Raw genomic sequence first — 57,671 nt, forward strand, 5'->3', positions numbered from 1 at the left:
CATTAGGCGGAAATACAATTTCATGAAAATACAATCCCGAATTGACCAGACGAAGCAGCACCGTTTCGTTTTTACGATCTAACGATTGCAAGCCCTTACTATCAGAAGCAACTTTGCCGTTAATCAAAAAATAATTGGGTTTGTATAGAGGAAGAACAATAGGTTTATTCCGAGAATCGTATTCGGTACCCATGATGGCATCGGTGTGCCATTTTGTATCCAGTTCGTTGCTGCACCAAAGAATTTCACGCAAGGGCTCAGGTGTCTGAAAATCCTTTTCTTTCGGTTCAATAATGATGAGGCCAAACATTCCTGCCTGAAGGTTGAACGGATAATTTTCGGGACTGTAATACAAATAGGTACCCGGTTTTTCGGCCAGAAAAGAATAAAACCCATGCTCCATATGATGAATGGCCTCTTTCTTCTTCATCACCTTATTGTTTTTGTCCCATTGAACAAAATCAATTTCTTTGCAAAATAAAGAGACCGGATTTCCCTGCGAAATGCTCCAAAAATCAACCCGAACAGTATCGCCAACCTTTGCCTTTATCTCAGACCCCGGCAAAGTAACCTGTCCCGAAAGAGAGTTCGTAAATCCAAAAGTCCGGATAGGAACGTTATTTTTAAGCAGTAGTTTCCCTGTCGTTCTCCCGATCACTAAATGTTCGTTTTGAGAGAACAAAAATATATTGCTTAGTAGAAAGCAAAGAGTCAATATGGACTTGGGGCATCCTTTCATTTTTTAACTTAAATCATTCATTGCCAATACATTCAGCAACTCAATTCAAATTTAGAATTAATGTCGGTTTTGAGACCCCGTATAAATACCTGATTTTGTAGTAAAAATCTGCCTTGAGTTTTATGCTTTAAGAATACAATTCTTCTTGGATTGTAATGAAGTTGAAAAGTTTCTTTTAGATTCTTTTCCTCTTTTCTTTTGTAACACTGATTTCACTAAGCCATTTTGCTTGCGCTCTAGCCTGTTCTAGGGTAACAGGCTTCTGCTTTTTTAATTGCTTCATACTTATCTCCGCTCTTTCCTTAAATGACATTTTGTAATTCATACTTTTAAATAATCTACTTTACGATTTATGCGACAAATACCGCTTTCATAAAAGTAAGAAAAAGAATATATTTACAACGAATAAAAAAACACCCGAAAGTACATTACCAAATTAGCCTTGTATTTTACGGATCGCTGTTTTTATCAAAAAAATTAAATATCTTTGAATTATGAGCACAGAAACCAGACCCAGAAATATTGGCCGAAATATCAGCCGTATCAGAGAACTTCGCGGAATGAAACAAGGAGCACTTGCAGATGCCATTGGCACAAGCCAGCAAACTATTTCAAGTATTGAAACCAGCGAAACTGTTGATTTCGAAAAATTGGTACAAATTGCAAAAGCACTTGGCGTGACCGTAGAAGCGATTGAAAATTTTACAGAGGAATCTGTTTTTAATTTCTTTAATAACTTTTACGATAATAGTGCAAATTCCGGTTATATTGATCACCCCATTCCGTTTTAAAGTGAGCACCTTATTCCAGTTCAAAATGACCACCTCCGTTTTGATTAAAAACTATATTTTTTCATCTGTTAATTAGTATTCAAATATAATAAAATATCACTCTTTGTTTATTCCTCTTTTCTTTCTCATGGATTCTCCATGTAATTCAAGCCTATGAGATTGGTGTATAAGTCTGTCTAATATTGCATCGGCTATCGTTTTTTCTCCAATTATATCATACCAGCCTTGAACCGGGATTTGTGATGTCACGATTATAGAGCCGTTATTATGCCTGTCTTCTATGATCTCCAAAAGAGTAATTCGGTTATGGCTGTCAAGTGCCTGGAGTCCAAAATCATCAAGTATGATAACATCCTGTCTTTGTATTTTGGTAAGTTCCCGCAGATAAGTGCCATCTGCTTTAGCCATTTTTAGTCTAGCAAACAATTTTGAGGTATTAAAATAACTTACCTTAAAACCCTGTATACAAGCTTGATAACCTAATGCGGTACCTAAATAACTTTTACCGACACCGGTGCTTCCAGTGATTAAAATGTTTTCATTTTTCTCTATAAATTCGCATTCTGCCAGACGCAGTACCATGTTTCTGTCCAGATTACGTGATACATCAAAATTGATACTTTCAATATTTGATTTGTAATGGAATTTGGCATTAGTGATACTTCGTTCAATACGACGATTGTACCTTTCATCCCATTCTGCATCAATAATCATCGATACAAACTGGTCAAGGGTATAATGATCTGTTTTTCCGCTTTCAATGGCTGTTTTAAAAGCATTAAACATGCCATAAAGCTTCATTTGTTTCATTTTGGTTACTGTGGATTCATTCATTTTTTCAAGATTTAATTTAGTTATAATAGTGTTTTCCTCTTATATTACTGTGATCGGGAAGTTCTTGCTCAGGTTCTTGATCAAAATCAATATGATCCAAGTTGTTTTCTAAAATATTTTGTATGGTCTTAAAATTGTAAATTTTAAAATCAAGTGCCCGCCTGCAGGCATTTATTAATCGCTGTCTGCCTACCTTTTTTTCAAAATTCAGTATTCCTAAACAACTTTTATAAGCCTGTTCTGGATGATTTCTGCTTTCGATTATCTGTATTATATATTCTCCCACTGACTCATCAATATTATTAGCCCATTCAATGAAGCGGGCAGCACTCCATTGGGCTACAAATTGATGTGTACTGGCTAAATGCTCAGGGGTTGTTGTATAGACATAAGGTTTGTAGTTTCTTGGATGTACAGCTATTCGATTGTATTTAAAATAAATCTCTACCGTTGATTTGGTATATAACAGCTTTGCTTTCTTTTTTACATATTGATACGGAACGCTGTAATAGTTTTTGTCCTGGCTTAATTGAACATGACCGTTTTGCATTACTGTTGCAAAAGATTGGTATTTAATTTCAAAACGATCTTGTGGCAGTGGACGCAGTTTTTCTTTCTCGTCTTCTAAAAATAATTCAAAGCGGGAATAAGGGCGTCCTGTTAGTTTTCTGTTATTATGAGAGTCAAGTAAATCCCAGATCTGCTGATTTAATTCTTCCAGAGAAAAGAATTTGGTTTCTTTTATGGTTACATAAATCCTTCGATATAATATCTTAACAGCTCCTTCAACTAATGATTTGTCTCTGGGCCTGTAAGCTCTGGCAGGTAAAATTGTAGTTTCGTAATGTTCTGCTAAATCAGCCAGGGTTTCATTGATTGTCGGTTCAAAACGACTGCTTTTTATTACTGCAGATTTTAAATTATCCGGAACAATGGCAGCAGGAGTACCTTCAAAAAAGCGCATGGCATTCTCTACTGAGTCAACAAAGTTTTCCTTTTGCTGGCTCATGGAAGCTTCAGCATACGTGTATTGGCTAGCGCCTAATATTGCTACAAAAAATTGTACTTCTTTGACTTCTCCGGTATCTATATCAATAATTGAGAGTGTCTTTCCGGCATAATCAACATACATTTTATCACCAGCCTTATGGTTCATATGCATGACCGGATTGACTCGCTTGCCCCATATATTGTAATGATAATGAAATTGTGAAGTTCGATAACCATCAGGATTTACAGCAATATATTGTTCCCACATATGCTGTACGGTAACGCCAACTTTTTTTAGTTCACGTTCCATTTTAGGAAAAAAATCATAAAGTGTCTGTAATCTCGGGCTAATGGCCTCTACACTAGTCTGGGAGAATAAAAGTTCCAGCTCTGCATCGGTTTTTTGGTCGATTAATTCTAAGCTTAATCCGAGAACTTCAAATAAGGAAATATATTTCTTTACCGTATTTCTTGAAAGGGATAAGTAGCTACTTATAAATAACTTACTCTTTCCATTACAATAGAATTTAATTACTTTTCTAATTTTACTCATGTCTGTTATTTTGTTTGCCATAATCCGTATATTTTTAACGAATGTATGGTTCTAACAACATGAAAAAATGAATAGTTTTTAATCGTTAATTAACCACAAAACCTGGTGGTCAATTTGCTCCGGAATCAGGTGGTCAGTTTGCTCCGGAACGGGTGGTCAATTTACTCCGGAATTAGGTGGTCAAATTGACCGGTTTTTCCAGTTTAACACCAAAAACTAGAAATCATGAATGAAATCGACACTATTAAAGAAAAAGAAACTTTAACTTTTTCAAAAGTTTACAACGACCTGTTAACAGAATTATCGGAAAATCTTGAAAATAAGGGTTTGAAGTTTGGACCAATCCCTGAAATACTAAAAAACAGCCTTACGAATAATTTTAAAAAATCAATTCTGGCGGCTAATGAAAAGCTTAACCAAACGTATTCAATGAACAAGGCAGTAATTAATTTTATAAGGGAACAAGACTTTACCTTCCTTCGTTTAGAATTAGTAGAGTTTGATGATGCTTTTAGAAATAATTCATTACAACTTAGAAAAGCAAGATTAGAATTTGCCTGCTCTTTTGATGATCAAAAAGAGAAATATCTGCTAATGGATGTACAAAAAGAAATATTATTAACTGATAGAACAACCGGAAATTTTAGTTTTAAAAATCAATTTAGTACTAGTTTACAACCAATACTAGATGAGTATGTAAAGGAATATGATGTGCAATTAGGAACTAAAACTTTAAACACAAAAATTATTCGCATAAAGAAAAGTGATTTCACCGGTTTATTGAGAAATGTAGATCCCTCTGCAGAAGATTTTCAAATTGTTTTTCATCCCGCTATAGTAAAAGACAGAGATCTTGTTCTTTATGAAGAACTTCGTCGCCAAAATCGCACTACTGCTACCAATTTCAGGGATTATAAAGATCAGTTTAGTTTATTTATGATAGCTGGAAATTCAACTAAACTCGGAGAACCAGGTGCATACGACACCTTCTGTTTAAACCCACCTACTGTTACATGTCCTACTATTGATAAAAATTCAACTGGAATAATTTAATTCAGTCAACTGCACAGGACACTTTTTGTTTAAGCTCACCTGATCACTTTTAATCTATGTTTTTAATCAATTTATATCTTTTTACAATAGCGGTTTGTCTTGCCTTTTCTATTCAAAATAGACTGGCAAGACAACGCTATTTATGGCTTTATTTCGGTATAGTTCTTATTATCGAAACCACTAAAATTTTTGGCTGGGGAAATTTCTCATCAGAAATTTACACCTATAGTTCTTTAGCCTATATTTTATATTTTTTAAATTATTATCGAATCGTAAAAGTCAATACAACATTAATTGGTGTTTTAGCCATAACCTCAATTGTATTATACTTTTATTTTGTGGCAAGTTCTAAAAATGATTATCCAACGGCTGTGGGTATTTTAATGAGCACAATATACATCATACTGTCATTAATATGGTTTGTAAACCAATTATTGCATACTGATTCCGTTCGGATAACTCAAAAACAGACTTTTTGGATTAGCTTTTCTTTACTGATTTGGTCAATATTTTTCTTGTTCAGATTAATTCCAATGTACTGGCTCGATCTTCATGATAAAGAGTTTCTAAAAGATATAAATTTTGGATACCAAATAATTACGATCCTGTCTTATTTTATTTTTATAAGAGGCTTATTCTGCAAATTTTAAACCAATGAGAGAACTGCCCCCCGAAATAAAACTAACCTATATTATCGCCATTATTATAATGCTATTGTTTGTATGCTTCATTATTATAATGGTTTTTATTTACAACAAAAAACAGCTTATTCAGCAGCAGGAAAACCAACTAAAAGAAAGCGAATTTCAAAACCAATTGTTACAAAAAGAATTAGAGCGTCAAAAAGCCATTCAGTTAGAAAGAGAGCGTATTTCGCAGGATATGCATGATGATCTAGGTGCCGGAATTTCGGCCATAAAACTTCAGGCTGAATTTTTAAAATATAAAATGCCTGAAGAAAGTTTTTCGGAAGATCTGGAAGTCATTATAGCTACTTCAGAAGATATGAATTTAGCCATGTGGGAAATTCTCTGGAGTCTGAATTCTCAAAATGATACTATTGGTAATTTTATAGAATATGTAAGTCTCTATGCTAAACGTTTTTTAGACAAAACGACTATAACATTTCAGCTAGATTCGAGTATTATTGAAAAAGGAACCAATTTATCTGTAAAAGCCCGAAGAAATCTCTTTTTGGTAGTAAAAGAAGCTGTTCATAATGTCTACAAACACAGTCAGGCAAGTACTCTGCAAATTCAATTTGAACAGACTGAGAATGATCTTAAAATTACGGTGAATGATAATGGAATTGGATTTTCTGATACGATTCAAAAAGGAAATGGTATCAACAATATGTCGTTTCGAATGGAAGCCATAAATGGAACTTTTAAAATTGTTCCTGCTCAAAAAGGGACATCATTATTGTTTATCTATCCTTTTAAATCGTAAGTTTATCTAAATTTCAAAAAAGCTTTTAGAATTTAGAGTCGTTTCTTCCGCCACTTTAGCTAAAGTAATTCCTTTAAACTGTGCAATGGTACCGGCAACGAAAGGCAAAAAAGCAGGTTCGCAACGGCGTTCATGGTATTTCTTCAAAAGACTGTTCGGCACATTTTTAGGAAGCATAAACGGCGAATCGGTTTCAATCATTATTCTATCCAGCGGTACGTATTGAATCACTTCTTTTAAATGATCAAAACGTTTACTGTCGGAAATCGCACCGGTAAAACCTAAGTAAAATCCGTTATCGAGATAGACTTTGGCTTCTTGCAAACTTCCTGTAAAACAATGCACGACTGCTTTGGGCAATTGTGGTAAATAGTCTTTTGTAATGTCCATAAACTTTGTAAAAGCAGCTCTTTCGTGCAAAAACAAAGGTTTCCGAACTTCGATGGCCAATTCTAGTTGGGCTTTATAACAGGTTTCCTGTACATTTCTAGGCGAAAAGTCACGATCAAAATCGAGTCCGCACTCACCAACCGAAACGACTTGTTTCTGCTTTAATAAATTCCGCAGTTTTGAAATGCTCTGCGCATCAAAACTCTTCGCATCATGCGGATGAATTCCTGCAGTGGAATATAATACTCCCGGATATTGTTTTGTCATCTTCGCAGATTCTTCACTATTTCGTATGCTTGTGCCCGTGAGTATCATTTGTGACACATCGGCGTCTAAAGCGTTTTGTACGACATCGTCTGTGTCGTTTTGGAATTGTTTATTCGTTAAATTAATTCCGATATCTATGTAATTCATTTTTTTTAAAGTTGCTAAGGTTCTGAGAGGCTAAGGTGCTAAGTTTTTTTCCTCTTTGGAACCAATTATTTTTTTTTAAGTTACTAAGATTCTAAGAGGCTAAGGTTCTAAGATTTTGCTCTTTGAGTCTTTTTGTTTTGTTTTTTGCCACTAAGGCGGTACATCTTTTAGTCTATTGTCTGCTTTTAATCTCGCAAAGACGCGGAGGCGCAAAGTTTTTTGTTCTGATTCTTTGCAATTTCTCTTATTTAAAACCAACTGTTTTCCCATACTAAACTACCGCGACTTACTTGTTGCACAGGAAGGATTTGAACCTTCGTCTTTTGGATTTTCATTATTATTTTGACACAAAAGCTCTAAGTCACAGAGTTTGTTTACAAATTTTAGATTCAGCGTCTTGGCGCGAAAATTTCGTACTACTGCCAAACTGTTTAGAATTAATCTCGCAAAGACGCGGAGGCGCAAAGTTTTTTTACACAAAGTTTGTCATTTCGAGCGAAGGGAGAAATCTTCGTTGCAAGATCGACAAAGATTGAACTTTCGCTGCGGAGCTACTTGCGAAGATTTCTCCTTACGTCGAAATGACACAAAATGAGAATAACCTTAACTACTTTTTAATTAAAAAGCCTTAGGATCTTAGCCACTCAGAACCTCAGTACCTTAATTAAAAATCCCCATAATACACTTGAAAGCAAGGTAATTTCGTGCTACTATTAAACTATTTAGAATTAATCTCGCAAAGACGCAGAGGCGCAAAGTATTTTACACAAAGTTTGTCATTTCGAGCGAAGGGAGAAATCTTCGTTGCAAGATCGACAAAGATTGAACTTTCGCTGCGGAGCTACTTGCGAAGATTTCTCCTTACGTCGAAATGACACAAAATGAGAATAACCTTAACTACTTTTTAATTAAAAAGCCTTAGGATCTTAACCACTCAGAACCTCAGTACCTTAATTAAAAATCCCCATAATACACTTGAAAGCAGGGTAATTTCAACTCATTTCTCCAGGTATCCACAACCTGATTTCTATCGTCTAAAACAAATTCTACAAAATAGTTATCTTTGATAGACTCATTGTAGATTTCGGTTTTTATGATCGAATCTTTTCGGCTGTCTTTTGTTTTACGCATGATCAGGGCATCGTATTCGATTTCGTGTTTTTCAAGAAAACGCAAGGTCGGCGCTTCGTATCGGTCTTCTCTTCCTGAAACCAACAAGATCTGAAACCCCAACTTTTTATAATTTCTCAAAACGTTCGCCACCGGAGTATTGATTTCGTCCTCATCGCATTTACTCGCATCAAACGGATTTCGCCCGTTCATTAGGGCCAGTGTTCCGTCAAGATCGCAAATTATGGCTTTAGGCAAAGCAGGGTTTTGAACGCGGTATTCCGGCGTATCTTTAAAAAACTGTCTGTGCATCTTTCTTATTACTTTTTCTCCAACCGGTTTTTCTCTTAAAGCATCGCGTTCTATACAAGTCGCAAGATCTGTGTTTACTTCTCTAACTTCAACTTCAACCTTTTCATCGAATTTTGCATTGTATTCCTGAACCAATTGAGTAACGCGTCTTAGGTTGGTTTCAGACAAATTCGTATCGTCTATCACGACACTTTTTCCTTCTTCCAAAGATTTTACGATCAGTAAATCCCGAACTTTTTTAACGAATTTTTCGTTGCTTTGTGCCGTAATCCCATTATCAAACATTGCACGCAAATCGTCTCTATTGATTCTTTTATAGATCTCCGGATTTTCTGCAATTATCTTTTTTGCCAAAGTCGATTTTCCGCTTCCCGGCAATCCTTTCATTAAAATTACTTTTCTCATTTTATTTTTCTTCTCTATTAAACGGTTTTTCAAATGTTGGGCGGATCATTTTCCAGATAATCACCGAATAGTCTTTATTATTTAGCATTGCAAATAATACGCCTTGGTACTGACAAGTCTGGAAATACAAAGCAGTTTCTTTTCGGGATTCCAATACTTTAAAATCGGATTTGCATTGGTTTTCGATGATCTGATATTGGTTCTCTAAATCGCTTTTGGTTTGCTTTACCCAATCAAAAAATTCATCGGGAACACGCTCCAAAATTTCTTCCATAGGCTGATTTGTTTTCAGATATTCCCAAATATTCAGATTAGAAACCTGAGTGATAATTCGGTGCAAACGAAGGTATTCTTCAAATTTTATTTTCACCCTAAAATCGTTTGCATATTTAATGATGAAACCTTCTTTATTATCGACTTCCATTTCTTTTAAAATCAAAATGTCTTTGATTCCGTTGAATTTTTCAACCATAGGAAAACCCAGGTCTTCCAACGGAAATTCTTCACCGGACTGTGTATCAATAACCGCCAGCAAAACCAATTCTTCTGCCGTACCATAATCTAAAACGATTCTGTTTTCGGGATAAATAATTTCAAACAAATAGGTTTTCGCTTTATCCAAAAGCGCCCAGGAGTTTCTGTATTTCCCATGCAGCATTTCATTTGCCTTATCCGACTGATCGCTCGAAAAAGAACCTCTGCTCGCCATAAAAGGTACCTCATCTATCCAATACAAAATTCCCAACGAGCCGTCCATTTTATCATAGACTTCAAAAGTACAAGCCGGAAGCACCTGATTTTCTATTTCACCCAAATTGAAAAATTTAGGAAAGGGTCTTGCTACCACATTATCCTTTTCATCTAAAATCAAACCTCTGCAGGCTAATGTCACCTCATTCCAAACTTTCTCGAATTGCGCATTTTGAGTATAATTGTAAATATATAAATCATGCTCGGGATGTTTGTTCACCTTTACATAATTTTTAGAAAGCATCTCTTTTAAAAGCTTTATATTCATTAGTTCTTATCTTTTAACAAAGATTCAAAAACTAGTGCGCAGTCATTTTGCGTAATGAAAATAGTTTTAAGAAACAGGTGCTTACAATCTTTAAATATTTTTCGTTCCTCTGGAACTTTACTTTCTTGTCGCTCATTTTCCAACGGATTAAAATCCGTTGCTACAAAATAAAATCGTTCCTCTGGAACTATCTCTTTTTTTATCAGTAGTCCTCGAGCTGACAGGTTTTTAAAACCTGTCAGCTCCAATAAGTTCATATAACCGAATCCTGTAAACATTGCCTGCGGTTTCAACCGCAGGAATATAACACCCCCAACCCATAAAATTCCGCAGGAATATTTCATTTTGTAGCAACGGATTTTAATCCGTTGAAGAAATAATCGATCTCATCATTAAGTTCCATAGGAACGGTACCTATAAAAACATCAAAAAACCACGAACCTAATTAAAGATCCGTGGCTTTCCTTTTAATCTATTAATAATTGCAAATTTCATGCAGAGTCATAAAGAAAAAGAAACTATGAGTCATTGCGGCTTTGCCTAATACCTTAAAATCTTAAAAGTTCATTTTTAAGATATTCTCTTAAATTATTTCCGAACATAATAATATCGGATTGCATAGCCGAAATAACCGGCGAAAGATACTTGTCTTCAAAAACCACAAGAGCGCGATGACCATGCATGGGAATGTAACCTACTATTTTTGAAACATCAAAACCAGCTTCGGTTAGGACTAATTCTGCTTCAAATTTATTTTTATTAATTTCCTCAATTAGCCGTCTTGATTCTTCAAAATCTTCAGGATATTTATGAAAAAAGTTTTCACGAGCATATTCAATATCTGATTTGTCTTCTGGATTAATTGAGATCAGATCAGTATCTATATTCGAAAAAGTTAAAAGCATTTCTCTATAATCCCAAGGGAAATCAAATCCAAACAATATCTGTAATTCATCAATTTCTTTTCTGCTTATTCCTTTTAAAAATTTAGCATTGGACTGTATTTGAAATCCGTAAACATCATCTCTAAGTTTTATTCTTTTGAAATTTTTTTCCGCTTTATATTTTATTTCTTTTATTGTCATGATTTTTTGTTTTATGTATAAAAGCCACGAACCCATTTATGAATCCGTGGCTTAAATTTAGTCAATTAATAATTGTGTCACAGCAGCCGGATTTATCGCCCATTGTGCATCGTAAACCTCATCGGCAAATTTATCTTCGGTAATTGTCAATCCCTGCGCTTCCGCTTTAAGCTGTAACAAACTACCAATATTCAATTTACTGTTCAATTTTGCCAACAATGCCTGAACTCCTTTAAAATCCAAACCTTGTACAACCTGACCCCCAAATGTCATCTCTAACCAAACGATTTCTCTTTTTGCTACATCTAACACTCCAAAAACCAAACCTTTCGCCACATTCTGCGTCACACGAACCTGATGATCCACACAAGACGGATCGTAAGCGACTCCGGTTTTCTCCGAAATTTTCATCAGATATTTACTGTTCATCCAACCTACAACCAAATTTGGCGTGATACTTCCGTTGCTGTACGCATTGCAGGTAAAGGTCACAAATTTTGCGTTTGCTTTCGCCAATTCGTCGATATTGATGTTGATATATTCGGCCGTTCCAATTTTATTTGGAATACTTCTGATATCACCACTATGCTGACAACCTGTAGTCGTCAATCGGCTGAAAGAACAAATATCCGATTTCTCTTCGTATGCAATATGGCAGCTCAAATCCATATCTAAATGCTGTGCTGGTAAACCTGCACCCCATTGCATAAACAATCGCACTTCATTACCTTCAACCGGGAAACGTGTTCCCATCAAAGCAACTGGCAGATCCTGAACCGTATCACTTCTATCACCAATCGAAACCGGCATATTGTACAATTGCGGATCTATATAAATAGTCTTGTTTGGATTTGCGATTGCAGCAAATCGTTTCTTCATTGCTAAAAAGCACAATTCTTCGATTTGATTTTTCATCGCCTCTAATTGCTCTTCATCATACAAATTTAACAAAGCATTTGGCGCAATTCGTTTATTGGTTCCTCCCAAAGGTTTCACACTTCTTTGTATGTTTTTATCAAAGTAATTCTGAGCATACATATTTAAGGTAAACACCAAACGAGCTGGAACTTTATCAATAATCTCCGTAAAATGTGCCACAGTTTCATCAGCACCAAACCAAAGCATGTTCGAAAACAAGGAACGAGCAAACAATCCTGGGCGTTGTTTCAGCAATGCGAATGTTTTATCTGCATCCATTTTCAATCTTGACGTGTTTACCTTGCTTTGCCAAACGTCATACACCTGGTTGTAAAACACATCCATCAAAAAAACTAATTTTTCGAAGCCTTTCCTTTTACTGTATTCTGCCAAACGCAACGCTCTGATCACACGAACCCACATTCCTCTTTTTGGATGCATGATTTCGCACATCGCTTCTACTTCCATATCCATAGTATTCAACCAATTTGCCACCATTAAACATTCTTTTCGGGAATATTTAAGCTTCAAATCTTTCTGAGAAGCGATTTTGGCCTGCGCACTTGCGTCTAAACCGATATGCAAATGTTGTGCGTTTTTAGCCGTTCTTTTAATAATCGTTTTTGGTTCGATAATTTGTAGTAATCCTGTATTCTTAAACCATAAATATCTCAAGATATCTGTTGGCGTTTTTAAAAATTGTGACGCTTCCTCTTCTTTGTCATTTTCGATCAAAAGATCCATAACAAGCATTAGAGTTTCCTTCATGGCGACATCGGTTTTTGGCAAAGGCAAATATTTCATCGCCGCTTTTAAACTATCTACTTGCGTAGCATCTAAAGCCGTTTTCGATTGCAATAATGATAAATAGAAATCATTTAAGTCTTTTTCTGTCCACAATTCAAGAACTTTCAATTTACTGCCTTGTCCATACTTTTCAATTTTACCAAATTCAAATGGAGTACCGCAGAACGGGCAACCGTTGTATCTTTCTAACGGAAAAGTATTATCAGGAATGATATGTCCGCAGGATAAAGTTGTTCCGTTTTTAGTTTTAAAAACATTTCCGAAATACGTAATAATATGATCCAGAACAGATTCACCTGTTGGGATATCCCATTCTTTCACCAAAGGAGTCCAGTTTTTATCCGTTCCTAAAACTTCTCTCAAAACTTCTAAAACCTCAACTTTATAAGTCGGGCTTACATTGTTTAAAGCATGAAGCAATGACTCCGAAAATGTAAATCCAAGATTTGAAACATTAGCTAACAAAACTGATGTTGTTCCTGATAAATTTTTAACGTCATTCTTAATCATTTCTGATGGAATGTAAATTGCGTTTTGACGCAGACTGATTTTTAATAATGTTGTTGTTTTCATTTTTTTTAATTTTTAAAATTTAGATAATTGCGTTTCTGATTCTACCTAAAAGATTTGAAGTAAGAAACACTTGACCTGAAATTGGAGTGTAATAGACTAACTAAGCTAAAATGGAGCGGGTGACCGCGAAGAAGTAAGTTAATCTTGACCCTCGTTTTATTAATGATAATTTTAAAACTTGCCGGACTCGAACCGGAAATGCCGATGTTCTGAAGTAAGTTTTAATTGATCATCAATAGTGAAGCAGATGGGATTCGAACCCACGACCCGGACATTAAAAGTGTACGAAGTAAGTTTTGATTGACCTTTTGGTGATAATTTCAAAACTACCTGCTCTAACCGCTGAGCTACTGCCTCATGATAAATTGTGTTAACCGGTAATGGTGTAAGTGTGTACGTGGAAAGTTTTTCGAAGTAACTTAAACTTGACCATGTTAACGCAATTTTTATTTCAATGAACGTTTGTTCTTATTTCCTGAGCAAAGATTTCAAAACCACTACGCAATTATTTTGCGCAGTAGAAAAAAGAATTTTATATTTGAGTAAATATTAATTTTAAAAAAGTGTGTAAGTCCCAAAAGGACGTTATAATTATAGGTTTTTCAGATGCATTTGAAGAACCCCAGCGGGGTGACATATTCGATCAATGAAAGGAAAATAAAAGGTACCGCTCCGCTGGAGCTTTTTAATCATCGTCTATAAACTAGCTGTAAATATTTCGCTCCTCCAGAGCTTTTCATTAGATTAAAATAAAAAATACCATATGAATTTAAAGGAAATTTATGCTGAATTACTCTTGAATATTGGCTTTCCAGCGAATGAAATTCAGCAAAACTGGATGGATTTAGAAAAGGCATATTCTAAAAAATCAAGGCATTATCACAATCTCACGCATTTAAAAGAAATGATTGAGAGCTTTGAGGTCTATCGGAATAAACTTGAAAATCCCAATGAAGTATTGTTCTCTATTTTTTATCATGATATTGTTTACTCTTCTTCCAGAAAAGACAATGAACTGAAAAGTGCCGAGTTCGCTTTGTCAATTCTTCCCGAAAATATCAACCTTAATAAACAATTCATTTTTGATGCAATCTGTGCCACACAGCTCCATGCGCATAATACAATTGAAGACATTAACCGGTTAATCGATTTTGATTTAAAGATTCTGGCCCGGGATTCGGAAGCATATCAAATCTATTATGAACAAATCAGAAAAGAATACCGTATTTATCCTGACTTCCTCTACAAACCCGGACGTGCAAAAGCTTTGAAACATTTTCTGGAAAATGAATTTATTTTTCAGACTGATGAGTTTAGGAATTTGTACGAAGAGAAAGCTCGAAACAATATTGAAAGAGAAATAAGCATTTTAGAAAACAAAAAATAATCACGCAAAGACACAGAGTCTCAAAGTTTTTTTAAGCACAAATTATACGCACTGTTTGTCATTTCGACGTAAGGAGAAATCTTCGCGAGAAGCTCAGTAAAGATTGGACTTTCATTAGGGAGTTACTTATGGAGATTTACTTCGTCAGTCGCTATCATTCGAGCCTCCTTACGTCGAAATGACATAACAATGAGTAAAATCATTTTAATCCTTTAATCTGTGGCTTAAAAAAACGAAAAACTTTGCGCCTTCGCAACTTTGCGAGCAAAAAAACAAACTATGTCACAAAATAAAAACGCCTTAATCCGGTATAAAACAATAGACAAATGTCTCCAGAACAAATACCGGCAATGGACTTTAGACGACTTAATCGAATGCTGCTCTGATGCTTTGTTTGAATACGAAGGCCGTGCAAACCCAATCAGCAAGCGAACCATACAAATGGATATTCAGCTCATGCGAAGTGAGAAACTGGGCTATAATGCCCCAATTGTAGTATACGATAAAAAGTATTATAAATATGAAGACGATGAATTCACCATAACCGACATTCCGTTAACAGAAACAGATATGAACGTCCTCACCGAGACCGTCTCGATGTTAAAGCAGTTTAAAGACTTCTCACTCTTTAATGATGTATCGGATATTCTACAGCGATTAGAGGATAAAATCTACGCCGAAAAATCGCATACCAAACCCGTTATCTATCTCGACAAAAATGAAAAGCTCAAAGGACTTCATTATCTGGATGAGATTTATCAGGCCATTATCAAAAAAGTTGCTCTGGTCATTACCTATAAATCGTTTAAATCCCGGGAGGAAAACAAATTTCATTTTCATCCTTTTATTTTAAAAGAGTTCAACAACCGATGGTTTTTGGTAGGAAAGAAAAAAGGTTCGCAACCTATTACCAATTTAGCGCTGGACAGAATTATTGCCATTGACTATGATTTTAATCTGCCTTATTTAGACGAAGACTTTGATGCGGAGCTCTTTTATAAAAACGTAATTGGGGTAACCGTTAATTCAGGTTTACAACCCAGAAAGATCGAACTTTGGGTAGACGCAACCAACGCGCCTTATGTTTTAACCAAACCCCTGCATCAAACGCAGCGGCTCATTAAAGAAAATGACGACAAAAGTATTATCGTTCATTTGTTCATCACCCCAAATTACGAAATGGAACGTATGCTACTGGGCTTTGGCAACGGCATTGAAGTCCTCAAACCCGAAAACCTTCGAAACAGGATGAAAACAATACTTGAAAAGGCAATTTCACGATATGAACAGGCAAATCCTATTGAATTAAAGCCATAATTTTTTACAAAATGCAGAATTTTATCCTAATTTAAAACCATAAAACAATTTTTACAGCATAAATTTTGTTAAAACATCAAAAAAGAATAGTATATTTCAATTAAAATTAAACCATAAACCCTTATAAATCAAGGGAATTTTTTAACTAACCAAAAAAATATGAAAAAATTATATGCGTGCATAGTATTTTTTGATTATATTTGAAATCGATATAGTTACATATGAAAGAGAAAACAATAGATTATATTTTGCGTGCTACATGGCAAGCTGTATCAAGAATGTACAACGAAGAGGCTGCTAAATACGATGCCACAATGGCCACCGGGTTTGCCCTTTTGAGTATAGATAAAGAAGAAGGAACCCCATCCACAGCTTTGGGACCAAGAATGGGCATGGAAGCCACAAGCCTAACCCGAACATTAAAATCAATGGAAGACAAAGGTTTGATTGTTCGCAAAAAAAACCCAACAGACGGTCGTGGTGTTTTGATCTACCTGACCGAATTTGGAAAAGAAAAAAGAGATTTATCTAAGAATACAGTTTTGAAATTTAATGAAACGGTAAGAAAACATGTTTCTGATGAGAAACTAAAACATTTTATCGAAGTTTCTGAAATCATAAACGAATTAATTCAGGATAAAAACATATTTAATCAAACAGACAAAATAGGAAATGAATAACCTTAATCATTGAGGAAATTTCAAATTCAAAAAACAAAAACAAATATTAACGACTTATGAAACGCACAATTAAAAAAGTTGCTGTAATTGGATCCGGAATTATGGGTTCAGGAATAGCTTGCCATTTTGCCAATATTGGTGTTGAAGTTTTACTTCTTGACATCGTACCACGCGAGTTGACAGAAGCTGAAGCCAAAAAAGGATTAACACTTGAAAGTAAAGCTGTTCGCAACCGAGTAGTAAACGAGCACTTGGCGAATTCATTAAAATCAAAACCATCTCCGATTTACAGTCAGAAATTCGCTAACAGAATTACGACTGGAAATACCACCGATGATATGGCAAAAATTGCCAATGTTGATTGGATTATTGAAGTTGTTGTGGAGCGTTTGGATATTAAAAAACTAGTATTCGAACAAATCGAAAAATTCCGTAAACCGGGAACTTTGGTTACATCAAATACTTCTGGTATTCCAATTCATTTTATGAGTGAAGGAAGAAGCGAAGATTTCCAACAACACTTCTGCGGAACACACTTTTTTAACCCTGCGCGTTACTTAAAATTATTTGAAATCATTCCTGGTCCAAAAACTTCAACTGAAGTATTGGATTTCTTAAACGAATACGGATCTAAATTCTTAGGAAAAACTTCGGTTGTTGCCAAAGATACTCCGGCATTTATTGGAAACAGAATTGGTATTTACGGAATCCAGAGTTTATTTCACCTAGTGAAAGAAATGGGATTAACAATTGAAGAAGTTGATAAATTGACTGGTCCTGTAATTGGTCGTCCAAAATCGGCTACTTTCCGTACGGTTGACGTTGTTGGTTTAGATACTTTGGTACACGTTGCCAACGGTATTTATGAGAACTGCCCAACAGACGAACAACACGAATTGTTCAAACTTCCTGATTTCATCAACAAAATGATGGAAAATAACTGGTTGGGAAGCAAAACAGGACAAGGTTTTTATAAAAAAGTAGATAAAGATATTCTTTCTTTAGACTTAGATACATTAGAATACCGTGCTGCTAAAAAAGCAAACTTTGCGACTCTTGAACTAACAAAAACTATCGATAAACCAATCAATCGTTTTAAAGTTTTAGTAAAAGGAACTGACAAAGCAGGAGAATTCTACCGTAAGAGTTTTGCCGGAATGTTTGCTTACGTATCCAACAGAATTCCTGAAATCTCAGACGAATTATACAAAATTGACGACGCCATGAAAGCCGGCTTTGGATGGGAAAATGGTCCATTCGAAATCTGGGATGCTATTGGTGTCGCAAAAGGAATCGAAATCATGAAAGCTGAAGGTTTAGCACCAGCTGCGTGGGTTACTGAAATGTTAGCCTCAGGAAGCGAAAGTTTCTATTCTGTAAAAGAAGGAGCCACTTATTTCTATAACATTCCAATAAAATCACAGACTAAAGTTCCTGGACAAGATTCATTCATTATCCTAAACAACATTCGCGAAAGCAAAAAAGTTTGGAGCAATAGTGGTGCAATCATTGAAGATTTAGGAGATGGAATTTTGAACTTAGAATTCCAATCTAAAATGAATACAATTGGTGGCGATGTACTTCAGGCCATCAATAAAGCAATCGACTTATCTGAAAAAGAATACCAAGGTTTAGTTATTGGAAACCAAGCAGCGAATTTCTCTGTTGGAGCTAATATCGGAATGATCTTCATGATGGCGGTTGAGCAGGAATATGACGAATTAAACATGGCGATCAAATTGTTCCAGGACACTATGATGCGCGTTCGTTACTCTTCAATTCCAGTTATAGTAGCGCCTCACGGAATGACTTTTGGTGGTGGATGCGAAATGAGTTTACATGCTGATAAAGTAGTTGCTGCTGCTGAAACGTACATGGGATTAGTTGAATTTGGTGTTGGTGTACTTCCTGGTGGTGGTGGATCTAAAGAAATGGCTTTGAGAGCTTCAGACTTATTCCGCAAAAACGACGTGGAATTAAACGTTCTTCAAGAATATTTCTTAACCATCGCAATGGCTAAAGTTTCGACTTCTGGTTATGAAGCTTTTGATACCGGACTTTTACAACATGGAAAAGACGTTATCGTAGTTAACAAAGATCGTCAGATTGCAGAAGCTAAAAAACACGCTTTGTTAATGGCAGAAGCTGGTTATACACAACCAATCAGAAGAACTGATGTTAAAGTATTAGGGAAACAAGCTTTGGGTATGTTCTTAGTTGGAACAGATCAGATGGAAGCAGGAAAATACATTTCTGAGCACGATAAAAAAATCGCTAACAAACTGGCTTATGTAATGGCTGGTGGTGATTTATCTGAAGCGACTTTAGTATCTGAACAATATTTATTAGATATCGAACGTGAAGCTTTCTTGAGCTTATGTACAGAAAGAAAAACTCTGGAAAGAATTCAATACATGTTGACTAAAGGAAAACCTTTGAGAAACTAGTATCAGGTAATTAAGAATTAAGTATTAAGAGATGCACCAATTTGAAAAATTAAAAATTTGGCAGAAAGCGATGGACATTACAGTTCATGTTTATGAGATCTCGTCACTGCTGCCAAATGATGAAAAATTCAATTTAATTCATCAGATAAAAAAATGTGCCGTTTCGATTCCTTCCAATATTGCTGAAGGTTCAGGAAGAAATTCAGACAAAGAATTTATGCATTTTCTAGGAATTGCAAATGGTTCAACTTTTGAATTAATAACTCAATTAATACTTGCCAAAAGACTTAAACTTGTTAGTGAAGATTTAATTCAGCCAACTATTAATCAATTAGTAGAAGTTTCAAATATGAATTTTTCTTTTCAACGATCACTAAATGATAAAATCAACAAAACAATTGGAAAATCTTAATACTTAATTCTCCAATCTTAATACAACAATTTATGAAAACAGCATATATCGTAAAAGCTTACCGTACTGCGGTAGGAAAAGCACCAAAAGGGGTTTTTAGATTTAAAAGACCTGACGAATTAGCAGCAGAAACCATTCAGTTTATGATGGATGAGTTGCCTAATTTCGACAAAAAACGTATTGATGACGTTATGGTTGGAAATGCCATGCCGGAAGCAGAACAAGGACTTAACGTTGGACGTTTAATCTCTTTGATGGGATTAAAAGTAGAAGATGTTCCTGGTGTAACGGTTAACCGTTATTGTGCATCCGGATTAGAAACTATCGGAATGGCGACTGCAAAAATCCAATCAGGAATGGCAGATTGTATCATTGCCGGTGGAGCCGAAAGCATGAGTTTTATTCCGATGGGAGGTTACAAACCAACTCCGGATTATAAAGTAGCTGCTGCAGGTCATGAGGATTATTATTGGGGAATGGGGCTAACTGCTGAGGCGGTTGCCAACCAATACAAAATTTCCAGAGAAGATCAGGATGAGTTTGCTTACAACTCACACATGAAAGCCTTGAAAGCGCAAGCAGAAGGAAAATTCGACAAACAAATCGTTCCAATTACAGTTGAGCAGACTTTCATCAATGAGAATGGTAAAAAAGAAACTAAATCATACGTTGTAAAACAAGACGAAGGTCCAAGAGCCGGAACTTCTGTTGCTGCTTTGGCTGGTTTAAGACCTGTTTTTGCCGCTGACGGTAGTGTTACTGCCGGAAACTCTTCTCAAATGAGTGATGGTGCTGCTTTTGTTTTAATCATGAGCGAAGAAATGGTAAAAGAATTAAACCTTGAGCCAATTGCACGTTTGGTAAACTTTGCTTCGTCTGGTGTTGAGCCTAGAATTATGGGTATCGGTCCTGTAAAAGCAATTCCAAAAGCATTGAAACAAGCAGGATTAACATTGAACGATATCGAGTTAATTGAATTAAACGAGGCTTTTGCGTCACAAGCTTTAGCGGTAACTCGCGAATTAAATATAAACCCGGATATCATAAACGTAAACGGTGGAGCAATTTCTTTAGGACATCCTCTAGGTTGTACAGGAGCTAAACTTTCTGTTCAGTTATTCGACGAAATGAAACGCAGAGGTAACAAATACGGAATCGTTTCCATGTGTGTGGGAACTGGGCAAGGTTCTGCAGGAATTTACGAAGTACTATAGATCAAAGTATTCTCTCCTATTTGTCATTTCGACGAAGGAGAAATCTCCGCGACAATTATCGACATAGTTTGTCAATCGTTGAGGAGTTACTTACGAAGATTTCTCCTTCGTCGAAATGACAATATTGAAAAAACAGAAGAAATATAAAACAAAATAATTGAATTTCAAAGGATGACCACAAGTTTCATCAACAAGTTAGACAACAATCTTTCTTCTTGACTCTTGCATCTTTTAATCTAAACAAAAACAAAATGGCAGATACAATCGAAAAAAACGTAACCCGTGGTGGTCAGTTTTTAGTTAAGGAAACAAAATGCGAAGATATCTTTACACCAGAAGATTTTTCGGAAGAGCAGTTAATGATGCGTGACTCTGTAAAAGAGTTCGTTGACAAAGAATTATGGGCACATAAAGATCGTTTTGAGAAAAAAGATTATGCCTACACAGAATCTTCTATGCGTAAAGCAGGTGAACTAGGACTTTTAGGAGTTGCTGTTCCTGAAGAATACGGTGGATTAGGAATGGGATTTGTATCTACAATGTTAGTTTGTGACTACATTTCGGGAGCTACAGGATCTTTCTCAACTGCTTTTGGTGCACATACCGGAATTGGAACTATGCCAATCACTCTTTATGGTACTGAAGAACAAAAGAAAAAATACGTTCCTAAATTAGCTTCCGGAGAATGGTTTGGAGCTTATTGCTTAACTGAGCCAGGTGCAGGATCTGACGCTAACTCAGGAAAAACTAAAGCAGTTTTATCTGAAGATGGAAAATCTTACTCAATCACCGGACAAAAAATGTGGATCTCGAATGCAGGTTTCTGCAGCGTTTTCATCGTTTTTGCACGTATTGGTGATGATAAAAATATTACAGGTTTTATCGTAGAAAATGATCCGTCTAACGGAATTTCTATGAATGAAGAAGAGCATAAATTAGGAATCCGTGCTTCTTCTACACGTCAGGTTTTCTTCAACGATACAAAAGTACCAGTTGAAAACATGTTATCTGAAAGAGGAAACGGTTTTAAAATCGCTATGAATGCTTTGAACGTTGGTCGTATTAAACTGGCTGCAGCTTGTTTAGATGCTCAGCGTAGAGTTACTACAAATGCGGTAAAATACGCTAACGAAAGAATTCAGTTTAACACTGCAATTTCATCTTTTGGAGCTATCCGCTCTAAACTAGCTGAAATGGCTACTAATGCTTACGCCGGAGAAAGTGCTTCTTACCGTGCTGCAAAAGATATCGAAGACAGAATTGCTGCCCGTGAAGCAGAAGGTACTACACATCAGGAAGCTGAATTAAAAGGTGTTGAAGAATACGCTATCGAATGTTCGATCTTGAAAGTAGCAGTTTCTGAAGACGTACAATCTTGTGCTGACGAAGGAATTCAAATTTTTGGAGGAATGGGATTCTCTGAAGACACTCCAATGGAAAGTGCGTGGAGAGATGCCCGTATCGCAAGAATCTACGAAGGAACAAACGAAATCAACAGAATGCTTTCTGTAGGTATGTTGATTAAAAAAGCGATGAAAGGTCACGTTGAGTTACTTGGACCAGCTATGAAAGTTCAGGAAGAATTAATGGGAATTCCATCTTTTGATACTCCTGATTTCTCTGAATTATTTGCTGAAGAAAAAGGAATCATTGCTAACCTGAAAAAAGTTTTCTTAATGGTAGCCGGAAGCGCTGTTCAAAAATACGGACCGGATTTAGATTCTCACCAACAGTTATTAATGGCTGCTTCTGATATCTTAATCGAAATCTACATGGCAGAAAGTACAATTTTAAGAACTGAAAAATTAGCCAAAAATCAAGGTGAGGCAAAAGTACAAGAGCAAGTTGCTATGGCAAAATTATACTTGTACAAAGCAGTAGATATTGTTAATTCAAGAGGAAAAGAAGGAATTATTTCTTTTGCTGAAGGTGACGAACAACGTATGATGCTAATGGGATTAAAACGTTTTACAAAATACACAAACAATCCAAATGTTGTAGCCTTAAGAGAGGTTATTACATCTAAATTAGTTGCAGAGAACGAATACTGCTTCTAATATAAAAATAGTTTTTAGCTTTTAATTTGTTTAAACCCGCACTAATCCGAAACAGTGCGGGTTTATTTTTTTACAACACAATCTATCTGTAGAGATGCAAAGAGGAGACGTACTGCCGTGCGCCCCTACGTTATAGGCCTATTTTTGCCACAGATTACAGGATTAAAATGATTTAAAAATCAACACCAATCTTTTACTTCAAATTAATTAAATGAGACAAAATTTCAAATTAACCATTAACAACTAACCATTAACAATTAACCATTAACAATCAGCTATTAGGCTTCATGATCAAATCGTGATCACCTTCAGAGCTAAGATTTAGAAAACGCTCGTATTCTCTAAGAACATCTGAAATGATTCCGTCTTTTGTAAAATACTGAATATCATAACCCATTCGATGATCTCCAAAATAAGTAATTGGTAAATAAACGACCTCCACGTCAACATCCGGTGTATTTTCTTCTTTAATGAATGTTTCGGAAACACTTTGTTCCTGAGCCATTACGCCATATTTAAAGTTTCGAAGCTGATCGTATTTTATTTCTAATTCAATAGCTATCTGAGGTTGAGAAAATGAATTTATATGAGCTTCAATATTATTTTTAGCCAATTCAACAGATAATTCTTCGAAAGCATTTTTCACCGTTTCATTCAAAAATTTATAAACATCTTTCTTTTCAGAAACTGTTACAATCTTTTCTAAATGTTCTTTCCAATTACTATTGTTCCAGTTTAAACTTCCATGCGAATATTTCTTTGAACCATATTCGCTATCAATAACCAATGCTTTCCATAAATTATAACACAGCAATGCCATAATAATTCCGAAAGGCAGGGCGGTAATTAAAGTCATTGTCTGGAGAGAAGCCAAACCGCCGGTTCTTAGCAAGCTTAAAGACAAAAGAGACAATAAGACACCCCAAAAAACACTTTGCCATTTTGGAGACGTTACAGCTCCTTTTGAAGCAATACCATTCATTATGAAAATTCCCGAATCGGCCGAAGTAATGAAAAACACGCAGATGATCAGAATGGATAAAATGTTTAAAAATGTGGTTAACGGAAAATACGTAAAAAAACTAAACAGTAAGGTATCCGGATTTTTAGCAAATTCACTCAAGGCGCCATGAGCGACATATTCATCAATCCACACGGCGCTACTTCCGAAAACAGTCATCCAAAGAAAATTAAAAAATGCAGGTATAAACAAAACGGCTAAAATAAACTCTCGAATCGTTCTTCCTTTAGAGATCTTGGCAATAAACAATCCTACGTAAGGCGCCCAAGAAATCCACCACGCCCAATACAAAATCGTCCATTTTGAAAACCACTCCTGGCTTCCTTTTTCATACGCATAGGTATTAAAAGTAAGCGATACGAAATGACTGATATAATATCCCAAGCCCTCTGTAAAAGTACTTAGAATATAAATGGTTGGCCCGGTAATTAAGATAAAAAGCATTAACAAAACAGCCATGATAATGTTTAATTCACTTAGTTTTTTAACTCCTTTTCCTAATCCGGAAATGGCCGAAAAAACTGCAATAATCATTACCACCAACACAATAACTGTTTGATATTTGAAACTGGAATCGGAAACGATTCCTAAACTCACTAATCCCGCATTCAATTGAACAACACCAAAACCCAGGGTTGTTGCAATTCCGAAAAAGGTACTGCACAAACCAAAAACATCTACTATATTTCCAAATTTACCGTGAATTTTATTTTTTAAAAGCGGATAAAACCCACTTCTAATCGCCAGTGGCAAATTGTGTCGGTACGCAAAATAGGCTAGTGACAAACCAACAACCCCATAGATTGACCAGGCATGAAACCCCCAATGGAAAAAAGTATACAGTTGTGCTTCCTTAGCCCTCAGATTTTGCGCTAAATCAGCATTGGCAGGTGTGGCATAATGCGACATTGTCTCTCCTACTCCAAAATACATCAGTCCAATTCCCATTCCGGCGGCGAAAAGCATAGCGACCCAAGAAAAAAAAGAATATTCGGGTTCTGAATCATCGGCTCCTAATTTGATTTTACCAAATTTACTAATCGCCAATGTAACAAGAAACAAAACAAAAATAGTTACCAATAACACATAAAGCCAACTCAGATTATTGAATATAATGCTTTTCACGAAGTTAAACGCCTGCTCCGCATCTTTAGAAAAAAAACCGCAAAACAACGAAACAGCAATAATGATGGTTAAACTTGGTAAGGCAACTGATTTTGTGAAATTGGTTTTAAAGACACTTGAACTTTTAGGTGTATTCATTATGAAATGATTTGTCACTGTTATTATCTAAGGCAGATCTGAATTCAGGATTCAGAGTTAAGGAAGTTCTCTAAACGATACAACTTTTTATTAAGTTCGTTAGAAAAGGATGGCTAATTTAATCAAAAAGAACCAGTTTTTGGCGTAAAACAGGATAAAAAATCACCGGATCAATCGCAAAACGTAACAAATCAGCCGAATACTGTGTATCTATTTGGTTACTATTTTACCTGAAAAGTTCTATATTTAGCATTCTAAAAACTTTAAAAAACATAAAATGAAACAAATTAACCTAATTGCTCTGATTTTATGGTGCAATTTTACCACGAGTGTATTTGCACAAAAAAACAAAAAAATGGACATTATAGCCTATTACACAGGTGATGACAAGCTAATTAACGAATACGAAGTAAGTAAACTAAATCAAATTATCTTCAGTTTCCTCCATTTAAAAGAGGGAAAGCTAAGTGTTGATTCTGCAAAAGATTCTACTACTATCAAATATTTGGTTTCGCTAAAAGCGTCAAATCCGCAATTAAAAGTTATTCTTTCGCTTGGTGGCTGGGGAGGTTGTGAGCCTTGTTCTGCAGCTTTTTCAACAGCTGAGGGAAGACTTACTTTTGCCAAATCGGTAAAAGAAGTAAGCAATTATTTTAAAGTAGACGGTTTAGATTTAGATTGGGAATATCCGGCAATTGAGGGACTGCCAGGACATTTGTTTCAACCGGCTGATAAACCGAATTTCACAGAACTAATCAAAATTCTACGCTCAACTTTAGGTAAAAAATATGAATTAAGCTTTGCTGCCGGAGGTTTTCAAAAAGCCTTAGACGAATCGATTGACTGGAAAAAAGTAATGCCTTTAGTAAACCGTGTAAATATTATGAGTTATGACCTGGTAAACGGATACTCAAAAGTTACAGGACACCATACACCTTTATATAGCACGAACCCAAAAGAAGAATCTACAGACAAAGCCGTTGAATATTTATTGAAACTGGGAATTCCAGCAGAAAAATTAGTGATCGGAGGAGCCTTTTATACCAGAACCTGGAAAAATGTTGAAAACATCAATAACGGTCTATATCAAGCCGGTGAACATGTTCAGGGTGTATCTTTTAAAAACTATACTAATTTTTACACAGAGGCTAACGGTTGGAAATACTTTTGGGATGATAAAGCCAAAGCTCCTTTTTGGTACAATGAAAAAGAAAAAACATTTGCCACAGGAGATAACCAAGCCTCTATAAAAGCCAAAGCAGAATATGTGAAAGCCAAAAACTTGGGCGGAATTATGTTTTGGGAACTTCCTCTGGACGCTCCACAAAACGGAATGGTTAATACCATTTATGAGGTTAAAACCGCTAAATAAAAATCCTACAACATTAAAAAACGGCAGCTATTCAAAAAATAGCTGCCGTTTTCTTTATCGCAAAAGTTCAAATTTTGTTTTCAAATAATCATTTACAATATATCAAAAGTTTAGAAACACAATACTTAAAGACTAAAATACTTACTTCTTATTCTCTTCTACTTTTGGAGCTCGAATAACCCCATCATAAGAAATAAATGCCCTATTGTTACTGGTGATTGTAAGTGTTGTATTTCCGTTATAAAAAATAGAAAACATCAAAACGTATACATCATTCTTCCCCTTAACTGTAGCCTTTACAATATAACTTTTCTTTTTTTGCTCGACTTTAATATCTTCCGGAGTCCCTTCAAATTTAATTCCACCATCTCCTCCATAATCAACATTAAATGCACGACCAAAAAAAGGTAAATCGCAGGTAGTTTTTTCTGTATTAAATTTTAAAAAATAAGTATTGTAATCCAGAATAATAAACCTCCCTCCCTGTGGTGTCAGTTTTTGCGCTTCAAAATCAAATTTTCTAGAAGCAACCAGTGCTTCAATTTCCTTTTGTTGCTGTAGTTCTCTTTCTGCCTTTAATTCTTTTTTTGTCTTTTCCTGTCCAGAAACGGAAATAGTTAAAAAACAGCATAACACCAATAAAATGGATAATTTAGTTTTCATAAAATACAATTAAACAGGTTAAAAAGATACCTCTATTTTCTGCTAAATCGCATCATGGCAATATCACCAGAAATAAAGTGCAATGTTTTTCCTTCATCTGTAATATCGTAGGAGGTTATTTTAGGTAAAGTACTCATAAAAACCTGTTCCCCCTGCTGTGCATCCTTACACATCATTTTGGTTGTAGCCATAGGCTGTGTCAGATCAATTTTATTTCCTGTCACGGCAAATGCTCCATTAAAAGAATTGCAGCCATTATTTCCAGACACGCGATTTTCTTTTAGATCAAAGTTAATTGTTGGTTTTTTATTTGGATACAAACCTTCAAAAGCAATTCTTGGACCGCTAATATAGTTGAGCTCCCAGGTTCCTTCAAGTTTAGAAACCGCATCCCCTTTTGGGGTTTTAGATGTATTGCAGGAAATTAAAACAACTCCCAAAAAAACTAAAGTTAAAATATTCTTGATCATAATATTTAAGATTAAATTAGAAAATAATTAAGGTATTGATTTTCATTTTTTAATTCGGAGGTATACGAAATTACGTAATATTTTTGGGTTCTTTACTTAAAGTCCCATTAAATTACCATCAATAGTTTTAGATTTTTTTAACTGTCCGCTCTAATCCATGTCGGAATTTTATGTTAAATTTACTTAATCTTTAATATAAAAGCCTCCTATTATGAAAAAAATAATCGTTTCCTTCGCTATAATTACAGCTTTAATCATTGGTTGTAAGACCAGTACAAAATCAAGTGATGCTAAAAACGTTACAGTAACTCTAGAGCCAAAAAGCAATAGCACAGTGACCGGAACCGCTACTTTCACCGAAAAAAATGGCAAAGTAACTTTTGTTGCAAAAATGACTGGTCTACAACCGGGAGTTCACGCGATACACATTCATGAAAAGGCAGATTGTAGTGCTGCTGATGGGAGTTCAGCAGGAGGCCACTGGAACCCAACCTTTAAAAAACACGGGAAATGGGGTGTTGCTGAATACCACAAAGGAGATATCGGAAACTTTACGGCTGATGCTAAAGGTAACGGAACTATAACACTAACTACTGACGAATGGTGTATTGGCTGTGGAGATGCAACCAAAGATATTCTTGGAAAAGGATTAATCGTTCATCAGGGAACTGATGATTTTACAACACAACCTACTGGAAATGCAGGTGGAAGAGCGGCCTGTGCCGGAATCATTAAATAAAAAAGAATAACCACCACATTTTCACAAAATTTGGTGGTTATTTCATTTAAAATTTACCCTAAAACAAGAAAAAGATATAGCTTTGCAGCTATAAATTAAAAGTTAATGATTAACCCATCGGCACCAGGCTGGATAGACAAGTTTTTTAGCGAACAGAAGTTTTCAGAAGCTATACCTTTTGAGACCGCAGACTCGTTCTACAATAAAGTCAGAGAAACCGGTTTTATTTACGGGCACATCATTGCTATCGATTCTCAAATTCCGATTCCGATAAAAGGATGGTTCAAAACCGAAATTTCCAAAGTAGCTTTATTAAATACTTTGTATGGCGTTTTTTGTTTAGAAAAAAGAAGTTCAGAACCCAATAATTTTATTTCTGAGGTTTTAAAATTTTACAAAGAAATGAGTCCGGAAGGATTTAATTTATTCAAAATTTTACTTCCGAAAGACACACCTTCTCTTTCCTTAGAAAATATCATAGACCAAAGGGTTCAGACCAACGACAGCATTATCAGTAAAAACTTTTCGCATTTAGTGACCAATGCGCTTCTGTTTATTGATGTCCTTGCTTTCAGGCAATATTTAGAACATGGTTCAATACCTGAAAAATACTTAAAACGAATCGAAGAAACGGTACTGGGTATTGTGGCTCTGGCTTTAAAAACCAAAACCATAAAATCGCAACATGATGATTTGTTAATTAAACTTTTTGAAGCTTCGATCAGATATTCTAAATTTTCAAAAGTAACGGTTGATACTTTAGAAACTTTACAACTGGACTATTACAACAACCAACTCGAATATTATTATCTAATCGATATGGCCGGAATGGCTTTATGGAGTGATGGTGTTGTAGAAAATGAAGAAGCTTACTTCTTATACTCTTTAGGATCGATGATGGGCGTTTCCGACGATTTTATTACCAAGAGTATTGAAACCACGAATACATTTATTACCACTCATAAAAAGAAGATTCCTTATTTCAACTATTCCAATCCTGTAAAACATTTTTACGATCAGATGACCCATAGTGTGGTAAAACTAATTGTAAGAAACAAAAACAGATTGGTTAAGGAAATCATCCAAAGCAAAGAGTTGATGGTTCTGCTCGCTTATTCGACCACCAGAGATCTGGATGCCAAGGAAAAGAAAAAAGTAAAAAAACAGCTTCTAGACATCTGTAAAACAATCCCATCACTGACGATCTTTTTACTGCCTGGAGGAAGTTTATTATTGCCAATTCTGATAAAATTTATTCCAACTTTATTACCGTCTGCTTTTAATGAAAATCTGGATGAAAACGAATAAAAAAAATCGCCCTTTTGAGGCGATTTTTTTATACTATAGGTCTAATTGATAAACCTGATCTAATTCTTCATTCGAACTGATATTTACATTTAAGTCGGTTACAAAACCAGAGTTCAAACCATATACCCATCCGTGAAGCATTAAATCCTGTCCGTTTTTCCAAGCACCTTGAACAATAGACGTTTTAGCCAAATTGTAAACCTGCTCTTTAGCATTGATCTCAACGAAAGCATTAAAACGCTCTGTTTCATCTGCGATTGAATTCAGGTACTTATCATGTAAACGATATTCATCTTTAATGTGACGAATCCAGTTGTCGATGATTCCAACAGACTGATTTCCCATAGCAGCTTTTACACCACCACAACCATAATGTCCACAAACAATAACGTGTTTCACTTTTAAAACATTTACAGCATAATCCAGAACACTCAACATATTCATATCAGAGTGCACCACCATGTTGGCAATATTACGATGTACAAAAACCTCTCCCGGTTTAGCTCCAATAATTTCGTTTGCAGGAACACGGCTATCTGAACATCCAATCCATAATAATGGCGGTGTTTGTCCTTTAGCCAAATCAGCAAAATAGTTTGGGTCTAACGCTAATGATTTTTCAACCCATTGTTTATTGTTTTCAAGTAACTGCTTATAAAACTCTCTCATTTTTTTGTTTTTTGAATGGTATTACCAGATGTTTAAATATATTAAAAACAACTTCACTGTAAAGTTATCTAATTTTAATACTTCTCACAATCAAGAAATACCTTAATTAATATAATTTATTTATAAATCTCCTTTTACCTTTTCTTTTTGAACTAAAGCTCTTTTGGCAACATCATAATAATGTTCAATAGATACATGATTATTGATATCCGGTGAATTCTCAAGCTCGTAAGCTTTCTTGAATCCTTTCAGCTTTACTTTAATATTTTCATCAATGGCTCTTGTTTCTTTAAATTCGCGAATCAAATCTAAAACATCGTGCGCAATATACTCTGTATCTGCGGCATTGATAATCACTTTCGAATTTTCGGGGATTTCATTTAAAGTCAGTTTAATTGCTGCCTTATTTAAGAATGAAACTTCCTGTGCTAAATCAATATGAATAACATCTCCATCTTCGTATTCTTCTTTTTTGAAACTGTACGCTCTTTTCAGGTTTCCTCTCAGTACGAAAATAATACTGATAACAATTCCTAAAGCAACTCCTTTAAGTAAATCTGTTGCTACAACAAATACCAAAGTTGCAATAAACGGTATAAACTGGTACTTTCCTTTTTCCCAGAAATGTTTGAACGTTGCAGGTTTTGCTAATTTGTAACCTACTAAAATTAAAACAGTTGCCAAAGTTGCCAATGGTATTTTATTTAATAATGTAGGGATTGACAGTACACTAATTAACAAAAGTACACCGTGAATAATAGCAGACATTTTAGACTTTGCTCCTGCATTATTATTGGCAGATGATCTTACTACAACTGATGTCATTGGCAAACCACCTAAAAGAGAACTAACTATGTTACCAATTCCTTGCGCTCTAAGCTCAACATTGGTATTAGTATAACGTTTTTGAACATCCATTCTGTCAGCAGCCTCAATACACAATAATGTTTCAATAGAAGCCACAATAGCAATTGTAATTGCAACCACCCAAACTTTCGGATTAGTAACCGCAGCAAAATTTGGTGTAATCAGAATAGATTTAAATTCATCAAAAGATTTTGGAACTGGCAAAGAAACCAAATGTTCTTTTGCAATTGCCAATGTGCTTCCTGTTGAAACAAAAAACTCATTTAAAAGTACTCCCGCAACAACAGCAACAAGTGCTCCCGGAATTAATTTAAGCCTCTTTAAAAAAGGAACTTTCTCCCAGGAAATTAAGATCACAAAGGAAACAAGTGAAACCACAACTGCTCCTACATGTATGTGATTCAAAACGTCAAACAAAAATGAAAAGGAATTGCTTCCGTCATTCTGAATAAAAGCCTGATCACCTTCAAAATCAGCATCATAACCAAAAGCGTGAGGCAACTGTTTCAGAATGATAATAATTCCAATACCCGCCAACATTCCTTCAATTACGTTTGTTGGAAAATAATTTGAGATACTTCCGGCCTTTAAAAACCCTAATGCTAATTGAATTAATCCAGCAATAAAAACAGACATTAAAAACACATCGAAAGCACCTAAATCAGTAATAGCGGTTAAAATAATTGCTGTTAACCCAGCCGCTGGTCCGGAAACACTAATATGTGACTGGCTTAGATACCCTACAATGATACCCCCAATAACACCTGCAATAATTCCTGAAAACAAAGGTGCTCCAGAAGCCATTGCAATACCCAGACACAATGGAAGAGCCACCAAGAAAACCACTAAACCCGAAGCGAAATCAGATTTAAGGTTGGCAAAAAGATTGATTTTTTTTGTCATAATACAATACTAAAAAAATTATTCATTAACGATTGACCACATTTATTCAAATGCAGTTTAATTCAAAATAATCGGAAGTATTATGCCAAGTTCGGAGGTGGAGCAAAAATGCTCGGAGAAATATTGTCTAGTTTTACAATATTTTCAGACACTATGGTCTTTTTTTCAATATAAACTGGCATAACAACTTCATGTTGAAGTATTGCCGGATAAACAGCAGCCTTAAGTTCTTTATGTGAATGTTCCTCTTCAGAAAAACTAAAAAATAGCGACGCATCATTGCTTTTCTTCATCACCGTCACTATAGTTGGGGTAGACAAGAATGCAATAAATATGAATAATAATATACGAGCGACTAATTTCATTGGAACAAAAATAGCGTTAAACAAATAAAATCAAAGCGAGAGGCCTAAAAATTTATACAAATTTAACAAACATAAAAAAGCAGAATGATCAAACCCGACCATTCTGCTATAGTAATCATTTTAGGAACAACACATTACAGCTCTTCTTCAAGCCATGCATTCATCATCCAGATTGTTTTTTCCTGCTCGGCAATGAAGTCACTCATCATAGAATTTGTCCCTTCATCGTTAATTTCATCCGACTGCTTTAGAATTTCTCTTTCAATTTTTAACAAATCAGACAACGAATTTACAATTAAGTGAACCGCTTTTTCGTCGTTTGAAATATTCTTTCCAACAGTTAATTTATTATTTTTAATATAATCTTCAAAAGTATGTAAAGGAGTTCCTCCGATAGTTAAAACCCGTTCTGCAATCATGTCAATTTTTAACTGGGCATCCGTATACAATTCTTCAAACTTTACATGCAGATCAAAGAAACGCTTACCACGAATATTCCAATGTATTCCTCTTAAATTTTGGTAATATACCTGAAAATTTGATAACAGAATATTTAATTCTTTTACTAACAATTCTGATTCTTTTACTGGTAATCCTAAAATATTTGTCTTCATAGTTTTCATTTTATAATATGATTACTACAAATTTAAGATAAGTTCTTTTAAAATAATATAAAAAAAAATTATATTTTCTTATTTTTGCATCAAAAATTACTATCAAAATGACTATAACTCAATTGCAATATGTGTTAGCCGTTGCCGAACATAAAAATTTCACGCTTGCTGCCGAAAAATGTTTCGTTACCCAGCCAACGCTAAGTATGCAGATTCAGAAAATCGAAGAAGAATTAAATATTCTGATTTTTGACAGGAGCAAAAAACCTATTCAGCTTACCGATATTGGTCAAAAAATTGTAAACCAAGCCAAGAATATTGTAAACGAAGCGGATCGTATTAAAGACATTGTAGAACAGCAAAAAGGTTTCATTGGAGGAGAATTCCGTTTGGGAATTATCCCGACCATTATGCCCACACTTTTACCTATGTTTTTAAACAACTTCATTAAGAAATATCCAAAAGTAAAACTATTGATTGAAGAGCTTAATACGGACGAAATCATTCTGAAGCTAAAAAATGGTCATCTTGATGCTGCTATTGCTGCTACTCCCCTTGAAGACGAAAAAATAAAAGAAATTGTATTGTATTTTGAGCCTTTTGTCGCTTATATACCGGAACATCACGCCAGTTTTCAAAAAGAAGAAATTGAAGTTGCGGACTTAAATATCAACGAAATCCTGTTGCTTCAGGACGGACATTGTTTTAGAGACGGGATTTTAAATTTGTGTAAAAATGCCAGTGACCTCGATCAGAATAATTTTCAGATTCAAAGTGGAAGCTTTGAAACTCTAATTAAACTAGCCGACGAAGGCTTGGGTACAACGTTACTTCCGTACCTGCACACCTTAGATTTAAAAGATTCCGACAAACAGAAACTACGCAACTTTAAGGAACCTAAACCAGCTCGTGAGGTAAGTTTGATTTACCCAAAGAGCGAATTAAAAATGCAAATCATTGACGCCCTAAGATCTACAATTGCCGGAGTGGTTAAAGGAGCAATTGTTTTTCAGAACGTTCAGATCATAAGTCCGCTACAAAAGAAATAACAATAAAAAAGGAGCCAATTGGCTCCTTTTTTTTATACTTTGATCAGTAGTAGACTTTGTTTTAATTCCGGTTTTTCAATAATGAAATTTAATAACCATTCTTGCAATTGTTCCATTTCGTACGGTAACAGTGTCTTGATAGCTTTCTCTAATTCTTTACAGAAAAGTATCGGGTCGAAACTTACTCTCTCAAGTATTGATTTCGTGTAATCAAACATCATTTTTGACATAATAAAATAAGATTTTTTGGGGGTTATCTATATTTTCAAACTCGCAACAAATTTAAACAAATATCATTCACTAGTACCGATTTTAACTTATTATTTTAAAAACTTTAGCAACGAATACGATTTCTTAATGCATATAAATCAATATAGAATCGTTCTAAACAACTCATTTAAACCTTTTTAAAAGCCCGAAACATCTCACGTTTTCCAGGCGGCCCGGCCAATTTTTCGACAGTAAATCCAACCTCAATCATACTTCTTTTAACAACTCCACGAGCTGCATAGGTTACCAACACTCCGTTTGGCTTTAAACTATTGTACATTTTTCTAAAGATTTCGGTGCTCCAAAGCTCCGGCTGCACCCGATATCCGAAGGCGTCAAAGTAAATCAAATCAAAAATTTCAAAATCATCGATTTCATCAAAAAATTGTTTCCTTTTGGTTAAGCTGAAATCGTTAGTGATGGCAACTTTCTGATTCCATTCGCATTCATGCATTTTCTCAAAAACCTCTTTATAAGCCGCAGCCCCTAATTCGTCGACATAATTCATAGCCAACACCTCTTTCGCATCAACAGGATAAGCTTCTACTCCAACATAATCTATTGGCTGTTGCTTTTGACTGGATTCTAAAAAAGTAATAAAAGCATTCAAACCCGTTCCAAAACCTATTTCAAGAATACTTACCGGGTCACTATCAAACAACGAAAGACCATTTTTTATAAATACATGTTTCGCCTCCTGAATTGCTCCGTGTTTCGAATGATAACACTCATCCCACTCTTGCAAATGAATTGTGGTTGAACCATCTAGCGTTTTAATTATTTCTCTTTTCACCTTTTTCAGAATTTACAATCCGTCTCTAATGGTATTTTCGACCTTTTTAAGTGCCAAATTTAGTCAAAACAAATGCGTAAAGCCTTAAAAAACGGTTCATTTTTCATAAATTCTTTATAAAAATGTCTTAATTTTTTCACTTTATTATAAGATAAATAAATCTCAGTTAAAGCCCGTAAATAATGCAGTTTTACTAAGTAAATTATATATTTTTACTTAATTTTGCATTCAGTAAAATCTATATCACAGCAGATCATTGCTTTAGATTTTCTGCGCTATTAATGATAATTACCTAAAAAACTTTACATAATTAATTATGAGTACAACTCAAACACACAAAATTGAAATCAGAAAAGCAACTTCGTCGAAAATAAGCGGAGTAGACTTTCAAAACCTAAGCTTTGGTTCTGTTTTTACAGACCATTTATTCGAATGTGATTTTAAAAATGGAGAATGGCAAAACCCTGTCGTTAAGCCTTATGCTCCAATTTTAATGGATCCTTCTTCAAAAGTCTTTCACTACGGACAAGCTATTTTTGAAGGAATGAAAGCTTATAAAGATGACAATAATGATGTTTGGCTGTTCAGACCTGATGAAAACTTCAAACGTTTTAACAACTCTGCGGTTCGTATGGCAATGCCAGAAATTCCGGAAAGCATTTTCATGGATGGTTTGAATGAATTATTGAAAATTGACCAGGAATGGATTCAAAAAGGAAACGGAAGCAGTATGTACATCCGTCCATTCATGATTGCAACTGGTGCCGGTGTGGTAGCAAATCCTTCTGACGAATATAAATTCATGATTTTACTTTCTCCTGCACAGTCTTATTATGCTGGTGAAGTAAAAGTAATTATCGCTGAACATTACAGTAGAGCAGCAAATGGAGGAATTGGAGCTGCAAAAGCTGCCGGAAACTACGCAGCACAGTTTTACCCAACTAACCTGGCAAACAAAGACGGTTTCCAACAGGTAATCTGGACTGATGATGCAACGCATACAAAACTGGAAGAAGCAGGAACAATGAACGTTTTCTTCAGAATCAACGACACTTTACTAACCGCTCCAACAAGCGAAAGAATTTTAGATGGCATCACCAGAAAAAGTTTAATTGCTATGGCAGAAAAAGAAGGTCTTAAAGTTGATGTTCGTCCGGTTCTGGTATCAGAATTGGTAGAAGCTGCAAAAAGCGGAGCATTAAAAGAAATTTTCGGAGCAGGGACTGCTGCTGTGATAAGCGTAATCAAAGGTTTCTCTTATCAGGATGTGTACTACGAAATGACACCGCTTGAGAATTCTTACGCTTCTTTATTGAAAGAAAAATTAACAAGTCTTCAAAATAAACTTTCAGAAGATACTTTTGGCTGGACTGTAAAAGTACAGTAACGAAAGGCACCTCTATAAAACAAACCCGACAAGTTTTAAAACCTGTCGGGTTTTTTATGCTAAAGCAATTTTGAAAAATCAGGTTTAAAATAATTCGGTCCTTTCATCACTTTTCCATCTTCTCTGTAAATTGGCTGACCGTCTTCACCTAGTTTACTCATATTACTGCGCTGAATTTCATCAAAAACAGCTTCTATCTTATCCTGCAGACCGTGCTCGATAATGGTTCCGCACAAAATATACATCATATCTCCAAGAGCATCAGCAATTTCAACTAAATCATTATTCTGAACCGCTTCCAGATACTCCTCATTTTCCTCTTTCATTAAATTATAACGAAGCAGTTTTTTGACCTCTCCTAAATCAGCAATTGGCTCCAGACTATGTCCTATTCTAAAAGCAGTATGAAATTCAGTAACTGCATCAAGTTGTTTCTTCATGATATTATTTGATTAAATGAAATGGCAAATTAGCAACAATTCGTATACAATTCTCTAAATTTGCCAAAAATAATTTCAAACTATGTTTAGTCAAGGACAATTAATATTCGGCCTCTGTTTTTTTATTGTATTCGTAATCGTAATGATATTCGCTTATCGAAAGGACCTTGCTTTGCACAAGGTTTTTTATAAGGGAAATTATAAAGTACTACTGATCTTCTTACTTTTTATCGCCATTTTATTTGTGATCAAATTTTTCTTCAAAAGATAATTCCGAAAAGGCATTTCATTATTTGAACGCAACTAATTTTAGCCGGAGAGCTATATTTTCACTACATAGAAACATCGATTTTAAGCCTAAAAAAGAAACTCCTTCTTTCAAAGAGATCGTTTCGTATTTTTCAAATAAGCGAAATACCTTACCTTCAGCTAAAAAACCCATATCTCTGTGTATTAAAATCAATTACACGCAATAATATTTCTTTGAGGCATATAATTAAACCGCTTTAAGAACGTTTTATTTAAAACATTTCCGGATCACGATAATTGCATAAAATATACTTTTATCATAGTGATATTAGTGCGACTAGTAATAAATTTTATAACTTTACGACTCCAAATAAACCACTCCAATGAAGATTCTTAAATATCTATTCCTACTACTATTATTAAGCCTTGTTGCCCTTACCGTTTTTGTCGCCACTCAAAAAGGAATATTTTCTGTTGAAAGAAGCAAAGTGATCAACTCACCAAAAGCTACAGTATACAATTACATTAATGATTTTAGAAATTATGAAGATTTTGAATCCTGGTCTGTCGAAGATCCTTCGATCAAAATGACATTTCCCAATAAAACTGTCGGAAATGGCGCCTCTTTTTATTGGGCTGGTTCTGAAGGAAATGGGAATGCCATTACATTAAAAACAAAGGACGGAGAAAGCATTCAGCAAAAAATGAAATATGACGGAACGGAAGCTGATGTAAACTGGACTTTTAAAGATACTTTGGCCGGAAAAACAAAAGTGACCTGGAAAGCCTCAGGAACAATGAGTTTTTTATTTAAAATCTATACCGCTCTAAATGGAGGTTCCGATAAAGTGATTGGAACCATTTATGAAAAAAGTCTGGCAAACATCGACAAAAACTTAGATTATGAAACAAAAACATACTCTATAAAAGTTAACGGTTTGGTAAAGAAAATCGAAACTCCATACATCAGACAAACTTTTACAAGTGAAATTGGAAAAATAAGCAAGAATGCCAGAATCGTTATTCCGAAACTTATAGAGTTTAGCAAAAACAATGGTTTATCGACCAATGGCAAACCTTTTATTATTTATCACACCTACGACATCACAACAGGACTGGCTAAAATTTCAATCTGTTTACCTACAATTCGAGAAATCCTAACCACGTCAGGAAGTGACATTTCCGGTGGAAAACTAAATGGCTTTGAAGCGGTAAAAACCACTTTAAAAGGCGATTATACACATCTTAACGAAGCCATTAAAAAAACAACCGCTTTTATCAATAACGAAAAAATCACTCCTGATTTAAGCTGGTCGCATCTTGAAATTCTAACCATGAGCAAACTGGATGTAAAAAGCCCGTCGAAACTAATGACCGAAATTTACTATCCAACAAAACCTAAAGTAATACCGGTAGCCAAAGTTCCTGTTTACAGACCTGCTACTACCGATCCGGCAGCTGTAAAACCTGCAGAAACCCCTAAAACACCTGAAGAAGAATCGGAATTCTAAAAATAATTAAAGGTGTATTAAACCTTTTGTTTAAAATTCATTCTAATACCATAAATAACGGAATTTGGCAGACGAGAAGGAATTTATTCAACAATTATTAAATCCTGCAACGCAAAATACTGCGTTTCAAAAACTCGTGTCTGATTATCAAAAACCGCTGTATTCTCATATTCGGAATATTGTTTTGAACCATGACGATACAGATGATGTTTTGCAAAATACTTTTGTAAAAGTCTTTCAGTATTTAAAAAACTTTAAAGGGGAAAGCAAACTTTTCTCGTGGATGTATCGAATAGCAACCAACGAAGCTCTGACATTTTTAAGTCAAAAAGCAAAACTTAACGGATTAACTTCTGAAGCCCTTCAGAATAAAACTATCGACAATTTAAAAGCAGATGTTTATTTTGACGGAGATGAAATTCAGATCAAACTTCAAAAAGCAATTGTGACCTTACCGGAAAAACAGCAATTGGTTTTTAAAATGAAATATTTTGAAGAATTGAAATACGAAGAAATTGCCGAAATTCTGGGAACTTCAGTCGGTGCTTTAAAAGCATCCTATCATCACGCTGTAAAAAAAATTGAAATATATGTTACCTCAAATTAAACCTTTTGTAACAACAACTGTCTAATAGCTATTATGAAAACATTTAAATTAGAAAACGAACCGAAAATAAAAACTGGATTTAAGACTCCGGAAAATTATTTTGATGATTTTTCGACAAAGGTTTTACAACAAATAAACGAAAAGAAAGAAACAAAAGTAATCCCAATTTACAAACGTAAAAAAGTACTTTCAATCGCGGCTGCTGCGGTTATTTTTATAGGGTTACTGATTCCTATAGTAAACAATTACAACAAAACATCCAAAGACCTTGACGAAGACACTCTGGAAACGTATTTATCTTATCAGTCGAATTTAAACCAATACGATTTGATTCGTGAACTGGATGATAAAGACATTGATAAACTTAATAAAAATGTTGCCCTTGAACAGGAAACACTTGAAGATATCCTGGCTACCAATCCAAATATCGAAAATTTAATTTCAGAATAAAACAAAAATTTCAAAAGATGAAAATTAAAAATATACTACCAATAATTCTATTCTTTATCACTTTCTCCTTTTATGCTCAGAGCGACAAAACGGATGAAAAACGGGAAAAAATTAAAGCTTATAAAGTTTCTTTCTTAACAACAGAACTTGAACTAACCTCAACAGAAGCCGAAAAATTCTGGCCCATCTACAATACATACGATGATAAGCAATACGAATTGCGCCACGAAAAAATGAAAATGTATCTGCGTAAATTAGACGATGACAACATTAGCTCGATGTCTGAAAAAGAAGCTGCATCACTCCTATCACAAATCGAAAGCGCAGACAAAGAATTATACATCCTTCGCGACAAATACAACAGCAATTTAAAAAAGATACTTTCTGCCAGGAAAATATTAAAGTTAAAAAAATCAGAAGACGACTTTAATCGCAAACTTTTAAAACAATATCGAGACAAAGCCGGTAAAAATTAATAAACAAAACAACAGCAGCGAGAACCCCATATAATAATACTTACTTTATTATTTGGGGTTCTTGTTATTTTATTTAAATCGGATTCGGATTACTTTATTATGCCCTGCAGCAATTGCAGTATTTCTGTTCACAAAACGAATGGTAAAAAGTTTTGTATCAGTTGATAATTGCGTCCAGTTCTCCCCTCCATTTTGAGAATATTGTATTCCTTCAGAACCTACACAAATAATTTCTTTGCCATTTCCACCCGGAACGTACTGTACACATGAGGCGTATCCAAAACCCATGCCCTGACCAATTAATTGCCAAGTTTTACCACCATCAGTAGTAAAGGCTTTATTATCCTTTTTTTGATTTGGAAGTTCGTAATCTCCACCGGCAATAAATCCGTGTTTCGCATCATAAAAATCGGCTGTAAAAATACCGGTCATGGTTTTCCCCTGCACGATTGGAGTTTCAATTGCTTTCCAGGTTCTTCCTTTGTCCGGTGAATAAAAAACACGTGCTTTTTTACCTCCCGAAACCAGCCAGGTATCATTACCTTTTATGACAATATTGGAATTACTGGCCGCAAAAGCTGCTTCACCTTCTGCATTCGTAGGCAATTTATCCGACAATACTTTAGTCCACGTTTCTCCTCCGTCGCGTGTGATAATAATCGAAAAAGTATCCTCTGTAGGATCTCCAATCGCAATTCCTTCTTTATCATTCCAAAACTGCATACTATCATAAAACACTTTCGGATTAACTTCTTTATATACTAATTTTACTTTCTGCGTTTTTTTTGAAACCTGATAAAGCAATGCAGGATTCCCTACACTTAACAAAAAGATATTGTTTGCATTTTGAGCTATACTTCTGAATTCCAATTTCAAAGTATCACGATAAATATGATCTTCAAACTTTTCTTTTTTATCTAAATCATAAAATCCAAAACGAGAGTTATCTGCACCATACCAAATTTTATTTTTATCGATTGAGATGGCTCTAATACTAATTTTATCCTGAAACAAGGTATCTATCTGTATTGATGTAAAACCCGTGTTAAAAATTCCCTTCCCACTATTATTCAAGGTTTTAAAAGACATCAATAAAATTAAAGCACCTAAAAATAATATTACTTTTCTCATATAAACTAGTTTTTTAGCGCTAAAATACAATTATTTATAACACCTGAAATAAGTTTCGCTTTTTTTTCTGGCACAGTAATTGGATACCTCCAAATATTAATCTTAATATGATTTGAAAATGAAAACTAAACTACTTTTTATAGCCCTCCTCACAATAGGCTTGAGTTCTGTTCAAGTACAAAGTCAAACTACTGTATATGCAAAAAATTCAGATATAAGCGATAATTTAGACTTAAGAGCTGTTGCTTCTATGTTTGGGGAGTCAGCGAATTTGCAGGATTTCGAAAGACGTTTGAATGACCCCAGATATCAAATCTCAAATCTTGATTTAAACAACGATAATCAAGTCGATTATTTACGTGTAATCGAATCTGTAGAAAACAGAACTCACGTTGTCATTATTCAGGCGGTTTTAGACCGCGATGTCTATCAGGATATTGCAACAATTGATGTAGAAAGAGATAATTACAACAAAGTGAGTGTGCAGATTGTTGGTAACAGTTATTTATATGGTGCCAATTATATTTACGAACCGGTTTATAATGTGGTTCCCGTAATTTACACTTCATTTTGGGTAACCAATTACAGACCTTATTGTTCTACCTGGGGATGGAATTACTATCCAAGATATTATTCCGCCTGGAGACCTTATCCGATTTACAGATACAGAAACAACATCAATCTGTGTATCAATGTAAACAATAGCTACAACTATGTAAATACGAGAAGAAGTTACAGAGCTCCTGTTTTGTATGAAACGAGACGTACCTATGGCTACGAAACGAGACGTCCTGACTACAGCTTTGCTCAGAGAAATTCTAACGCCAGCAACCGATACGATCTGGATCAAAGACGTGTTACCACCAGAGATTACGGAAGAAATCAAAATACATACACGACAAACAGATCAAATTCGGATAGAGTATCTACTACAGACAACAGAACCTCAACCAGAAATTATGGCGAGAACAGAACAGCATCTGACAGAAATTATACTACAAACAGAACCTCTTCTAACAACAGAGACAATTCAGGCATAAGCACAAATCCTGTAAGAGTTGAAAATACCGGCAGAAGAGATTATGGTCAAAACAATTCGAATGTTTCCAGAGGAAATTCGCAAAACTATGGAAACACAGAAAGAGTTTCGACTCCTACAAGAAATGAGTCTTCCAGAAATTATTCTGAAAACAGAGGGAATTCAGAGAGACAGAGTTCGCAAAACACACAACGTTACGAATCTCCAAGAGCAAGTCAGGAATCCAGAGGCAGTGAACCACAGAGAGAGAGCGGTTCTAACGGAAGAAGTTACGGCGGTAGACGAATTTAATACCAAATTCCCAATCTTATACAAAATGAAAAGCACAATTTAACTATTGTGCTTTTTTTTATCTTTTTAGCTATAATTGAGGTTAGTTTGTTTTAAAACAGTAAATTTGCAACCGTCTTTTATAAAAATATACATGAGCGCATCGCATAAAAACTTACATAGTAAGTTGTCTATAGGAGGTTTATTGATAACATTAGGAATTATTTATGGAGATATTGGTACTTCTCCATTATATGTAATGAAAGCCATACTTGGTGATTATGCCATTAATTCTGATATTGTTCTTGGTGGAATTTCATGCGTTTTTTGGACTTTGACTTTACAAACTACGATAAAGTATGTACTTATTACTTTAAGTGCCGACAATCATGGGGAAGGTGGAATTTTTGCCTTATATGCACTGGTCAAAAAGACTAAAATTCAGTGGCTCATTGTGCCCGCCATCATCGGAGGGAGTGCCTTACTCGCCGATGGAATTATAACGCCACCCATTTCGATTTCTTCTGCTGTAGAAGGAATCAGAGCGTTCTATCCAACCATGCAAACAGAGACCATTGTTTACATCGTTATCGGAATCTTATTCATTCTTTTTACCATACAACAATTTGGAACCAAGCTCGTTGGGAAGTTTTTCGCTCCAATGATGTTAATCTGGTTTGCCATGTTAGGAACGCTGGGAACGATTCAAATCCTAAAGCATCCTGAAGTTATTAAAGCGGTAAATCCGTATTATGCTTATCATTTATTGTCTATCCATCCTGATGGTTTCTTTGTGCTTGGTTTTGTCTTTTTATGTACAACAGGTGCCGAAGCATTGTACTCTGATATGGGGCACTGCGGAAGAAAAAACATCCGAATCAGCTGGGTATTTGTAAAAACTGCGTTGGTATTAAACTATTTTGGACAGGCTGCTTATTTAATTCATCATGAAGGCAGTACACTGCAACAACTGGGTGGAGAAAACGGAAATCCGTTCTATTTAATTATGCCACACTGGTTTCTTCCTTTCGGAATTGTGGTAGCAACTTTGGCTGCGGTAATTGCTTCCCAGGCACTTATCAGTGGGTCATTTACTTTGATCAACGAAGCAATGCGTTTGAATTTCTGGCCAAAAGTTAAAATTAAATATCCTACAGAAGTAAAAGGACAATTATATATCCCATCAATCAACTGGTTGTTATTTTTTGGTTGTGTTGGAATCGTTTTACACTTTCAGAAATCAGGAAATATGGAGCATGCCTACGGTCTTGCTATTATATTATGTATGATTATGACCACTATTTTACTGAATTATTATCTGATAATGAAACGTGTAAAATTGTACCTGATGGTACCGTTAATCACTATTTATTTACTGATTGAATTCAGCTTCCTGATTGCTAACATTACTAAATTTGCTGAAGGTGGTTATGTAACTTTAATCATTGCGATCCTTTTGATCTCGATCATGACGATCTGGTATCTGGCTAAGAAAATTAATAAGAGCTACACCAAAATCATCAAAATTGACGATTATAAAAAAGTGTTAATGGAATTGAGTGAAGACTTATCGATACCAAAATACGCAACGCACCTGGTTTATATGACCAACGCCAATCGTGTTGATGAATTAGAAGAAAAAGTAATTTATTCGATTTTGCAGAAACGCCCGAAAAGAGCTGACATATACTGGTTTGTACACGTAAACATTTTAACAGAACCGTATAAAACACAATACAAGGTTACTGAAATTGCTAAAGATGATATTTATAGAATCGATTTTAATTTAGGATTCAGAGAACCTACAAAAATCAATTTAATGTTTAGAGAAGTAATTCGTGATATGGTAAAACGAGGTGAAGTAGACATTACCAGTCGCTACGAATCTTTAAACAAGAACAATATTATTGGAGACTTTAAATTTGTACTGTCGGAGAAGTTTTTATCCAATGACAACGATTTAAGATGGCATGAAAACATCATTATGAACTCTTATTTCTTCATTAAAAAACTGAGTTTATCTGAAGAAAGAGCTTTTGGTTTAGACAGTAGTTCAGTAAAAATAGAGAAATTCCCAATGGTGCTTCACGCTCCGGAGAATATTGGACTGACAAGAATTACAAAATAAATCATTTAAAAACATACTCAGAAAACACTCTTTTAAACTTTATTAGAGTGTTTTTTTTTCTTTTAAAAAAGAAGTTAAATAACTATCAAAATTAAAAATTTAACTTTCAATTAATAGTACCTTTGCAACTCAAATAATTAAAATGAGATTACACAGAAATTTAGTTTATACTACCATCGATTCTTTAAACGCAATTTTCAACGAAGGAGAATATGCGGATAAAGTGGTAGCCAGAGCCTTAAAAAAAGACAAACGTTGGGGAAGTTCTGACAGGAAGTTTGTTGCTGAAACGATATACGAAATTGTTCGTTGGAAAAGATTATACGCAGAAATTGCAGAAGTTAAAGAACCATTCGACAGAGATAATTTATGGAGAATGTTTGCGGTTTGGGCTGTTTTAAGAGGATACCCTATTCCGGATTGGAGACAATTGGAGGGAACTCCTGAGAGAAAAATAAAAGGTCGTTTTGACGAACTTTCTAAAACCAGAGCTTTTAGAGAATCTATTCCGGACTGGATGGATGAATTAGGAGTAAAAGAATTAGGAGAGGCCGTTTGGTCAAAAGAAATTGCGGCTCAAAATCAACCTGCAAAAGTTATCTTAAGAACCAATACACTAAAAGGTACTAAGGAAAACTTAAGAAACACGTTGATGGATTTAAATATTGAAACTGAATATTTAAAAGATCAACCTGAAGCTTTGGTTTTAAAAGAAAGAGCCAACGTATTTTTGACAGATGCCTTTAAACAAGGTCTATTTGAAGTTCAGGATGCCAACTCACAATTGGTAGCGGGTTTTCTGGATGTAAAACCAGGAATGCGTGTGGTAGATACGTGCGCCGGAGCCGGAGGAAAAACATTACACATTGCTTCGTTGATGGAAAACAAAGGGCAATTGATTGCAATGGATTTGTACGAAAGCAAACTGAAACAATTAAAATTGAGAGCCAAAAGAAATGGCGCCTTTAATATTGAATACCGTATTATTGACACTACAAAAGTGATCAAAAAGCTGCATGAAAAAGCCGATCGCGTTTTAATTGATGCACCTTGTAGCGGTTTAGGAGTTTTGAAAAGAAACCCTGATGCAAAATGGAAATTACAACCGGAGTTTATCGATAACATTCGTAAAGTTCAGTCCGAAGTTTTGGAAAGCTATTCGAAAATTGTAAAACCGGGTGGAAAATTAGTTTATGCCACTTGTTCCGTTTTACCATCAGAAAATCAGGAACAGGTAGAGAAATTCTTAAAGACCGAAATTGGAAAGCAATTTACATTTATTAAAGATCGCAAAATACTAGCCTCAGAATCTGGATTTGACGGATTCTATATGGCGCTTTTAGAGAGAAAGGCTTAATTACTATAAAAAATTCCAAATTAAAAATTCCAAATTCCAAACGATAAAGTTGGAATTTGGAATTTCTTTTTTCTATTGTTTACCAAGGATCAATTTGGACACATATCTGGCGAAATCAAACAATATGATGGGATATTGCCACATGTTGGCGGTTGTGTTAACTGCTTGGCACATCGCAATTGATAACCATTTAAATAATAAATAAAATCACCGCCTTTAATTTGCTTTAATTCGCTTTTACTCAATTGCTCAACATTTGTTAGATTTAAGATAAATTTCATAATTATTAGGTTTTAAAGTTAATACCTTATAAATATAGCTAATTTTTCTTACTTTCGACAAAGTGTTTTTTACACCAAACTAGGCTTACGCAACAGTTTCCCATTCTCATTTTCTTTGAACTTCGGGACAAAAACAATCTCCTTTGGTTTTTCATATTTTCCCAATACATCAAAAAAATCAGAAGCAAACTCTTGTTTTTCTCCTTCTATCACCAAAATTAATTTTTCTCCCAAAACGATATCAGGAACTCCGGTTACAAAAAACCGGCTATTTATTTTTCCTATCAGCTTACTTTCTATTTGCTCCGGAATCAACTTCACTCCTCCACTATTCACTACATTATCTATTCGTCCCAAAAACACAAACTGGTTTTCATTCACCAATTCCACCAGATCATTTGTGACGATAGGCTCGTTAGATACCGAAGACAGATGGATAACCAGACAATCACGATCGTCTTTGCTTATTTTCACATTAGGAAGAATCGAGAACGCCTTTTCTCCCACTCTTTTAGCAGCGATATGCGTAATGGTTTCCGTCATGCCGTAAGTTTCGTAAATTTGCGTTTTTAATGGAAGCAATTGCTCTTCCAGAGCACTGTCGATTTTAGCACCACCAATGATTAGCTTCTTAACATTCTTTAATCCTACTATAGAATTCTGAACCTGTAAAGGCACCATCGCAACAAAATCGTATTGTGTTTTATTTAAAGCCAAAGGCGCAGTACTTGGTGATACCACATCAATATCCAAACCTAAAATTAAACTTCGAACCAGCATCATTTTACCAGCTATAAACTGTGTAGGCAAACAAAGCAATGCCTTGTCACCAGGCTTCAGACCAAAAAAATCACCCGTTGCCAAAGCCGACTGAATCATAGCCTGTTTTTCTAAGCGTACTAATTTCGGAAGCCCGGTTGTACCCGAAGTTGTCATTTCAATAAAGTCTTTCTTATCGAACCAGTCCAGTAAAAATTCACCAATGGCTCTCTCGTACACATCTCCTTCTTTGATGTAACTATACCCTATGCGGCATAAATCCTTTCCATTTAAATGATAACCATTCAACTTAAAATAATTATGAACATTTTTATGTGTTAGTTTTGACATGACTGTATGTTTTAATTTGAAGATTCTACAACAACTATTTTACCCGTTAATTTTTCTTTCCAATTGTTCCATTTGTATTTTTTGCTAAAAATAAAAAGCAAAATAGGATAAACCACCACTACCGGCAGTATTACATCCCAACCTGCCGAAGGCTCTGAGGTGTCTTTAAAAAGCGAATGCGTTTGAAAAACAGACCAATCGGAAGTCACTAATAAAGCTCCCACTAAATTATTTGCCGCATGAAAACCTAACGCCAATTCCATCCCCTCATCCATTAAGGTAATTACACCCAGAAACAAACCGGTCCCTATATAATACACCATCACTATATACCCCATTTTTTCAACTTCGGGATTCAGAATATGCATCGAGCCAAATATCAGCGAAGTCATTAGGAGCGGAAACCATCTGTTTTGTGCCAAATTAGCAAACCCCTGCATGAGGTATCCCCTAAAGACATATTCTTCGGTAGAGGTTTGAATTGGTATCAATACTGCCCCTAAAACCACTAAAATTAAAAAAGGGATGAGTTTAAAGTTCCAAACAAAATTCTCGGGAGCATTCAGATAAAGCACCAGAAAGCTTAAAACAGAGAACAAAGCCCATAGTAAAAAAGAAAAGCTTATCCGTCTCCAATCTACCTCCGATCTGGAAGTAGTAACTGATAAAAAAGTCTGACGGTGCAAATATTTCACCACGTAATAAACCCCAGCGAATGCAAAAACAAAAGAAATCATCACCAAAAACAACGTCAGATTAAGTTCAAAAATTCTCATTATAGCCCCATTATCAGCAGGAAAAGATTCTCCGGAAATATAACTTTTATAAAATACCGCAACAGAAAAAGGAATTTGACCAATAAATGACGCTAAAATTATCAAAACCGATCCTAAAAGATACAACCAGAACTTATTGTGAGGTTTAATTCCTTGTTCTAAAAACATACTTATAATAATTTAAAAATGAGAATTCGATTTAATAACTAAATCTTATTTTTGGCACTGCTAAAATACCTATTTTTAGTTTAATTATCTTACAGCAATTTAAATATATCAAAATGATACAAATTTATCATAACCCACGTTGTGGAAAATCAAGAACTTGTCTGGCTTTTCTTGAAGAAACAAAACAGGAATATCAAATCATTCCCTATCTCACCGAAACTCCGGACTTTAATGAGTTAAAAGAACTTCTTAAAAAACTAAGCCTTCAGCCCCTGCAATTGGTAAGAATTAAAGAAAAAGTATGGATTGATAACTACAAAGGAAAAAATCTGACCGACGACCAAATTACAGCCGCTATGATTGAGCATCCTATTCTAATCGAGCGCCCAATTGTTGTAAAAGACGGCAAAGCAATCATTGGAAGAGATCCGGATTTGGTAGCTTCTTTTTTAGATCAATTATAAAGAACCATATTAACATATTTTTGTGATTTTTCTCTTTAAACCAAAAGCTACATTTGCCGTCTAAAGAGTAATTGAAACCAAAAATCACAATGAAGAAAATCAAATTTGCTGTATTACTTGTATCCTTTCTTACAAGTTTCTACAACTATGCACAACAGGCACCACCTGCTAAAAACAAGGTAAAAGTTACCGGGAAAGTTTTCGAAAAAATAAGCAAACAACCTCTTGAGTACGCTACCATTTCGATCACAGCTCCAAATGACACCAAAGTTATAGCTGGTGGAATCACCAATCCAAAAGGTGAATTTGACGTTGCTGTTGCACCGGGGACTTACGATATAAAAGTCGAATTTATCTCGTTCAAACCCACTTTAATCAAAGGAAAAATAATTTCCGGAGACACTACGTTAGGCATTGTTAATCTATCGGAAGATGCTGCGCAGTTAAATGAAGTTGTCGTTCGTGCCGAAAAATCAAGCGTTGAAATAAAACTGGACAAGAAAGTTTACAACGTTGGACAGGACATGATGGTAAAAGGCGGAACTGTAAGTGACGTTTTAGACAATGTCCCTTCAGTTTCTGTAGACACTGAAGGAAATGTAAGCTTACGAGGCAGTGACAATATCCGAATTTTAATTGACGGAAGGCCATCAAATGCCATCAATGTAGCCGAAGCTTTACGTCAGCTTCCAGCCGATGCTATTGACAAAGTAGAAGTAATCACCAACCCATCGGCACGTTATGATGCAGAGGGAGGATCGGGAATCATCAATATTATTCTTAAAAAAGGAAAAAACCAGGGCTTTAACGGAACTTTTATCGCCTCAACCGGACTTCCTGAAACTTATGGTTTAAGTGCCAACTTAAACTATAAAACTGAAAAATTCAATTATTTTACTACAGCGGGTTACAACTACAGAACCAATGAAGGTCGAGGATTAACCAATACTTCCTATTATAATGCTGATGGATCTCCAAAAGGTTATTTAGACGAAGATCGCGACACTAAAAGAATTAGAAACGGCTTTAACGCAAGGGCTGGAATGGAATGGACAGTTGCACCTAACACCTTCTGGACCAATGCCATCAATTATCAAAAAAACTCAGGTGAGGACAAAGATTATATTAACTACAATAACTTTGATGCCGCTCGTGCTTTTACAGGAACAACTTCTCGTTTAAACAATGCCGATACCGGAAGCGAAAACGTAGAATTTACTTCAAACTTAATCAAAAATTTCAACGATAAAGGACACAAACTTACTGCCGATTTATCGATTTCAAGAAACACAGATGACAGTGACGGTATTATTACAGCATTACCTACCTCTAATACTACTCTAAACGATCAGGTACAAAAACAAGTACAACTTCAGGCAGATTACATTCTTCCATTAGGAAAAGGAAGCCAGTTTGAGGCTGGATACAAAGGAAATTTTGGAGACTTAAACAACGAATACAACGTTACAAACCTCATCAATGGAAACTATGTTATAGATCCAAAAAAATCAAACACTTTAGAGTACAAAGAAAACATCAATGCCCTTTACGCACAATATGGTCTGAAAGTTAATAAATTCTCTTATTTATTTGGTTTACGATGGGAAGACACTAATATTCAGGTAAACCTATTAGACAACAGTATTTTTAACACCAAAAAATACAACAACTTGTTTCCAAGTGCTTTTGTTAGCTACGAAATTTCAGATCAGAGTAATTTTACAGCCAGCTATAGCAAACGTGTATCAAGACCCAGAGGACGTTTCATGAATCCTGCCCTTAATTATGCCAGTAACATTAATATTTTTCAGGGAAATCCGGATCTGGATCCATCATTAACCGATAAATTTGATGTAGGATATATCAAAAGATGGGAAAAAGTAACGTTTAGCACTTCTGCCTATTTCGAAAACACAAAAGATGTTTTCAGCTTTGTAAGAACTCCAAATGGAGACGAAGTAGACGGAATTCCTGTTATTCTAAGCCGTCCTATTAACTTAGGAAAAGAGCAAAAATATGGTTTCGAATTCACCTTCAATTACAGTCCGTATAAATGGTGGAAACTAAACAGTAACTTCAATCTTTACAATGTAAAAACAACCGGAGAAAACACTTATGTAGATACGGAAGGCAAAACCATTGTGCAAAACCTTAACAACCAAGCCAACACTTGGTTCGCGAGAATCAGCTCAAAAGTTACGTTACCCTACAAAATTGACTGGCAGTTAAGCGGTACCTTCAATGGCGAGCAAAAAACAGCACAAGGTAAAATCTTAGACCAATTTGGTATGAATACCGCTTTCAGTAAAGATGTATTGAAAGACAAAGCAACAATTGCCTTTAATATCAGTGATATTTTTAACTCCAGAGTCATGAGATCGTATACATACCTTCAAAATGATACTACTCTTGAAAGTCAAAAATCTTACAGTGAAATGCAGTTCCGTAGACGTCAATTCAATCTATCGTTTACCTACCGTTTCAACAAACCGAAAAGCGACAGAGAAAAACCGGGAGCACCTAAAAATGATGGTGATGGCGGTGGAGAATTTCCGGGATAATCTCACTTATAATCCAAACTAAAAATTCCAAATTCCAATTAAGTTTTACAAAATTGGAATTTGGAATTTTTTTATTGAAATTTTTTATTATTTAGCATAAAAAAAAGGACTCGTAAAACGGGTCCTTTTTTATGAAATCAACTTAAAATTAAATCGATTGTTCTTGTTTCTTCTTTGCTCTTTTCTCTTTGAACATTTCCCAGCTAGCACCCGTAACCCAATAAGATACGAAACCTACTAAGAAAAACATCAACCAAAACCCTATAGTTAGTATGGTCAAGAAAAGTAAAAAACCTAAGTACTGTGAAAATTCAAACATGTTTTCCGGAATTTTTGAATGTAAGGACAAATGTAAGCCTTATATTTTTCCTTAGCAATAAAATCCAAATCAATTTTCGGGAAATAACATTTATGCTTATATTTATACTCATTTTAAATAAGCTTTTTTTCTTATGGATAACTGCCATTTTACTGAACAATCTCAAGCACAAGAACATGAGAGTCTTCAGAAGCTAATTCCTGCTGTTCGCTATATCTTTTGTGCCGAACCCCAGCACAAAAGGATGCCGCTACCATCAGGGCTAGTTCGTTCGTTTTCATAAGAAATTTCAGTTTTCATCAAACATTTCACATTTCACAAACAACATTTTACGTTTCACAAACAACATTTCACATTTTACAAATAACTTTTTACATACCACATAATGAAATACAGAATAGAAAAAGACACGATGGGCGAAGTGCAGGTCCCAGCCGATAAATATTGGGGAGCACAAACAGAGCGTTCAAGAAATAATTTTAAAATTGGAGCACCTGGGTCTATGCCGCAGGAAATCATTGAAGGTTTTGCTTATCTAAAAAAAGCAGCCGCTTATGCCAATGCCGACTTAGGTGTTTTACCTTTTGAAAAAAGAGATGCCATAGCAGCTGTTTGCGATGAGATTTTAGCAGGACAATTAAATGACGAATTCCCTCTTGTAATATGGCAAACCGGTTCAGGAACTCAAAGCAACATGAATGTTAACGAAGTTATAGCCAATCGCGCACAAGTCTTAAAAGGATTCAATATTGGAGAAGGAGAACCATTTATTAAAGCCAATGACGACGTAAACAAATCGCAATCTTCAAACGATACCTTCCCTACAGCCATGCACATTGCTGCTTACAAAATGGTGATCGAAACCACCATTCCGGGAGTTGAAAAACTACACGCTACTTTTGTAAAAAAAGCAACCGAATTTGCAACTGTTGTAAAAATCGGTCGTACACATCTTATGGATGCTACCCCTCTAACACTTGGACAGGAAATTTCAGGATACGCTGCTCAATTGTCTTTTGGATTAAAAGCGCTTAAAAATACGCTCGCCCATTTATCCGAGATCGCTTTAGGGGGAACCGCAGTAGGCACCGGATTAAATACTCCAAAAGGATACGATGTAAAAGTAGCCGACTATATTGCAAAATTCACCAATCATCCTTTTGTGACGGCCGAAAACAAATTTGAAGCCCTGGCGGCACACGACGCTATTGTAGAAACCCATGGAGCCTTAAAACAACTAGCCGTTTCCCTAAACAAAATCGCAAATGATGTGAGAATGCTAGCTTCAGGACCCCGTTCGGGAATTGGTGAAATTCATATTCCGGAAAACGAACCAGGATCGTCTATCATGCCCGGAAAAGTAAATCCAACCCAATGCGAAGCCTTAACAATGGTTTGTGCTCAGGTAATTGGAAACGACATGACAATTGCCGTTGGCGGAATGCAGGGACACTATGAACTGAATGTTTTCAAACCGGTCATGGCCGCTAACTTCCTGCAATCGGCACGATTATTAGGAGATGCCTGCATCTCGTTTGACGAACATTGTGCACAAGGAATTGAACCAAACTATAAACGCATTAAGGAACTAGTCGACAATTCGTTGATGCTGGTTACCGCCTTAAATACGAAAATTGGCTATTATAAAGCTGCCGAAATTGCTCAGACTGCCCACAAAAACGGAACTACTCTTAAAGACGAAGCCGTTCGTTTAGGCTACGTAAGCCCCGAAGATTTTGACGCCTGGGTGAAACCGGAGGAAATGGTTTAATTTTTTTGTTTCAAGTTTTAGGTTTCAGGTTTTAGGTTAAAACTTGAAACAAATAAAAAGGAGAAAATTTAAAATTTTCTCCTTTTTATATAACATCAAACTTGAAACCTGAAACAAAGTTTCTATTTCCCGTCAACATAATCCTGCAGGTAACTAAACCTATCTGTTAGTTTTCCTTTTTCGGTTATTTTAGCACGTTTTAAAATTCCATCTTTGTCTCCGTTGAAGAAAGCCGGAATAACATGCTCCATAAATTGTTCTCCAAAACCTTCACTGGCATCCTTTGGGATTTCACACGGCAGATTATCAACAGCCATTACCACTACAGCCGCGGGATGAAAAACATCTACTTCTTTATCTTCCAAAGGAAAATAGCCATATAAAGGCTCCGCAATGGTCGAGGATCGCACGGTACAAGCAATTGGACCGTTAACATCACAGGAAATATCGGCAACCACTTTTAGCTTGCAATCACTTGCATTCAGCATTTCACGCGTTAAAATCATTGGAGCACCAGAAGCATAAAAATGACCCGCAAAATAAATATCCGTCACTTTAGTAAATTTCTCAAAATCAGAAACATATTCCTCTGGATTTGCTACAAAATCCTTAAAATCAACAACCTGACCGTCAATACGTTTATTATATTCTAAAACATCCAACTGTACATAAACGGCTTGCGCATACTTTTTTGTCAGATAATTATCAACTGTAATTTCTTTTATTTTTATAGCATCCAAAATTTCTTTGGCTCCACTCCCCACTTTACCTGTTCCGGTAATGACAAATTTTAGAGCCGGCATGGTAATACGTTTTAACTGTTTGATCAAAGCCTCTTTTCCATCAAGAGTTTCTGCTTTTGGCAATTTAAACAATTCAAACTTTATTCCAAAAGCACGAATTCCGTTGTAAACTCCCACCATCCCAGCATACTTTCCAAAACCAATTAAGCGTCGATTGTTAGCATCCACAATAGTTTCATGGTCGTATAAATCAATATTTTTCTCTAAGATAGCCTGTAGCAATTTTCGATTATAAGGCTGTTTTTTAATCGTATGCGAAAAAAAGAAATAGGCTTTATTAGGAATCAAATTCTCAACCGGAACCTCTTTTACACCAAATAACACATCACAGTCCGAAACATCTTCGGTAACAGTGATTCCCATACTTTTGTATTGTATATCCGAAAAAATCCTGATATCGGAACTCTCTACATCAACTACCGCTTCATGATAAAGCTGTTTAAGTCTTGTAAGTTCATTGGGAGCAAAAACAACTCTGCGATCCGGCGGGTTTTTTCTTTCTTTTATGATTCCAAATTTCATTTAAATACGTTTAAAATAATTATTAATATAACTTTTTACATCTTATTTGTTTCAAATATAACAAATTTAGTTAAAGTTTTCATTCAGAATTACAATTTAGAATATTTAAAATCCGTTAAAAGCTGACAAACAATCAATTAATTAAACAAAATCTTAATTTTTTGTTAAACAAGCCTTTTGAAGTATCTCCAAACGGTAAAACATAAATATTGAATTCTATATATTTGTTTTTAAAGAATGATGAAAATGAGCTTCCTTAAAAAAACAAAGATACCACAAATACTTTTTCTAGTATTAGTTTTAAGTTCTTGTGGAAAAGATAAAAAAACAACCGCAGATACTACTTCAACGATAGAAGATACTTTACCCAAAATGAAACCGTTAGGCCCGGAAAAAAGAATTTCACAAGCCTATATAAATTCAGTAACCGGAAGAATAAATCACTTTTACAACAAAAACTGGCCCAACAATAGTATGAACGGGAGTTTTTTAGTAGCCAGAAATGGTCAGATTATTTTTGAAAGATATAACGGATTTGCGAATAAAAACGAAGGCACTAAAATAACTGCAGAAACTCCTGTTCAAATTGCTTCTGTAAGTAAAGTTCTAACTGCTACTGCTGTTTTAAAACTTGTAAATGCAGGTAAGATCGATTTAGATCAAAAAGTAAATACAATTCTAAAAACCTTTCCGTACGAAGAATGTACGATAAGAATGTTGCTTAACCATCGCAGCGGAATGCGCAATTATGCTTATTTCACAGACCGGGACAAATCAGTATGGGACAGGCACAATCAGCTTACCAATAAAGATATCCTGGATATTCTGGCTACCAAAAATATTGGTTTAGAATCTCGAACCGGAACACGTTTTAGCTATTGCAATACCAACTATGCGATGCTAGCTTTAATTATTGAAAAAATTACAGGCTTAACGTATAAAGAAGCCATGCACCAAATGATTTTTAAACCTTTGGGAATGAAACACACTTATGTTTTTGACGATGATAAGGACAGAAAAAAAATTGTTCCTTCTTATAAAGGTAATGGCGTAGAAATTGGTTTTGATTATCTGGATAATGTGTATGGGGATAAAAATATCTTTTCAACGGTGCGAGATCTTTTAAAGTTTGACCGTGCCAGAAATTCACCTGACTTTCTAAAACCAGAATTACTAAAACAAGTTTATACCGGATACAGTAATGAGCGTAAGGGAACCAAAAATTACGGCCTGGGCATCCGAATGATCAATTGGGAAACGGGGCAAGATTTTTATTTCCACAACGGTTGGTGGCACGGCAATACGTCTTCGTATATTACTTTGATGAAAGAGCATGTGACTATTATTGCGTTGTCGAACAAAATGACTCGAAATACCTATGCAGTTCGTAAACTGGCGCCAATTTTTGGTGATTATCCGTTTAATTTCAAGGATGAAGAATAATGTTATTTTTCTGAAAGATTTATTATAAAACTAACTTCAAATAGTATAAATTTGCAAACTCATTTTTGGGGTCGACTGGTTTTGACAGCAAGTCGAATTGAAAAGTAAGCACGTCGAGCATTGAGACCTTGCTCGTAAATATAAGATCTTACAATTTTACACGGCGAAAATAACTACGCTTTAGCTGCATAATCCGAATTATAGTACGATTGCGCCACGTTCCTACCAGGTAGGAAAGCTGGATTCTCCTTGAAAGCCTTGGTTTGTGGCGGTCAGTACAGGGGAACCGTAAAAATAAACCTAGATTTCCATGAGCTTCGGGTGGAGATCGAAATTAAGAAGATAAGTGTTGAGTGGTTGTTCCTGACCTAGCTCAACATCGAAAATCCAATCAGGAAATAAACGTGTAGAAAGCTCTTTAGTTGCTTGTTTGGACCCGGGTTCGATTCCCGGCGACTCCACAAAAAAGCCTGTAAACTCAATGTTTACAGGCTTTTTGTTTTTTAGTTGCCGTTTTCGTTGCCGTTTATTATTTGCTGATAACTTTTTTCAGGATAAGAAATAAAATATAAAAGCCCGCCAAATGCGAGCTTTATAATTTATGATTGGTAAATAGAAATATTTTTTTTCTATAATTTTATTGCCATTATCTCTAATATTCAAATCCGTTGCAGTAGCTATGGTGGTTGACATTACATCAAATACGCCTTTAAAATAACTTCTTTTTGTTTTGGCATTAAGCTAATTTGTTTTTCTAAATCAGTTATTTTATCTTCAATTTTGTCAACTTGAGTAACAATAGCTTGCTGTTCAGCTAAAGAAGGTAGAGCTATTCTATAATCCATAATGTGTTGCTTGTCACCTCTTGGCATTTTCAAACCTTTGGGTTTTTGCATTTCATAGTCAAAAAACTCATCTTGTTTTAAAGTATAATAGATGTATTTCGAATCAATATTTTCAGATGCTGCTTGGAATACTAACACATCATTTGAACTACCTCCATCATTATCTGCAAACCATATCTTTTTTAAATACGGTCTAATATTAGACAATAAAACATCTCCAATGTTATACGCTGTTGACGTTC

Annotated in this window: 53 protein-coding genes, 1 tRNA gene, 1 other RNA gene and 1 pseudogene (2 of these 56 only partly in view); 29 read left to right on the forward strand and 27 right to left on the reverse strand. The window is 35.1% G+C overall.

Going from position 1 to position 57,671, the window contains the following annotated elements; genetic code table 11:
• Together AC3IS6_RS20505 and AC3IS6_RS20510 are read right to left on the reverse strand one after the other, a co-directional pair.
• Window positions 1-658 carry the 5' portion of a cupredoxin domain-containing protein gene (locus AC3IS6_RS20505; protein ID WP_489162095.1) on the reverse strand. 203 nt of this gene lie to the left of the window's left edge, so only the first 658 of its 861 coding nucleotides appear in the window; it begins with the start codon at window positions 656-658; its stop codon lies off the left edge, out of view.
• Between the two features lie 256 nt (window positions 659-914).
• Window positions 915-1,052 carry a hypothetical protein gene (locus AC3IS6_RS20510; RefSeq protein ID WP_489162097.1) on the reverse strand — a complete coding sequence of 46 codons (138 nt, stop codon included), beginning with the start codon at window positions 1,050-1,052 and terminating at the stop codon, window positions 915-917.
• A gap of 181 nt (window positions 1,053-1,233) precedes the next feature.
• Between AC3IS6_RS20510 and AC3IS6_RS20515 the strand changes: the two are divergent.
• Window positions 1,234-1,503 (forward strand): annotated as a pseudogene (locus AC3IS6_RS20515) (helix-turn-helix transcriptional regulator); the annotation flags it as partial.
• A 123-nt stretch (window positions 1,504-1,626) separates the two neighbouring features.
• Here AC3IS6_RS20515 and istB read toward each other — a convergent pair.
• Together istB and istA are read right to left on the reverse strand one after the other, a co-directional pair.
• Window positions 1,627-2,364: an IS21-like element helper ATPase IstB gene (gene istB, locus AC3IS6_RS20520; protein WP_056251131.1), complete on the reverse strand. Its 738-nt coding sequence runs from the start codon at window positions 2,362-2,364 to the stop codon at window positions 1,627-1,629.
• 16 nt (window positions 2,365-2,380) lie between these two features.
• The gene (istA, locus tag AC3IS6_RS20525; protein ID WP_489159527.1) at window positions 2,381-3,928 is read right to left on the reverse strand and encodes an IS21 family transposase; all 1,548 of its coding nucleotides are present in this window, start codon (window positions 3,926-3,928) and stop codon (window positions 2,381-2,383) included.
• Between the two features lie 204 nt (window positions 3,929-4,132).
• On the opposite strand from istA, the gene AC3IS6_RS20530 reads away from it, so the two are divergent.
• From AC3IS6_RS20530 to AC3IS6_RS20540, 3 genes are read left to right on the forward strand one after another with little or no spacing between them, the layout of a single operon-like run.
• Window positions 4,133-4,960: a hypothetical protein gene (locus AC3IS6_RS20530; protein WP_489162098.1), complete on the forward strand. Its 828-nt coding sequence runs from the start codon at window positions 4,133-4,135 to the stop codon at window positions 4,958-4,960.
• Between the two features lie 56 nt (window positions 4,961-5,016).
• Window positions 5,017-5,610, forward strand: coding sequence for a hypothetical protein (locus tag AC3IS6_RS20535; protein WP_489162099.1), 594 nt, complete (start codon window positions 5,017-5,019; stop codon window positions 5,608-5,610).
• Window positions 5,611-5,614: 4 nt separating this feature from the next.
• Window positions 5,615-6,409, forward strand: a complete 795-nt coding sequence (locus AC3IS6_RS20540; protein WP_489162100.1) for a sensor histidine kinase — start codon at window positions 5,615-5,617, stop codon at window positions 6,407-6,409.
• 6 nt (window positions 6,410-6,415) lie between these two features.
• On the opposite strand, the gene AC3IS6_RS20545 is transcribed toward AC3IS6_RS20540, so the two are convergent.
• The 7 genes from AC3IS6_RS20545 to AC3IS6_RS20575 all read right to left on the reverse strand — a co-directional run bounded on the left by AC3IS6_RS20545 (window position 6,416) and on the right by AC3IS6_RS20575 (window position 13,798).
• Complete coding sequence (locus AC3IS6_RS20545) at window positions 6,416-7,213, reverse strand: TatD family hydrolase (RefSeq protein WP_489162101.1); 798 nt, start codon at window positions 7,211-7,213, stop codon at window positions 6,416-6,418.
• Window positions 7,214-8,167: 954 nt separating this feature from the next.
• Window positions 8,168-9,040, reverse strand: a complete 873-nt coding sequence (locus tag AC3IS6_RS20550) for a phosphatase domain-containing protein (protein WP_489162102.1) — start codon at window positions 9,038-9,040, stop codon at window positions 8,168-8,170.
• A gap of 1 nt (window position 9,041) precedes the next feature.
• Complete coding sequence (locus AC3IS6_RS20555) at window positions 9,042-10,058, reverse strand: RNA ligase (RefSeq protein WP_489162104.1); 1,017 nt, start codon at window positions 10,056-10,058, stop codon at window positions 9,042-9,044.
• A complete protein-coding gene (locus AC3IS6_RS20560) occupies window positions 10,058-10,402 on the reverse strand; it encodes a hypothetical protein (RefSeq protein WP_489162106.1) in 345 nt (114 codons plus the stop codon). The genes AC3IS6_RS20555 and AC3IS6_RS20560 overlap by 1 nt, the downstream gene beginning before the upstream one ends.
• Before the next feature lie 204 nt (window positions 10,403-10,606).
• Complete coding sequence (locus tag AC3IS6_RS20565; RefSeq protein WP_489162108.1) at window positions 10,607-11,143, reverse strand: hypothetical protein; 537 nt, start codon at window positions 11,141-11,143, stop codon at window positions 10,607-10,609.
• A gap of 57 nt (window positions 11,144-11,200) precedes the next feature.
• On the reverse strand, window positions 11,201-13,441 hold the full coding sequence (locus AC3IS6_RS20570; RefSeq protein ID WP_489162110.1) for a hypothetical protein: 2,241 nt from the start codon (window positions 13,439-13,441) through the stop codon (window positions 11,201-11,203).
• A gap of 239 nt (window positions 13,442-13,680) precedes the next feature.
• Window positions 13,681-13,798: transfer RNA gene (locus tag AC3IS6_RS20575), tRNA-OTHER, on the reverse strand.
• Window positions 13,799-14,204: 406 nt separating this feature from the next.
• On the opposite strand from AC3IS6_RS20575, the gene AC3IS6_RS20580 reads away from it, so the two are divergent.
• The 7 genes from AC3IS6_RS20580 to AC3IS6_RS20610 all read left to right on the forward strand — a co-directional run bounded on the left by AC3IS6_RS20580 (window position 14,205) and on the right by AC3IS6_RS20610 (window position 22,955).
• Window positions 14,205-14,828 carry an HD domain-containing protein gene (locus AC3IS6_RS20580; protein WP_489162112.1) on the forward strand — a complete coding sequence of 208 codons (624 nt, stop codon included), beginning with the start codon at window positions 14,205-14,207 and terminating at the stop codon, window positions 14,826-14,828.
• Window positions 14,829-15,107: 279 nt separating this feature from the next.
• Complete coding sequence (locus tag AC3IS6_RS20585; RefSeq protein WP_489162114.1) at window positions 15,108-16,145, forward strand: helix-turn-helix transcriptional regulator; 1,038 nt, start codon at window positions 15,108-15,110, stop codon at window positions 16,143-16,145.
• 221 nt (window positions 16,146-16,366) lie between these two features.
• The gene (locus AC3IS6_RS20590) at window positions 16,367-16,825 is read left to right on the forward strand and encodes a MarR family winged helix-turn-helix transcriptional regulator (protein ID WP_173967818.1); all 459 of its coding nucleotides are present in this window, start codon (window positions 16,367-16,369) and stop codon (window positions 16,823-16,825) included.
• Between the two features lie 56 nt (window positions 16,826-16,881).
• Window positions 16,882-19,272, forward strand: a complete 2,391-nt coding sequence (locus tag AC3IS6_RS20595; RefSeq protein ID WP_489162116.1) for a 3-hydroxyacyl-CoA dehydrogenase/enoyl-CoA hydratase family protein — start codon at window positions 16,882-16,884, stop codon at window positions 19,270-19,272.
• Window positions 19,273-19,303: 31 nt separating this feature from the next.
• Window positions 19,304-19,684 (forward strand): four helix bundle protein, encoded by a 381-nt coding sequence (locus AC3IS6_RS20600; RefSeq protein ID WP_489162118.1) that lies wholly within the window; start codon window positions 19,304-19,306, stop codon window positions 19,682-19,684.
• 32 nt (window positions 19,685-19,716) lie between these two features.
• Entirely contained in the window at window positions 19,717-20,898 is a 1,182-nt protein-coding gene (locus tag AC3IS6_RS20605) for a thiolase family protein (protein WP_173967816.1), read from the forward strand.
• 251 nt (window positions 20,899-21,149) lie between these two features.
• Window positions 21,150-22,955, forward strand: a complete 1,806-nt coding sequence (locus tag AC3IS6_RS20610; protein ID WP_489162119.1) for an acyl-CoA dehydrogenase FadE — start codon at window positions 21,150-21,152, stop codon at window positions 22,953-22,955.
• Between the two features lie 271 nt (window positions 22,956-23,226).
• Here the strand turns inward: AC3IS6_RS20610 and AC3IS6_RS20615 are convergent, their stop codons facing one another.
• Window positions 23,227-25,239: a BCCT family transporter gene (locus AC3IS6_RS20615; protein ID WP_489162120.1), complete on the reverse strand. Its 2,013-nt coding sequence runs from the start codon at window positions 25,237-25,239 to the stop codon at window positions 23,227-23,229.
• A 277-nt stretch (window positions 25,240-25,516) separates the two neighbouring features.
• On the opposite strand from AC3IS6_RS20615, the gene AC3IS6_RS20620 reads away from it, so the two are divergent.
• Window positions 25,517-26,611, forward strand: coding sequence for a glycoside hydrolase family 18 protein (locus AC3IS6_RS20620; protein WP_489162122.1), 1,095 nt, complete (start codon window positions 25,517-25,519; stop codon window positions 26,609-26,611).
• Window positions 26,612-26,752: 141 nt separating this feature from the next.
• Here AC3IS6_RS20620 and AC3IS6_RS20625 read toward each other — a convergent pair whose 3' ends face one another.
• Both AC3IS6_RS20625 and AC3IS6_RS20630 read right to left on the reverse strand, forming a co-directional pair.
• Complete coding sequence (locus tag AC3IS6_RS20625; RefSeq protein WP_173967812.1) at window positions 26,753-27,274, reverse strand: DUF4251 domain-containing protein; 522 nt, start codon at window positions 27,272-27,274, stop codon at window positions 26,753-26,755.
• A 32-nt stretch (window positions 27,275-27,306) separates the two neighbouring features.
• Window positions 27,307-27,744, reverse strand: coding sequence for an META domain-containing protein (locus tag AC3IS6_RS20630; protein ID WP_489162124.1), 438 nt, complete (start codon window positions 27,742-27,744; stop codon window positions 27,307-27,309).
• 211 nt (window positions 27,745-27,955) lie between these two features.
• Between AC3IS6_RS20630 and AC3IS6_RS20635 the strand changes: the two genes are divergently transcribed.
• A complete protein-coding gene (locus AC3IS6_RS20635) occupies window positions 27,956-28,483 on the forward strand; it encodes a superoxide dismutase family protein (protein ID WP_489162126.1) in 528 nt (175 codons plus the stop codon).
• A 105-nt stretch (window positions 28,484-28,588) separates the two neighbouring features.
• Window positions 28,589-29,791 (forward strand): LETM1-related biofilm-associated protein, encoded by a 1,203-nt coding sequence (locus AC3IS6_RS20640; RefSeq protein ID WP_489162128.1) that lies wholly within the window; start codon window positions 28,589-28,591, stop codon window positions 29,789-29,791.
• A 33-nt stretch (window positions 29,792-29,824) separates the two neighbouring features.
• Here AC3IS6_RS20640 and can read toward each other — a convergent pair whose 3' ends face one another.
• The 4 genes from can to AC3IS6_RS20660 all read right to left on the reverse strand — a co-directional run bounded on the left by can (window position 29,825) and on the right by AC3IS6_RS20660 (window position 33,209).
• A complete protein-coding gene (gene can, locus AC3IS6_RS20645) occupies window positions 29,825-30,460 on the reverse strand; it encodes a carbonate dehydratase (RefSeq protein WP_489162129.1) in 636 nt (211 codons plus the stop codon).
• Between the two features lie 120 nt (window positions 30,461-30,580).
• Entirely contained in the window at window positions 30,581-32,230 is a 1,650-nt protein-coding gene (locus AC3IS6_RS20650; protein WP_489162130.1) for a SulP family inorganic anion transporter, read from the reverse strand.
• 80 nt (window positions 32,231-32,310) lie between these two features.
• Complete coding sequence (locus tag AC3IS6_RS20655; RefSeq protein ID WP_173967806.1) at window positions 32,311-32,595, reverse strand: hypothetical protein; 285 nt, start codon at window positions 32,593-32,595, stop codon at window positions 32,311-32,313.
• A 134-nt stretch (window positions 32,596-32,729) separates the two neighbouring features.
• A complete protein-coding gene (locus AC3IS6_RS20660; RefSeq protein ID WP_173967805.1) occupies window positions 32,730-33,209 on the reverse strand; it encodes a Dps family protein in 480 nt (159 codons plus the stop codon).
• Window positions 33,210-33,316: 107 nt separating this feature from the next.
• On the opposite strand from AC3IS6_RS20660, the gene AC3IS6_RS20665 reads away from it, so the two are divergent.
• Entirely contained in the window at window positions 33,317-34,258 is a 942-nt protein-coding gene (locus AC3IS6_RS20665) for a LysR substrate-binding domain-containing protein (protein ID WP_173967804.1), read from the forward strand.
• 32 nt (window positions 34,259-34,290) lie between these two features.
• Here AC3IS6_RS20665 and AC3IS6_RS20670 read toward each other — a convergent pair whose 3' ends face one another.
• Complete coding sequence (locus AC3IS6_RS20670) at window positions 34,291-34,488, reverse strand: hypothetical protein (RefSeq protein WP_017496117.1); 198 nt, start codon at window positions 34,486-34,488, stop codon at window positions 34,291-34,293.
• 167 nt (window positions 34,489-34,655) lie between these two features.
• On the reverse strand, window positions 34,656-35,321 hold the full coding sequence (mnmC2, locus tag AC3IS6_RS20675) for a tRNA (5-methylaminomethyl-2-thiouridine)(34)-methyltransferase MnmC2 (protein ID WP_489162133.1): 666 nt from the start codon (window positions 35,319-35,321) through the stop codon (window positions 34,656-34,658).
• 316 nt (window positions 35,322-35,637) lie between these two features.
• Between mnmC2 and AC3IS6_RS20680 the strand changes: the two genes are divergently transcribed.
• Window positions 35,638-36,708, forward strand: a complete 1,071-nt coding sequence (locus AC3IS6_RS20680; RefSeq protein WP_489162135.1) for a branched-chain amino acid aminotransferase — start codon at window positions 35,638-35,640, stop codon at window positions 36,706-36,708.
• A gap of 59 nt (window positions 36,709-36,767) precedes the next feature.
• Here AC3IS6_RS20680 and AC3IS6_RS20685 read toward each other — a convergent pair whose 3' ends face one another.
• Window positions 36,768-37,148: a pyrophosphohydrolase domain-containing protein gene (locus AC3IS6_RS20685; protein WP_489162136.1), complete on the reverse strand. Its 381-nt coding sequence runs from the start codon at window positions 37,146-37,148 to the stop codon at window positions 36,768-36,770.
• A gap of 82 nt (window positions 37,149-37,230) precedes the next feature.
• Between AC3IS6_RS20685 and AC3IS6_RS20690 the strand changes: the two genes are divergently transcribed.
• The 5 genes from AC3IS6_RS20690 to AC3IS6_RS20710 all read left to right on the forward strand — a co-directional run bounded on the left by AC3IS6_RS20690 (window position 37,231) and on the right by AC3IS6_RS20710 (window position 40,441).
• Entirely contained in the window at window positions 37,231-37,419 is a 189-nt protein-coding gene (locus AC3IS6_RS20690; protein WP_489162138.1) for a hypothetical protein, read from the forward strand.
• A 361-nt stretch (window positions 37,420-37,780) separates the two neighbouring features.
• Window positions 37,781-38,908: an SRPBCC family protein gene (locus tag AC3IS6_RS20695; protein ID WP_489162139.1), complete on the forward strand. Its 1,128-nt coding sequence runs from the start codon at window positions 37,781-37,783 to the stop codon at window positions 38,906-38,908.
• A 64-nt stretch (window positions 38,909-38,972) separates the two neighbouring features.
• Window positions 38,973-39,515, forward strand: a complete 543-nt coding sequence (locus tag AC3IS6_RS20700) for an RNA polymerase sigma factor (RefSeq protein WP_263361570.1) — start codon at window positions 38,973-38,975, stop codon at window positions 39,513-39,515.
• A gap of 33 nt (window positions 39,516-39,548) precedes the next feature.
• A complete protein-coding gene (locus tag AC3IS6_RS20705) occupies window positions 39,549-39,965 on the forward strand; it encodes a hypothetical protein (RefSeq protein WP_489162142.1) in 417 nt (138 codons plus the stop codon).
• A 17-nt stretch (window positions 39,966-39,982) separates the two neighbouring features.
• On the forward strand, window positions 39,983-40,441 hold the full coding sequence (locus AC3IS6_RS20710) for a sensor of ECF-type sigma factor (RefSeq protein WP_173968003.1): 459 nt from the start codon (window positions 39,983-39,985) through the stop codon (window positions 40,439-40,441).
• A gap of 69 nt (window positions 40,442-40,510) precedes the next feature.
• Here the strand turns inward: AC3IS6_RS20710 and AC3IS6_RS20715 are convergent, their stop codons facing one another.
• Window positions 40,511-41,572 (reverse strand): WD40/YVTN/BNR-like repeat-containing protein, encoded by a 1,062-nt coding sequence (locus AC3IS6_RS20715; RefSeq protein WP_489162144.1) that lies wholly within the window; start codon window positions 41,570-41,572, stop codon window positions 40,511-40,513.
• A 118-nt stretch (window positions 41,573-41,690) separates the two neighbouring features.
• Between AC3IS6_RS20715 and AC3IS6_RS20720 the strand changes: the two genes are divergently transcribed.
• The 3 genes from AC3IS6_RS20720 to AC3IS6_RS20730 all read left to right on the forward strand — a co-directional run bounded on the left by AC3IS6_RS20720 (window position 41,691) and on the right by AC3IS6_RS20730 (window position 46,366).
• Window positions 41,691-42,902 (forward strand): hypothetical protein, encoded by a 1,212-nt coding sequence (locus tag AC3IS6_RS20720; protein ID WP_489162145.1) that lies wholly within the window; start codon window positions 41,691-41,693, stop codon window positions 42,900-42,902.
• Window positions 42,903-43,035: 133 nt separating this feature from the next.
• On the forward strand, window positions 43,036-45,009 hold the full coding sequence (locus AC3IS6_RS20725; RefSeq protein ID WP_173968000.1) for a KUP/HAK/KT family potassium transporter: 1,974 nt from the start codon (window positions 43,036-43,038) through the stop codon (window positions 45,007-45,009).
• Between the two features lie 142 nt (window positions 45,010-45,151).
• Window positions 45,152-46,366, forward strand: a complete 1,215-nt coding sequence (locus AC3IS6_RS20730) for an RsmB/NOP family class I SAM-dependent RNA methyltransferase (RefSeq protein WP_489162147.1) — start codon at window positions 45,152-45,154, stop codon at window positions 46,364-46,366.
• An 89-nt stretch (window positions 46,367-46,455) separates the two neighbouring features.
• Here the strand turns inward: AC3IS6_RS20730 and AC3IS6_RS20735 are convergent, their stop codons facing one another.
• The 3 genes from AC3IS6_RS20735 to AC3IS6_RS20745 all read right to left on the reverse strand — a co-directional run bounded on the left by AC3IS6_RS20735 (window position 46,456) and on the right by AC3IS6_RS20745 (window position 48,701).
• Window positions 46,456-46,647: a bacteriocin gene (locus tag AC3IS6_RS20735; RefSeq protein WP_489162149.1), complete on the reverse strand. Its 192-nt coding sequence runs from the start codon at window positions 46,645-46,647 to the stop codon at window positions 46,456-46,458.
• Between the two features lie 69 nt (window positions 46,648-46,716).
• A complete protein-coding gene (locus AC3IS6_RS20740; RefSeq protein WP_489162151.1) occupies window positions 46,717-47,757 on the reverse strand; it encodes an AMP-binding protein in 1,041 nt (346 codons plus the stop codon).
• Window positions 47,758-47,768: 11 nt separating this feature from the next.
• Window positions 47,769-48,701, reverse strand: a complete 933-nt coding sequence (locus tag AC3IS6_RS20745; RefSeq protein ID WP_489162152.1) for a CPBP family intramembrane glutamic endopeptidase — start codon at window positions 48,699-48,701, stop codon at window positions 47,769-47,771.
• A gap of 113 nt (window positions 48,702-48,814) precedes the next feature.
• Between AC3IS6_RS20745 and arsC the strand changes: the two genes are divergently transcribed.
• From arsC to fumC, 3 genes are all read left to right on the forward strand, one after another.
• Window positions 48,815-49,165: an arsenate reductase (glutaredoxin) gene (arsC, locus tag AC3IS6_RS20750; RefSeq protein ID WP_489162154.1), complete on the forward strand. Its 351-nt coding sequence runs from the start codon at window positions 48,815-48,817 to the stop codon at window positions 49,163-49,165.
• 89 nt (window positions 49,166-49,254) lie between these two features.
• The gene (locus tag AC3IS6_RS20755) at window positions 49,255-51,726 is read left to right on the forward strand and encodes a TonB-dependent receptor (protein WP_489162155.1); all 2,472 of its coding nucleotides are present in this window, start codon (window positions 49,255-49,257) and stop codon (window positions 51,724-51,726) included.
• A 704-nt stretch (window positions 51,727-52,430) separates the two neighbouring features.
• The gene (gene fumC / locus AC3IS6_RS20760; RefSeq protein WP_489162157.1) at window positions 52,431-53,816 is read left to right on the forward strand and encodes a class II fumarate hydratase; all 1,386 of its coding nucleotides are present in this window, start codon (window positions 52,431-52,433) and stop codon (window positions 53,814-53,816) included.
• A gap of 122 nt (window positions 53,817-53,938) precedes the next feature.
• On the opposite strand, the gene AC3IS6_RS20765 is transcribed toward fumC, so the two are convergent.
• Window positions 53,939-55,141, reverse strand: coding sequence for an NAD(P)-dependent oxidoreductase (locus tag AC3IS6_RS20765; RefSeq protein WP_489162158.1), 1,203 nt, complete (start codon window positions 55,139-55,141; stop codon window positions 53,939-53,941).
• A gap of 240 nt (window positions 55,142-55,381) precedes the next feature.
• On the opposite strand from AC3IS6_RS20765, the gene AC3IS6_RS20770 reads away from it, so the two are divergent.
• Together AC3IS6_RS20770 and ssrA are read left to right on the forward strand one after the other, a co-directional pair.
• Window positions 55,382-56,584 carry a serine hydrolase domain-containing protein gene (locus AC3IS6_RS20770; RefSeq protein ID WP_489164937.1) on the forward strand — a complete coding sequence of 401 codons (1,203 nt, stop codon included), beginning with the start codon at window positions 55,382-55,384 and terminating at the stop codon, window positions 56,582-56,584.
• A 67-nt stretch (window positions 56,585-56,651) separates the two neighbouring features.
• Window positions 56,652-57,048, forward strand: a transfer-messenger RNA (tmRNA) gene (gene ssrA / locus AC3IS6_RS20775).
• A gap of 228 nt (window positions 57,049-57,276) precedes the next feature.
• Here the strand turns inward: ssrA and AC3IS6_RS20780 are convergent.
• Window positions 57,277-57,671, reverse strand: partial view of an N-6 DNA methylase gene (locus AC3IS6_RS20780; protein WP_489162160.1) — the end only. 3,376 nt of this gene lie beyond the right edge of the window; only the last 395 of its 3,771 coding nucleotides appear in the window; the start codon falls outside the window, past its right edge; its stop codon occupies window positions 57,277-57,279.

Source organism: Flavobacterium sp. KH_035, from assembly GCF_057839565.1.

Bases quoted from the DNA above. Each gene is read 5' to 3' on its own strand.
- AC3IS6_RS20510 (WP_489162097.1), bottom strand. From the start codon at position 1,052: ATGTCATTTAAGGAAAGAGCGGAGATAAGTATGAAGCAATTAAAAAAG.
- istB (WP_056251131.1), bottom strand. From the start codon at position 2,364: ATGAATGAATCCACAGTAACCAAAATGAAACAAATGAAGCTTTATGGC.
- istA (WP_489159527.1), bottom strand. From the start codon at position 3,928: ATGGCAAACAAAATAACAGACATGAGTAAAATTAGAAAAGTAATTAAA.
- AC3IS6_RS20530 (WP_489162098.1), top strand. From the start codon at position 4,133: ATGAATGAAATCGACACTATTAAAGAAAAAGAAACTTTAACTTTTTCA.
- AC3IS6_RS20535 (WP_489162099.1), top strand. From the start codon at position 5,017: ATGTTTTTAATCAATTTATATCTTTTTACAATAGCGGTTTGTCTTGCC.
- AC3IS6_RS20540 (WP_489162100.1), top strand. From the start codon at position 5,615: ATGAGAGAACTGCCCCCCGAAATAAAACTAACCTATATTATCGCCATT.
- AC3IS6_RS20545 (WP_489162101.1), bottom strand. From the start codon at position 7,213: ATGAATTACATAGATATCGGAATTAATTTAACGAATAAACAATTCCAA.
- AC3IS6_RS20550 (WP_489162102.1), bottom strand. From the start codon at position 9,040: ATGAGAAAAGTAATTTTAATGAAAGGATTGCCGGGAAGCGGAAAATCG.
- AC3IS6_RS20555 (WP_489162104.1), bottom strand. From the start codon at position 10,058: ATGAATATAAAGCTTTTAAAAGAGATGCTTTCTAAAAATTATGTAAAG.
- AC3IS6_RS20560 (WP_489162106.1), bottom strand. From the start codon at position 10,402: ATGAAATATTCCTGCGGAATTTTATGGGTTGGGGGTGTTATATTCCTG.
- AC3IS6_RS20565 (WP_489162108.1), bottom strand. From the start codon at position 11,143: ATGACAATAAAAGAAATAAAATATAAAGCGGAAAAAAATTTCAAAAGA.
- AC3IS6_RS20570 (WP_489162110.1), bottom strand. From the start codon at position 13,441: ATGAAAACAACAACATTATTAAAAATCAGTCTGCGTCAAAACGCAATT.
- AC3IS6_RS20580 (WP_489162112.1), top strand. From the start codon at position 14,205: ATGAATTTAAAGGAAATTTATGCTGAATTACTCTTGAATATTGGCTTT.
- AC3IS6_RS20585 (WP_489162114.1), top strand. From the start codon at position 15,108: ATGTCACAAAATAAAAACGCCTTAATCCGGTATAAAACAATAGACAAA.
- AC3IS6_RS20590 (WP_173967818.1), top strand. From the start codon at position 16,367: ATGAAAGAGAAAACAATAGATTATATTTTGCGTGCTACATGGCAAGCT.
- AC3IS6_RS20595 (WP_489162116.1), top strand. From the start codon at position 16,882: ATGAAACGCACAATTAAAAAAGTTGCTGTAATTGGATCCGGAATTATG.
- AC3IS6_RS20600 (WP_489162118.1), top strand. From the start codon at position 19,304: ATGCACCAATTTGAAAAATTAAAAATTTGGCAGAAAGCGATGGACATT.
- AC3IS6_RS20605 (WP_173967816.1), top strand. From the start codon at position 19,717: ATGAAAACAGCATATATCGTAAAAGCTTACCGTACTGCGGTAGGAAAA.
- AC3IS6_RS20610 (WP_489162119.1), top strand. From the start codon at position 21,150: ATGGCAGATACAATCGAAAAAAACGTAACCCGTGGTGGTCAGTTTTTA.
- AC3IS6_RS20615 (WP_489162120.1), bottom strand. From the start codon at position 25,239: ATGAATACACCTAAAAGTTCAAGTGTCTTTAAAACCAATTTCACAAAA.
- AC3IS6_RS20620 (WP_489162122.1), top strand. From the start codon at position 25,517: ATGAAACAAATTAACCTAATTGCTCTGATTTTATGGTGCAATTTTACC.
- AC3IS6_RS20625 (WP_173967812.1), bottom strand. From the start codon at position 27,274: ATGAAAACTAAATTATCCATTTTATTGGTGTTATGCTGTTTTTTAACT.
- AC3IS6_RS20630 (WP_489162124.1), bottom strand. From the start codon at position 27,744: ATGATCAAGAATATTTTAACTTTAGTTTTTTTGGGAGTTGTTTTAATT.
- AC3IS6_RS20635 (WP_489162126.1), top strand. From the start codon at position 27,956: ATGAAAAAAATAATCGTTTCCTTCGCTATAATTACAGCTTTAATCATT.
- AC3IS6_RS20640 (WP_489162128.1), top strand. From the start codon at position 28,589: ATGATTAACCCATCGGCACCAGGCTGGATAGACAAGTTTTTTAGCGAA.
- can (WP_489162129.1), bottom strand. From the start codon at position 30,460: ATGAGAGAGTTTTATAAGCAGTTACTTGAAAACAATAAACAATGGGTT.
- AC3IS6_RS20650 (WP_489162130.1), bottom strand. From the start codon at position 32,230: ATGACAAAAAAAATCAATCTTTTTGCCAACCTTAAATCTGATTTCGCT.
- AC3IS6_RS20655 (WP_173967806.1), bottom strand. From the start codon at position 32,595: ATGAAATTAGTCGCTCGTATATTATTATTCATATTTATTGCATTCTTG.
- AC3IS6_RS20660 (WP_173967805.1), bottom strand. From the start codon at position 33,209: ATGAAGACAAATATTTTAGGATTACCAGTAAAAGAATCAGAATTGTTA.
- AC3IS6_RS20665 (WP_173967804.1), top strand. From the start codon at position 33,317: ATGACTATAACTCAATTGCAATATGTGTTAGCCGTTGCCGAACATAAA.
- AC3IS6_RS20670 (WP_017496117.1), bottom strand. From the start codon at position 34,488: ATGTCAAAAATGATGTTTGATTACACGAAATCAATACTTGAGAGAGTA.
- AC3IS6_RS20680 (WP_489162135.1), top strand. From the start codon at position 35,638: ATGAGTACAACTCAAACACACAAAATTGAAATCAGAAAAGCAACTTCG.
- AC3IS6_RS20685 (WP_489162136.1), bottom strand. From the start codon at position 37,148: ATGAAGAAACAACTTGATGCAGTTACTGAATTTCATACTGCTTTTAGA.
- AC3IS6_RS20690 (WP_489162138.1), top strand. From the start codon at position 37,231: ATGTTTAGTCAAGGACAATTAATATTCGGCCTCTGTTTTTTTATTGTA.
- AC3IS6_RS20695 (WP_489162139.1), top strand. From the start codon at position 37,781: ATGAAGATTCTTAAATATCTATTCCTACTACTATTATTAAGCCTTGTT.
- AC3IS6_RS20705 (WP_489162142.1), top strand. From the start codon at position 39,549: ATGAAAACATTTAAATTAGAAAACGAACCGAAAATAAAAACTGGATTT.
- AC3IS6_RS20710 (WP_173968003.1), top strand. From the start codon at position 39,983: ATGAAAATTAAAAATATACTACCAATAATTCTATTCTTTATCACTTTC.
- AC3IS6_RS20715 (WP_489162144.1), bottom strand. From the start codon at position 41,572: ATGAGAAAAGTAATATTATTTTTAGGTGCTTTAATTTTATTGATGTCT.
- AC3IS6_RS20720 (WP_489162145.1), top strand. From the start codon at position 41,691: ATGAAAACTAAACTACTTTTTATAGCCCTCCTCACAATAGGCTTGAGT.
- AC3IS6_RS20725 (WP_173968000.1), top strand. From the start codon at position 43,036: ATGAGCGCATCGCATAAAAACTTACATAGTAAGTTGTCTATAGGAGGT.
- AC3IS6_RS20730 (WP_489162147.1), top strand. From the start codon at position 45,152: ATGAGATTACACAGAAATTTAGTTTATACTACCATCGATTCTTTAAAC.
- AC3IS6_RS20735 (WP_489162149.1), bottom strand. From the start codon at position 46,647: ATGAAATTTATCTTAAATCTAACAAATGTTGAGCAATTGAGTAAAAGC.
- AC3IS6_RS20740 (WP_489162151.1), bottom strand. From the start codon at position 47,757: ATGTCAAAACTAACACATAAAAATGTTCATAATTATTTTAAGTTGAAT.
- AC3IS6_RS20745 (WP_489162152.1), bottom strand. From the start codon at position 48,701: ATGTTTTTAGAACAAGGAATTAAACCTCACAATAAGTTCTGGTTGTAT.
- arsC (WP_489162154.1), top strand. From the start codon at position 48,815: ATGATACAAATTTATCATAACCCACGTTGTGGAAAATCAAGAACTTGT.
- AC3IS6_RS20755 (WP_489162155.1), top strand. From the start codon at position 49,255: ATGAAGAAAATCAAATTTGCTGTATTACTTGTATCCTTTCTTACAAGT.
- fumC (WP_489162157.1), top strand. From the start codon at position 52,431: ATGAAATACAGAATAGAAAAAGACACGATGGGCGAAGTGCAGGTCCCA.
- AC3IS6_RS20765 (WP_489162158.1), bottom strand. From the start codon at position 55,141: ATGAAATTTGGAATCATAAAAGAAAGAAAAAACCCGCCGGATCGCAGA.
- AC3IS6_RS20770 (WP_489164937.1), top strand. From the start codon at position 55,382: ATGAAAATGAGCTTCCTTAAAAAAACAAAGATACCACAAATACTTTTT.